This window comes from Paenibacillus sp. TC-CSREp1, assembly GCF_050171015.1.
In the GTDB taxonomy this organism is placed as follows: Bacteria; Bacillota; Bacilli; order Paenibacillales; family Paenibacillaceae; genus Paenibacillus; species Paenibacillus silvae.
In genome coordinates, this window is record NZ_JBNOKM010000011.1 from 230687 (window position 1) to 287719 (window position 57033).

The window sequence follows — 57033 nt, forward strand, 5'->3', positions numbered from 1 at the left end:
TATCTGGAGCTGTTCATACCACGTATGCTGGGCACGGGATTTACACCTGTAATCATTCTGTTATACGTGTTCAAACTGGACACCATGTCCGGTATCATTTTGATGCTGACGCTGCCGATTCTGATTGTGTTTATGATTCTGATTGGGCTTGCGACCCAGCGCAAAATAGACGGACAGTTCAAATCCTACAAAGCGCTGGCAAATCATTTTGTAGATACGCTTCGCGGGCTGGAAACGCTCAAGACACTCGGGCAAAGCAAGACGCATGAAGGCTCCATTATGCGGGTGAGTCAGCGGTATCGCAAAGCAACGATGTCTACCCTTCGCATGGCGTTTTTGTCCTCGTTTGCGCTCGATTTCTTCACCATGCTGTCGGTTGCTTCGGTAGCTGTAGGGCTTGGGCTGCGTCTGACGGAAGGCAATATGCTGCTCGGCCCCGCCCTGACGGTGCTGATTCTGGCGCCGGAATATTTCTTGCCTGTTCGTATGCTGGGTGCGGATTATCATGCGACACTGGATGGCAAGGAAGCCGGGGAAGCGATCAATAAAGTGATCGAGCGGGGCAAGGCTGAAGAGCAGCGTCAGAGGCAAGCCTATGCAGGTGTAGTGCATCATGGGGAAGAACTGGAGAGAGGTGGGACAGGTGATAGAGTGTCTGATCATCTGTCATCCGCCATACTTCATCCCCCCTCCACAACACGTACATTGGATAAATCAGAAACAACAAACACACCAGACACAACAGAAACATCAGATAAACTAAACGCCGCAAGCACATCAGTCATGCTAGAGACACAGGCCCCTGCTGCTTCACGACTGCGTGTTGTCTTTAATCGGGATAAACATGAGATGAAGCTGTCCGCCACTTCTTCCGATCATGGTGTGCATGGTGCATCTCCAGCCTTCTTGCGTCCTGCCGATTCTTCGGCATCGGTGTCCTCGTGGGGAGAGTGCAGCCGATTAGCGCTGACAGATATTCAGGTTCAACATGAAGCCGAGGGACCTTATTCTCTGCGGGATGTGACATTTCAACTGACGGGCCTAGGCAAAATCGGGATCATTGGCGCCAGCGGAGCCGGGAAATCAACATTGATGGATGTGCTCGCAGGTTTCCAGATTCCAACAGGCGGGCAAGTGCTGGTTAATGGTCAGCACCTTACCCCGGAACTGCTCAATGCCTGGCGAAGCCAGACGGCAGCTATTCCGCAGCATCCTTATATATTCAGCGGCTCCATTGCAGATAATATTCGTTTCTACTTGCCAGAGGCATCTGATGCCGAGGTAGCTCAGGCTGCTCAGGCAGCAGGACTGACGAAGCTGTTATCATCGCTGCCGGGCGGTCTGCATGAAGAGATTGGTGCGGGTGGCAGACAGCTCAGCGGCGGCCAGGAGCAGCGTGTTGCGCTGGCAAGAGCTTTGCTCAGTGAACGCAGCGTGCTCCTGCTTGACGAACCTACAGCGCATCTTGACGTGGAGACCGAATATGAGCTGAAGCAGACCATGCTGCCGCTGTTTGAAGGCAAGCTTGTTTTTCTGGCGACACATCGTCTGCACTGGATGCCGCATATGGATCGCATTATCGTCATGGACGGCGGCACAGTGGCGGAGATGGGCACACATCAGGAACTGCTGGCAAGACGCGGGGCATATTATCACATGATTCAGGCGCAGATGGAGGCGATATGAGATGAAATCCGGATATTCAAGAGTGGAGACAGAACAGAGTGAGCAACCAACAAACAGCTGGATCGCTCCATACACAGCACAGTACCGCTGGAGATTTATAGGTGCAATTGCACTGGGCACATGCGCGGCACTCTGTGCAGTGATGCTGCTGTTCACCTCTGGATATCTGATCTCGAAGTCTGCGCTGCGTCCTGAAAACATACTGATGGTGTACGTTCCTATTGTAGGCGTACGTGCCTTTGGGATTTTCCGGGCAGTGTTCCGCTATGCCGAACGGCTGGCGGGGCATGATGCTGTCCTGCGTGTACTTGCAGATCAACGGGTGAAGCTGTACCGCATTTTGGAGCCGCAGGCCTTGTTCCTGCGCTCACGCATGCAGACCGGTGATGTGCTTGGCGCACTTGCCGATGACGTGGAGCGTCTGCAGGATATTTATCTGCGCACCGTATTTCCGGCGGTGACTGCGCTTGTAATCTATGGTGCGGCTGTGCTTGCTTTTGGCAGTGTTGATCCGATGTTTGCCGTATGCATGGCGCTGTATATGTTATTTATCGCGGCGGTATTGCCTGCAATATCCTTGAGATTAACCTGGAGATGGCGTGTGCAGCTGAAAAGAGAAAACAGCAAACTGTACACACGTCTCACCGACGGTGTGCTGGGGCTTGGAGACTGGATTGCCAGTGGCAGAGCGGCGGCGTTTGTACAGTGGCAGGAAGAGGATGAGGAGCAAGCCGAACAGATTCGCCGCAGATTGCGGCGCTGGAATCGGTGGCGTGATTTCATTGCACAGTTTGTCATCGGGCTGATGGTGGTTTCGGTAACCTTGTGGGCAGGGCAGGCGGCCTCTGCTGCCCAGCTGCCTGCGGTCATGATCGCTGCCTTCGTACTGGTGCTGTTTCCGCTAACGGAATCACTGCTGCCTGTAGGCGATGCGCTCGGGCATGTGCCGGATTACCGTGAATCACTGGAGCGATTAAACAGGCTGGAAGGACAAGAGGGAACGGGTACGGATACGGCTGGAAAAAAAGATAGAGATAATAGAAACAAGGATACAGACAAAAATAGAAAACAGGATCGAAGCAAGGATAGTGGAGGTTATAACGAGCAGTATAAGGAGCGGCAGCAAGATTCTCGGGAATCCGGTTTGAAAACGGGGCAGCATTCCAGTTCGATCAGTGGGTACGGTACTGACAGCAGTGCTTCTGCGGACGGACGAATTCGGCTGCGAATCCCGCCCAAGCTTCGTGCGGATATTGCCATTGAGCAGGTGAGCTATCGGTATGCCCCAGAAGGGGAATATGCTCTTCAGGACATCTCCCTGCATCTGCCTCAGGGCAAACGGCTGGCAATCCTGGGTCGCAGCGGTGGCGGCAAATCAACCCTGCTGAAGCTGATCCAGGGTGCGTTGTCTCCGTCATCAGGACAAGTATTGATTAATGATCTGCCTGTCGAGATGCTGGGCGAGAGTGTAACCGAGGTTGTAGCGGTGCTGAATCAAAGTCCGCATCTCTTCGACACCACTGTTGCGAACAACCTGCGGATCGGAAGGCCGGATGCAACGGATGAGGAGATTCGGCAGGTAGCTGCACAGGTTGGCCTGGCTGGTCTGATCGAATCGTTACCGCAGGCTTATCATACCCCGATGCTGGAGACAGGATTGCGCTTCTCCGGCGGAGAGCGTCAGCGGATTGCACTGGCTCGGGTGCTGCTGCGGAAGACACCGGTTGTTATTTTTGACGAGCCGACCGTGGGGCTGGACCCTGTGACAGAACGTGAACTGATGCGCACGATGCTGGACAGCCTGCAAGGCAAAACGTTGATCTGGGTCACCCACCACCTGATTGGGGCAGAGAAGATGGACGAAATTGTATTTGTGGAAAATGGAAAAATCGTCATGCAGGGTTCTCACGAACAGCTGCTGGCTCGGGAAGAGCGTTACCGCCGGCTCATTGAGTTGGACCGCCCCGGTTGGCTAGAGCGGCAGCATGAGACACCGCTACCACCTGCAGCTTCCAAATAGTCGGCCTGCGGGAGACGTTCTGCATTGGGATGCGGGCTGAAGGGCAGGGAAGGAACAGTTGAAGTTCCGGGGGTATTCTTTGGAACTAATTCTCCAGAATTGATACTCTGGAGTTTCATGTGATTCCAACTGACCTTATTGTAATGTTTGAGGATACACCCACGCTCTTTGTGGGCCCATGTCCATGAGTATCAATAAAGCAGAAAGCTAAAATCCAAAAAGACGAAGCGGGACAATCCTGCTTCGTCTTTTTGGAATTTTTGGCTGGGTGTGCTGTTATTGGTTACTGTTCTGGCTGGCGTAAAATATCGCTAACGATCTGAGGTGACGTTATTCGGCTCATTTCAGGTCATTTTAAAAGCTAACGATTCTGAGAAACGCTATTATCGTCTTTTTGCCCGAAAATCACCCCGAATCATGCATTTTCATGGAAATAGCGTCGCTGGGAATCGTTAAAATTTTCGTTATGCCTAAATCGGGTAAATAAGCTTTCTGGGGATCGTTAGGGCCCACGCACTGGATCAACTTTTTCTATATTGATCTATACATTCAAATATTTACCAACTTACGGCGTTTAATTCAATATTCTCTATCCAATCACCCGTCGCGTAACCTTAGGCTCTCTCCTCCAACTCACTGTTAATATGCACTTAGAGGGAGCCCTGTAGCCAACCGCTCATCCATACACTCTCCCATTCCGTCCACTCACTCATCCATTCACACACCCATCCACTCATCCCATACACTCACCTATCTATCCATTCAATCAACAATCACTCTACCGCTCACTAACTCATTCACTTACTCCCTAACTCACTTACCGAGCAACCTCAGGCGCACAGCACGCCATGCATACAAACATTTACTGACCTGTGGGCAAGGTGCCGCAAGAGTGACGAAGCACAAGCTCGGGTTCTACTTTAATGCACCGATTATCCATCTGCTTGTTCATCAGATCAAACAGGATCATGGCAGCCAGCCGTCCGATTTTGTCTGTGTCCTGTTTTACGGTGGTTAGCGGCGGATCACTGTAACGGCAAGCTTCAATGTCATCACATCCAGCCACCGCGATGTCCTCTGGTATACGCAGTCCCGCCTCCTTAAAGGCACGAATAGCACCGAAGGCAAGCAGGTCAGTCGCTGCGAACACAGCACGTGGCAATACCTCAGCAGATAAAAGCTGTTTGGCTGCCTCATAACCATCTGTAGCGGCATAATCCTTGCTGTAAACAAGCCATTCGGGCCGCTCTTCGAGACTAAACTGCTTTAGTGATTGTTTAAATGCTTGTTCCCGCTGCTGCATCACAATGGAGGCACGCTGGAGCCCGATAAATCCAAGATCCCGATACCCGTTCATATAGAACTGCTCCACCACTTTGGTCGATATTTTTTCGTTATCTGACATGATGTAACAGGAGTTTTGTCCAGTCAGCTCAATATCAATTCCGATACATGGAATCGGGCTGGCATCAAGGTCGGATACACTGCTTTCCACCTCGTCACCCGCAATAATAATGCAGCCATCCACTTGAAAATATTTGGATCTCGCCAAATAGTCCTCACCCTGCTCGAGAAACTTTTCATTGGAAAAGAAGAGCAGATCGTATCCTAACAGCCCAATCTGTTTTTTGAAGGCGTTAATGACCTCCACAAAGAACGGGTGACTGAAATCCACATTCAGTTTCCCTGCAAACACCACACCCACCAGATGAGATTTCTTGGTCGCAAGTGTTTTGGCGGAAGAGGAGGGGCGGTAGCCGGTTTCTTCCATAATTTTGAGCACACGCTGGCGTGTCTCATCGCCAATATCAGGGTAGTTGTTAATGATTTTGGATACCGTTGCAACAGACACGCCGGCTAAACGAGCTATCGTTTTAATATTCATATTATCCCTCAAATTCTAAACTAGTTTCGTAGATTATGGCTGTGTCTCCATACGCATTCCTGCCAACATTCTATGTCACAACCACCAGAGAGTCAATAAAGTAAAGGGTCGACGGAGATGAATTATGCGATGTATAGAGCTGTTTTATACATTCAATTCTCAAAACTGCGAAAATAAAGCGGCGTTTTAGTAAATTTATAATCTCTGTTGAGATATCTAGCATTCTTCTTCAGATAAGAAAGAGAGAGAATTGCAGCATATTTACATCTGGATATTTATGTATTTCGTAAAACGAGTTTTGTCAACACCGATTGTGGAGTCCTTAAATCCCTGATTTAGCGAGGGTTTACTCTAATATATTGAAAAAAAGTAAATAAACTATTTACAAATTTATCTGGTGAAGTCATAATGAGGGTGTGTTTAACGAAACTAATTTCGTAAATTCGGGGATTATTGTATTCATGAATTCGTAATTCAATCTTGTATGGTTGGGGGAAAGTGGTATGAAAAGAAAAATGTTAATGATTTCACTTGTAACCGTTTTATTGTTTGTGCTTGCAGCCTGCAACAGCAATTCTACGGATTCGGATGGGAAGGCGTCTACAGATAGCAGTAAAAAAGTGACGTTAAAGATTATTCACTGGCAGCAAGAAAATATCAACAATTACATCAAACAGTTCAATGCCAAATTCGAAGAGAAATACCCCGATGTGAAGGTGGAGTATACAACTGTTCCGGCGGATGCTACGTATGATCAGCTGATGCAGACGCGGATGAATGCAGGCAGTACGGGTGATGTAGATATCATTCCGCTGAAATCCAGCTTTGTGGGTGCTCCGCAAGACTGGTCCAAGGGTGCGGCTGATCCGATGTGGAAGCAGTGGATTGATGCAGGGCTGATTAGTGACCTGTCAGACCAGACTTTTATCAAAAACTATAATGAGGTCGATGTGCAAAATGCGATGACGTACAACGACAAAGTGTACGGTGTCAACATGGGTAAAGTGGCATTTACGGGACTATTCTACAATAAAGACCTTTTTGCCAAATACAATCTGCAGGTGCCAACAACGTGGGATGAACTGCAAAACGTCATCAAAGTGTTCAAGGATAATGGTGTAGAAGCGCTGGGCTTTGCAGGTAAAGATGTTTGGCCGATTGGTCTTGCGGTGCAAGGACTTCAAGCCTCCATACATGACGACCAGCTCAGCTACATCAAAGGTCTGTGGACGGGTCAAACCAAGCTGACTGATCCGGTACAGATCGAAGTGCTGCAGAAGGCTCAAACGTTGATGAACAGTGCAATGCCTGGTTTCATGGGGATTGACTATGGTACATTGCCAAGTTTGTTTGCAACAGGCAAGGTGGCGATGATTGCTGATGGTACGTGGGATGCAACGACGATTCAAGCAGCTAACCCGGAATTGAAGTTTGGTTATTTCCCGATTCCGGGCAGCAACGATGCGGCAAAGAACAAAGACTTGGCTGGTAAATACGATATGACCTGGATGGTTGTAGATAAATCACCGAACAAGGATTATGCATTGAAATGGCTGGAAATGTTGTCGGAGAAAGATAATTATACGGACTTTGTCAATGCTGCCGGATTCCTTCCGACACAGCCTGATGTACAGATTACGAGCGAATTTATTAAAGATATCCAGCCATATCTCGAAAACTTCAAACTTTCATGGGATCAGCTGTTTATTAACCGACAGAACGTAGGGCAATATATCGCCGAATCCAGTGTGCATGCAGAGATGCTCAAACCAGCTGGACCAATCGCTGCACCAGAGGAACTGGCGAGCAAATCACAAGCAGATTGGGATGCAGCAGCTCCGAAATAAATAACAAATCTGTGATCAGCCTTTGAAGATTCAGGCGTATGATCTATCTAGCTGTTCATACAGCTAGATAGATCAAAAATTTAGTCCTTCTTAAATAACAGGAAGCCCTGCTTCTTGATGCAAGCTATAACATAAACCGGAATAGCGCTTGGGGTAAGAGCCTTCAGGCCAGCCTCGATCAAGCAAAGCTGTTGTTCCGGTTTTTTAGTTTTACCCGATGAAAGGTGTGAGGACGATGTATCCGTTTGGAAAAGGGAAGGCACGGCTGATTCCTTATCTGTATTTGAGCATTCCGCTGCTGCTTTATGTCGTATTCGGCTTTGGCCCATCTCTCGTAACCGTGCTGTTTTCGTTTACGGATGCGACAGGTGTGAGGGGGCAGGCATGGAGCTTTGTTGGCTTGGAAAATTATAAAACCTTCTTCGGCGCCTCTAATGCAGGAGATCGTCTGGATGCCATCGGGCGATCCTTGTATTTTGCGTTTGCAGTAGTCATCATCCAGAACGCAGTAGGTCTGTTTATGGCGATCCTGATTAACAAAAAGCTAAGAGGCGACAAGCTGTATCGTGCAGTATTCTTTTTGCCTGTCGTGCTGGGAGTAACGGTGTCCGGACTGATCTGGCAGCTTGTAGCGAATCCGCTTGGCGGGCCGGCGCAGTCGATTCTGAATTTCTTTGGCACCAGCTCCAACTTTTTCGGAGATTACAACATTGCCTTCGAGCTGATTATTTTCGTACAAATCTGGATGTACATGGGCTATTCCATGACGATCTTTCTTGCGGGTCTGCAAACGATCCCGAGTGATCTGTACGAGGCGGGATATATGGACGGTGCATCGGGATGGAAGGCATTCACCAACATTACGTTCCCGATGATTGCTCCTTCTTTTACCGTGAATATGCTGTTGTCCATTATCGGCGCACTACAAACCTTTGACATTATCTACGTCCTCACAGGCGGCAAGTTTAATACAACAACACTGGCGTTTGATGTTTATGCAACAGCGTTTGGCACTGGCACAGCGGATTATGGTCTGGCCTCTGCGGTAGCGATGATACAGTTCCTGTTTGTGTTTACCATCTCTATGGTTGCCTTGTTCTATCTTCGCAGAAGAGAGGTGGAGGTGTAATGAAGCAGAGCAGAACGTCGAGAACAATCAGCTACATCATCGTGCTCCTGGTGCTTGCGTTATACGTGTTCCCTCTGTTCTATCTGTTTAATGTGTCGATGAAAACACAGACAGAGTATTTGCTGAATCCCGTAGCACTTACGGAAGGCATTCGGCTGGAGAACTTTACGGAAGCGTGGACGAAAGGCAGCTTCTCTCAGTATATGTGGAACAGTGTGCTCTATACGGGCATGTCTACACTGTTGACGTTGATTTTATCCGTATTTGCAGCATTTCCGCTTGCTCGCAGATACGTGAAGTTCAGTACATTTATTTATATTTTCTTTCTGATCTCGATGTATTTGCCGAATCCGCTGATTCCGCAATTCTCATTGATCAATCAACTGGGTCTGTATAATACCCAAACGGGATATATATTGCTGAAAACGACCGGTACGGGCATTGCGTTTCTGATGTTTGTCGGTTATATCAAATCGGTATCCCGCGAGCTGGATGAGGCGGCTGCCATGGACGGATGCGGGTACACAAGGTATCTGTTCATGATCCTCGTTCCATTAATGAAGCCGATTCTGGCGACAGGCATTATTCTGACAGCGATCGGGGTATGGAATGATATTATCGGACCGACCATTTATTTGTCTGATCCGAACTACCAGCCAGTAACGAAAGGGTTGTTCACATTCTATGGGCAGTACATGAATAACTGGCCGCTGCTGGCGTGTGGCATCCTCATTGTAACGCTGCCGCTGGTAGTGCTGTACGTTGCACTGCAGCGCTTCATCGTTGGCGGGGCAATGGCTGGCGCAGTGAAGTCATAGGAAGCAAGGAAACAAGGAAGTGAGAAAGCAAGAAAGCCACCCTCATTGAACATGAAGGTGGCTTTTGGTATTTCTATTGTTTTATACGAGCAAGTATTTATCCCTTGGTGGACCGAGCTTTTTTTTACATATCCACTAACAACAAAATAATGGAGGACAGGCACAGACAGGTGCTGACCAGATAGAGCACAGCTACGACCTGTTTGTGGTTCAAACCGGCACGCAGCAGGCGATAATGAGCCTGACTTGCATCGGCCTGGTAGATCGCTTTGCCTTGCAGGAAACGTTTGATCACAACGAAAATATTATCGAAGATCGGTACGCCGAGCGCCAGAATCGGAATGAAAATGGACAGCACTGTAGCTTGCTTGAATGCACCGTCAAGTGCGATCACCGCCAGGATAAAGCCAAGGAACGTAGCACCTGCGTCGCCCATAAATACTTTGGCAGGAGCCTTGTTATATTTTAGATAACCCAGTGTTACCCCGACCAGTGTGATGGACATGAGTGCAGAATCGGTCTGTCCCTTCGTTATGGCTACAATAAACAGTGTAATTGCCGAGATTGCTGACAAGCCACCAGCCAGTCCATCCATGCCGTCTGAGAAGTTAATTACGGTCGTTACACCGAATATCCACAGGATCGTCAGAATGAATTGCAGCCAGATCGGCAGCAGTACGTATTCTGCATTGAACGGATTCACGAAGCCGGTAAACGCAATGCCAGAAGCGAAAACGAGCACTGCAGCAGAGACCTGAATAATCATTTTAGGAAGAGCGGGAAAATCTTTACCTTTGGTTTTGTACCAGTCATCAATCGTACCGATCGTCAGAAGAAGCATGCCGCCTGCGACCAGTGCAGCCGTTTCCCAAGTCAGTTCTTTTGTCAGAGCAATGTATGTCAGGAAAAATCCAGTAAATATCGCGTAGCTAGCAGTCAGTGGTATCGGTTGCCTGTGCAGCTTGCGCTCCACATCTTCCCGGGGCTTGTCCACAAAATCCAACCTGTGCGCCAGTCGGCCCAGCGGCGGAATCAGCAGAACCACGACAGCAAAAGACAATATGAAAGCCAGTATGTATATCATAAACTCGCTTGGTTCACTCCCATCATCCCATTTCCTCCTATTATACGAGTTTACCTCGAAATCTGTCGATGTCAGTATTGTAACCAAACTGCTGAGGAGCAGGCTCCAGTCGGTGTTTAGTCACTCGTTTGAGGCAGATAGGGACCAAAATATTCAAGCACGTTTCTGGCATGATAACCATCATCCCCTTGCCAGGTTGCCGCGAAAACAAAGTCATGCGAACCGCCTTTGCGATTTCTTGGTGTATCTCCAGGAACCAGAATGCCGGCGGCAGCCCAGATTTCCAGCAGAGCATCGCGCTCTTGTTTACTGGAGGGCAGACAATCCTTCCACTTTTTTTCCAGAGAGCGGGCGCTGTCTTTCGGATCTCCCGTCTGTGCAGCCTCCAGCAGCTGTGCGAGTATCGCTTGGTCTTCCGCAGTCACTTCGAATGGGGAAACGTTGTTGCTATTGCTGTCGCTGGGCTCCTGAAGCAGTAGTTCTAGGTCCATCAGGCAGTAAAGCAGCCAGCCGTGACGCACACCGCCCCATTTGAAGCGTTCAAAATTCAGCACATTCAGGTCGGCATCAACGTAATTTTCATCTGATTGGATACGGAGAAAGTTGCAGTCTCCGCAGGCGCTTGTGTTGGCATGTAGAGCCGGGCGTTCGCCGAAGGTATGTAATGGCATATTTCTGGTCAAAGCCCAGCTGCTTAATGCGCTGCGCAAGTGTACTTTTTTGGTGGACAGACTATGGAGAAACGCAGTGATCACTTGTTCCTTGAGTGCAGGTTCCTGATGCATGCTGTGAAGGCGCTGTACAATCTCGTCATGAGTGATGGTAATCGGATCAAACATAACACCTTTGCTTTTGGCATATTCAAATTCCTCGCCAGAGAAGGGGCCGCAGGGTGACTTCCAGCCGCTTTTCCAGAAGGTGTTCATTAAAATTTTGACTGCTTTTTTGTCCATTAGTCCAAACCTCCTGTATGCAGAATCATATCGACCAGACCTGGAAAACGTGTGTTGAGTTCATCCTTTCTGAGTGAATAAAAATGGTGTTTGCCTTCAATTCGCGGCTGGATAATGCCAGCTTCACGCAGCAGTTTGATGTGATGGGACAACGTTGACTTGGAGATATGATCGACTTCAAAAGCCGAGCAGTTTTTCTCGCCCGAGCTCGCCAGACAGTGTGCAATCTTCATACGTACCGGGTCACCCAGTGCATTGCAGACCTTGGTAAGACTCATCTCCGAAGCAGCAGGTATTTTTAAAGTTCTCATATTATAGACGGTAGCACATTCGGCATCGTCTTTCAATGTTCGAAAAATTTCGAATTGTATATTGCGATTCGGTATGAAGGTGTGATACAGTTCTTTTCGTGATAATTAGTTCGAAATTATTCGAAATGAAGCGCGGTATGTTTTTTACACGATGAGATGTGCCGTTTAAGACAGACAGCATGAAATAACAGGAGGCAATACAATGACAGAAAAAGCTACAGCAACAACAGGAAGCCAGAATCATACCAATGTTCCGAGCACCACCAAAACTACAAACACTACAAACCTTGAAAGCGCGGAAGCAAACATCACAAATCGTGCTGCCAACGCCGCCACCAATACACCGTTAGAAACAGCAGCGATTACGATGTTAAACAACTATTTTCGTTTATTTGATGCTTCCCGCGCAGACGAACGGGCGATGCAGGACCTGCTGTCCCTGTTTACGCCGGATGCCGAGATTGTACTGAATGGCAGCAGCCGCACCGGATTCGAGGGATTTATGAAGGCTTTCTATGAGTACAACCAGGATATTAAACATATGTGGGATGCGTGGGTGCTTCAGCCGGACGGCAGCTATCAGACCAACTGGGCCGTATGCGGGCAAGCGGCAGATGGCACAGTGTATGCGAAGGCGGGCATCGACATTGCACGTGTGAACGAGGCGGGACAGATCGTGTATCTGGAGAACGTACAGGCAGACGAGAACGCATTCAGCAAATATAAGAACGAGCGCTAAAGGAACACCGAATGGGATTTTGTGAAAAAAAGCCCGAATGAAACAGGCCCTTCCCATCTCTGATATGGGAAGGGCCTTCATTATAGAGCAAGACTCAGCGCCGTGCCGAGCCAGACGCACTGCTGCTGTGGAACTTCCCGAAGCACTGGGTATAATCACCGTGCTGGGTAGTACCGCTGTGCGGTGCTGGATGTTCCGGCGGTGCTGTAAGTTACTGTTGCGCTGATAGTTTCTGCTGCGCTGTGCATTCGCGCCCTGCTGTATAAGTTGCTACCGTGCTGTGCATTGCCCCTTACTGGACATTACCGTTTCGCAGGCCATTGCTGCTGCCGTCTGCTTCAGTTGCGTTGTTCACCCGATGCTAACCTACTTCCCGCTCACCTGTATTGCCTGCTGTGCTGTAACTTCAATAAGGAAAAAAGCATGAGTTGGTGAGTTGCGTAGTACAAGGTGGATGCGGCAGATGATACCCAAACTCTAACGATCCCCAGCGACGCTATTTAGCGAAAAAAGCAAGCTTGCAGATTCTAACGATCTCAGGAGATGCTATTTACCTGAAAAGCCCGTTTTTATGCTGCTTTTAGCCTGAAAAGTCACAAATAAGGCTTCTGGTGATCGTTAGATTTCAAAGTTTTGCTAAAACCCTCAAATAAGGTTTGTGGGATTCGTTAGCGTGTCGATAGCGTTGATAGAGCTCCAGCACCGTGTCGATACCAACTGCTTCACCAGGCTTAATCCTTCACCGCTCCTGCGGCAATATCCGAGATGAACTGGCGGCTGATGAACAGGAACATAATGATGAGTGGGATGACAGCGAGCAGTGTGCCTGCAATAACCATGGCATAGTCTGTGTTATATAGCCCGTTTAATTGAGACAATGCGATCTGGAGCGTATACTTGCGTGCATCCGTCAGTACGATCAGCGGCCACAGGTAGTCGTTCCATACTCCGATGAAGGTGAATGCGCCGAGAAAAGCAAACGCAGGCCGCAGAATCGGCAAGGCTACATTCCAATACAGGCGAAAGAAATTACATCCGTCAATTCGCCCGGCATCCAGCAGGTCGCTCGGAATGGATTCCGTCGCATACTGGCGAATCCAGAAGATGCCGAAGGCGTTGACCATGCCCGGGATAATAAGGGCTTTGAAGGAACCCACCCACCCGAACGTGGCCATCAGCACGAAGGAAGGTACCAGCGACAGCTGGGAAGGCACCATCATGGTGGCGAGCAGCAGGACGAAGAGCCATTTTTTGCCCGGAAACTCGAATTTGGCAAATGCAAACCCCGCCAGTGAATCGAAAAACAACACCAAAAGGGTCACGACACCTGATACAAACAACGTATTCAGAAAGGCTCCCCAGAAATCAATCTGCTGCAGCACCCGTGTAATATTGTTCCACAGTTCACCGCCGAACCAGAGTTGGGGCGGAAACTTGTAGATATCGGATGTGGTCCGCGTAGACATAACAATCAGCCAGTAGAACGGGAACATGGATATGAGCATGCCACCGATCAGGCCGGTATATAGCACCAGCGACTTGAGATGTTTGGACGCCATGAGCGCTCCCCCCTTGTCACATCAGGATGATTTGCCTTGAACAAGCTTCCAGTTCACGATCGAGAACAGGGCAATGATCAGGAACATGCCCCATCCAACGGCAGCACCGTAGCCAAAGTAATTGTTAATGAAGGATTCGCGGTACAAGTACAGCACAATCGTCATTCCTGCCGCTCCGGCTCCGCCGTCATTGCCCACGAGCACCTGCGGTTCAGTGAACAGCTGCATGCCGCCAATCGTGGAGGTGATGACCGTGAACAGGATGACTGGACGCAGCATGGGAATCGTAATGCGAAAGAAGGACTGCACCGCAGATGCGCCGTCGATACGGGCCGCTTCATACAAAGTTTGCGGGATGCTCTGCAATCCGGCCAGATAGATGATGGCGTTATATCCCGTCCAGCGCCACACGACCATAGAGGATATGGCCACCTTGATGCCCCAAGGGGCATTCAGCCACTCGACCGCCGGAAGGCCGACCGATTGCAGCAGATAGTTCAGAAAGCCGTAATTGTTAGCGAACAGCGCACCAAAGATGATTGCTACCGCTACAATAGACGTGACGTTTGGCAGAAAGTAACCGACCCGGAATAAAGTGCGAAACTTGATGAAAGGCGCATGTAGCAGGAACGCGATAATTAGCGCAAAGAAAAGCATCGGAATGGTGGAATAAATCCAGATCATAAACGTGTTGCCCACCGCTTGCCAGAATTCAGCGTCTGTGAGCATGTATTTGAAATTGTTCAAGCCGTTATAGGTCATTACGCCGATGCCATCCCATTTATGGAAGGCCAGATACAGCGAGAAGGCAATGGGAAACAGTCCGAACACAGCGAACAGAATATAAAAAGGCGAGATGGCGGCATAAAGCGCACGATGCTCCCATATGCGGGCCCAGAGTGATTTTTGCCGATCCAGATCGGGCTGGAATGGGCCGGAATCCGGCGACATGCGAGGTTCGGTGATAGCCATATCAATTCCTCCTTTGCGGATAACAAAAGCACATCAAATGAAACGGAACGAAAGCCGGTAGAACCAACGAAACCTGGTTAAACCAGCGAAACCCAGTGGAAACACGAAACCCAGTGAAAGCACGAAATCCAGCAAATCCAACCAATCCAACCAATCCAACCAAACAAGTAGAAGCTGCGAAAACCAATAAGAGCAAATGCCCACTATGGAAACGGCCAGCCGACACTGCATCATATAAAAATTTAAATATTACGCCTGCCTTACCGCTGCAGCTCCCGCTCAACGCGGTGCACGGTATCTGGCCAGACCTGCTGCGGGTCGGCGTTTTGTTTGGCAATATCGTTCAGCCGCCGCGTAATGATGTTGTGTACCGATGGATATCGTTCGCCAAAAAAGGCATCCGGCACATGCTGCGCCGATTCGGCAAACACGGGTCCCGTTGCCTGCCCGCCGAAGAAAGGTTCCTTCTCTTTCATGACCGGTGCATCGAACACACCTGGAGCGGACGGGAACAGATTCGTCGTCTTATACTGCTCCAGCTGATTCTCTGGACTCTGCAGCCAGCGAATGAGCTCGAAGGCCTCCTTCGGATGTTTGCTCGATTTCAAAATGGAGATAAAGGAGCCGCCATTATTTCCGTCTCCACCAGGAGCGCGAGTGACACGCCACTCGCCAGAAGTATCTGGTGCCGCCTCCTGAAGCACCTGCTTCATCCAGACCGCGCCAACGAAGGAGGCAATCTCTCCGTTATTCATCGCCGCATTCCAGCCCGGTGTCCAGCCGTCGGCATTAGCCAGCAGCCCCTTTTCCTTGAAGGCAACGGCTGTATCCCAGCTTTTGCGTACAGCAGGGGAGTCCATGCCGATGAACGAGCCATCGGGACGGAAGTAACGCTCGGCAGCCTGGGAGAGCACTTGGTTGTAAACGCTTCCAATGTTATCGGTCAGAAAAACCTTTCCCCCGAGCTTCTCCTTGATCTGTTCCCCGGCAGCAGCATAGGCATCCCAGTTATTGATCTGACGCGCAACCTCCTCCGGTTCGGATGGCAGACCTGCTTGTTTGAAAAGATCAGCGCGATAGAAAAGGGCTGTCGGTCCCGTGTCCATCGGAAAACCAATCATATGTCCGCTTGGTGTCACACCCTGCTTCCATTTCCAAGGCAGATACTGATTCTCGACCTCCCCCGCGCCAAGATCATACAAATTATAGAAACGATCTTCACTTGGAAATAACTCCATAATCCAGTCGTTAAGGGCAACGATGTCCGGCTCACCTGAGCGTGCAGCGAGAGTGGTTTTGAGCTTGGCTTTGAAATCTCCACCAATCTTCTGCGCCGTCAGTTCAATATTCGGGAACTTTTCCTTGGCCTTGGCAATGAGCTTATCATCAATGGATCGGTTCCAATACCACAATGTAAGCGTTACCTTTTTGTTGGACGCTGAATTATCCTGTCCCGGCCAGATAGAGCATCCGCTGATCAGCAGGACACAGACCATGATAATGGCTGTCCAGTAGGTTCTTTTTCGGCGGATCATGTGCATAACCCCCTCATCATTAGGTTTGAGGCAAGAAGTATCAAGAAAAGTTTAAGGCAGCAATGGCAGCTCGACTGTCTGGACTACACCAATAGTGTATGAACAGTTTCTAAACTCATACCCAATATTCCACAAATGAAACACAAATGTGTGTCCATTGCGTAACATAATTTCAGTAGTTACTAAAAAAATAAAAGTTACTTGACACAATATAATTTTTATTCTAAACTAACTTACATTAAGTAACTAATGATGGTGAGAAAAAATATAGATATGTTTCATTGCTATGCAAAGGGTGGCATACAAGGTTTGTTTTGAGGTTGCTATATCTGAGGCAGCTGTAACAGTGATCCAAGATCGCATTGGCTGCGAATGCACTATATTATGAGAAGAACATGGCTTAACAGGAGGAACGAACGATGATCAATTCACATATTATTCAACTGCTTGCCCCTAAAATTCAGACTTTTCCGAGTGGAAAAGAATTCATATATCTGGTGGGACCGATTAAACTCCCGGTTAACCTGGATGGAGAGACGCACACATTTCAGTGGTACAGCTGGCTGAAATCGGACAAAGCGATGGAGAGCGGCGAACTGATCGCTTCCCTCGCAGATGCCGAGCTGGCCGAACGCCAGCAATCCAGTGTGCTGGTGTATGGTGATTTCGCTGAAGCACAGGATGCGCTCATTCGTATGCACAGCATTTGCCACACTGGTGATATTTTCGGCAGCAAGCGCTGTGACTGCGGCTTCCAGCTGGAGCAGTCCATGAAGATGATTGCTGCACACGGCGCAGGTGCGCTGTTCTATCTTGCGAATCATGAAGGACGTGGCATTGGCTTGTTCAGCAAAGCGATGGCTTATATTTTGCAAGAGGAAGGTCTGGATACGGTTGATGCGAACCTGCAGCTCGGCTTCACCGATGATGCTCGTAATTATGACGATGCGATTGCTGTACTGCGTGCGCTTCGCCCGGCTCCGGTGACGTTGATCACGAACAACCCTCGTAAACTGGCTGCTTTGCAGGAAGCAGGGCTAAATGTCGGTGGACGTGTTCCGCTGTGGGGAGATCGCTCTGCGTACAACGAGAAATATCTGCAAACCAAAGTAAGCCGTTCCGGTCACCTGGCAGACAGTGACGGATTGGCCGGGGCAGAGACGCTGCTTCCGCATGCGCAGGCGTGATGTAATCAACGAACTGACATGAAAAGAACTGAAACGAGAAATGAAAAACGAAATAAGGGGCCTCAGGCCTGACATAAATGGGCTGCTACTGCACTTTTCACACGAAAAGGAGCGTTAGCAGTCCTTTTGTATGTAAAGGGGTGATAGCAGTCTTGTTTTATGGAGCAGCAATCAGCTTGTTAGAAGGCCCCGTGCCGCTCGGTTAATGCAGATCATGGCCCCGGCGGTTTATCGGACACGGTTCATTTGTACATGTGCTGATTTACCCGATTTGTGTTCGAAGTGGCTTGCCGTTGATGTGTGACGAATTATACAATATAGTCATCTGATGAATGCAGGAGGAACGAAGGTGCCATTTGAGGGACAGCGTATTTTGCCAGCTGCAAAGAGCATGAAGCAGTTTGAAGCGATAATCGAAGGCCCTTATACCTACGGGGTCATGTTGGAGACACACATTGCACAGCTCCAGAGCATGATGGAGCGGGCGCGGCGGTATGAGAAGAATATTCTGCTGCATGCTGATCTGGTGCAGGGTCTGAAGAATGATGAATACGCCGCAGAGTATCTGTGTCAGCATATCCGTCCGGCAGGATTGATCTCTACACGGGCCAGCATCATTCAGAAAGCAAAGCAAAAAGGCATTACAGCCATTCAGCGGGTATTTCTGCTAGACACACACGCACTCGAGAAAAGCTACCAGCTGCTTGCCAAAACACAGCCTGACTACATCGAGGTATTACCCGGGGTGATTCCGCATATTATCGCGGAGGTATCCGAGCGAACGGGCATTCCGATTATTGCAGGCGGGTTGATTCGTACGCCGGAAGAGGTGGAGCTTGCGCTTGGGGTTGGAGCGGCGGCAGTAACAACATCCAATGCTGATTTGATCAAATATTTCAAGAAATCGCTTACATGATAATGGTATATACAGGAGGGTTCCGTATGGAAAAATTTATTCTGGCCCTGGATCAGGGCACAACAAGCTCCCGAGCAATACTTTTTAACCATAGTGGCGAGATTGTACACATCGCACAGCAGGAGTTTCCGCAGTATTTTCCCAAGCCGGGCTGGGTGGAGCAGAACGCCAACGAAATCTGGAGCTCTATTCTGGCGGTTATGGCATCATGTCTGGCCGAGAGCGGCATCAAGCCCGCACAGATTGCAGGGATAGGCATTACGAATCAACGGGAGACCGCAGTTGTCTGGGATAAACAAACCGGCAGACCGATTTATAATGCGGTGGTATGGCAGTCCAGACAGACAGCATCCATCTGTGATGAGTTGAAAACGCAAGGGCTGGATCACCTGTTTCATCAGAAAACAGGTCTGCTGATCGATCCATACTTCTCGGGCACGAAAGTGAAATGGATTCTGGATCATGTGCCTGGTGCCCGCGAACGGGCCGAAAAGGGAGAACTGCTGTTTGGCACGATTGACAGCTGGCTGATCTGGAAACTAAGCGGCGGAACACATGTGACGGACGTATCCAACGCCTCGCGTACATTGATGTACAACATTTACGATCTGCAGTGGGATGATGAATTGCTGGGGATTCTGGATATCCCTAAGGCAATGCTGCCGGAAGTACGTGGCTCCTCTGAAATATACGCACATACGACAGACTATCACTTCTTCGGTCACCGGGTTCCGATTGCAGGGGCGGCAGGGGATCAGCAGGCTGCGCTCTTTGGTCAAAGATGTTATACCAAGGGCAGTATGAAAAATACATATGGCACCGGGTGCTTCATGCTCATGAACACGGGAGAAGTGCCAGTGCAATCCGACCATGGGCTGATTACAACGATTGCCTGGGGAGTTGACGGCAAGGTTCATTATGCGCTGGAGGGCAGCATCTTCGTGGCTGGCTCGGCTTTGCAGTGGCTGCGGGACGGTCTGCGCATGCTTCGTTCCTCCAAGGATAGCGAAGACTATGCCAAGCGGGTACCGACAACGGATGGAGTCTATATGGTACCAGCCTTTGTCGGGCTCGGAAGTCCGTATTGGGACAGCGATGTGAAGGGAGCGGTGTTTGGTCTTACCCGCGGCACAACGAAGGAGCATTTTATCCGTGCAGCACTGGAGGCGCTGGCTTATCAGACCAAGGATGTACTGGGAGCGATGGTGACGGATTCGGGCTATCCGGTTCATACTTTACGGGTGGACGGTGGTGCTGCAGCAAATGATTTTCTGATGCAGTTCCAAAGCGATATTCTGGGCATTCCGGTGGAGCGTCCATCAGTGAACGAAACGACAGCACTTGGGGCAGCGTATCTGGCAGGTTTGGCAGTCGGATTCTGGTCCGGGGCAGATGAACTGAACAATCATGATCATACGGAGCGTGTCTTCGAAGCGGTGATGGCGGACGATGAGCGGCAGCAGTTGTATTCCGGCTGGCAGCGAGCAGTGAAGGCTGCGATGGCTTTCAAATAAAGCCCGTTATACGGTTGGAAGACGAGGGACAGAGGAGAATTTTTCTCTATTACAACAAATGGTCATTTGTACTTTTTCGTTAAACATATGTTATTAATGAGATTTATTGGTGGAAAAAGATGTATGATTTACAGGGATTATATTCCTGGTATGCATGAAGGGTTTGCCCACAATAAGGAAAAATGAAAATTTAGTGGGTTGCTTTGAAAATACATCCTTGAGCTAAAAAAACTTTTTGAAATTTTTTTGAATATTGTGTCAAATCAGGCCTTCACGCCGCCGAAAATCTGTGATAGGATTATGTTACAAGTTAAAAAATGATGTCTGGAGATCGGGAGGGACCACGTGCGTTCAGCAATTGCTGAACGATTGACGTGGTCCTTTTTTTGTTGTTTTTTTAGAGAAAATAAGGGAAATAATGGGGGGTCATCATATGGCGATCATGTTCTCGGTAGCACAACGAACAGAAATGATGGAGCAAATGTCGAATGCACAATTTGACGTGTTGATTATCGGAGGCGGCATTACGGGAGCAGGCATTGCACTGGACGCTGTGTCTCGTGGGCTGAAGACGGCTTTGGTGGAAATGCAGGATTTTGCGGCAGGTACATCAAGCCGTTCGACCAAACTGGTACACGGCGGCTTGCGATATTTGAAGCAGTTTGAAGTGAAAATGGTCGCCGAGGTAGGGCGGGAGCGGGAGGTTGTCTATGAGAATGGTCCGCACGTCACGACACCTGAGCCGATGCTGCTGCCCATCTACACGGACGGTACATTTGGCCGTTTCAGCACATCCATCGGTTTGATGGTGTATGACACGCTTGCGGGAGTGAAGCGCAGTGAACGGCGGCAGATGTTGAATGCCAGTGAAGCTGCTACGGCTGAGCCTTTGCTGCGGAAGCAGGGGCTGCTGGGAGGCGGGCGTTATGTGGAATATCGGACAGATGATGCGAGACTAACCATTGAAGTCATGAAGGAAGCGGTCCGGCGCGGAGCACTTGCGGTCAACTATGTGAAGGCATCCTCCTTTCTGAAAGAAGACGGGATCATTACAGGCATTCAGGCGGTGGATCAACTGAACGGAAGCGGTTATACACTTCGGGCCAAAAAAGTGATTAACGCTTCGGGGCCATGGGTGGATACGCTGCGTGAAGTGGATGGCTCGCGCCAAGGCAAAACGCTGCAGCTGACCAAGGGCATTCATCTGGTATTTGATGGTGCACGATTTCCGCTGCGGCAGGCGGTTTATTTTGATACACCGGATGGACGCATGGTCTTTGCAGTGCCGCGTGATGGCAAAACCTATGTAGGTACAACAGATACAGTCTACCGTGAAGACCCGGCGCACCCGTTAATCTCGGAAGCCGATCGTGATTATGTGATTGAAGCGGTAAACGGCATGTTCCCGGATGTCCAGATTCGTGCCCAGGATGTCGAATCCGGATGGGCAGGTGTGCGTCCGCTCATTCATGAGGAGGGCAAGGGCCCTTCCGAGATTTCACGTAAGGATGAAGTCTGGGTATCGGATTCAGGTCTGATTACGATTGCTGGCGGTAAGCTGACGGGATATCGCAAAATGGCCGAGATGGTGGTTGATCTGGTTGCACGTCAGCTGCAGCAGGAATACGGGGAAAGCATTGGCCCGTGTGTCACTAAAAAGATGCCCATCTCTGGTGGTCACGTTGGCGGCTCGGCCGGATACGTATCGTATACCGAGCGCAAAATCAAGGACGGTGTTGCATTGGGACTGGATCGGCGTGTGGCGGAGCGTCTTGCCCGCACCTATGGTTCCAATGTTGATGCGCTGTATGAGCGCATGCCTGAACCGCGGACAAAGGCGGAGCTTCATGGCATGCCGCAGGAGCTTTTGCTGATGCTTCGTTATGCAATGGAGGAAGAGATGGCGGCTACGCCAGCAGATTTCTGGGTGCGCAGAACGGCGGATTTATTTTTTCGCATCGACGAGGTTCGCCGTTACAAATCAGCAGTCAGCGCTTATATGGCAGAACAGCTAGGCTGGTCTGAACAGCAGACGGAAGTTTACATGGAACAGCTGGATCAATTGCTGCTGGAAGCATCCGGAAAGAGCTAGGGCGGCAGGATTTTGTAGATCTGGGTCGAATGGAACATGTAAGCGCGTAACACAGAGAGGGGATTACATCCATGACATTACAGATCGGTATCATTGGCACGGGTTGGTTCAGCAAAGTACACGCAGATATTATTACTCGTATGAAAGGTGTTCGTGTCGCAAGTGTATGCGGGACAACGCTTGAAAAGGCGGAAGCGATGGCTTCTGTATATGATGCTGCCGGGTATGAGCAGCTGGAACAGATGCTGGACGGAGAGAAGCTGGATGCCGTATACATCTGTGTACCTCCGATGTCTCACGGGTCCATTGAAGCCGAGTTGATTAAACGAGGAATACCTTTTCTGGTGGAGAAACCGCTGAGCACCGGGATGGATATACCGCTCCGCATCGTAGAGCAGGTACAGCAATCATCCTTGTTAACTTCTGTTGGGTATCACTTCCGTTATCAGGAGTCGGTCCAGGTCATGAAGCAAGCCATGCAGGAGCAGAAGGTAGGCATGGCACTGGGGCGCTGGATGGGCGGAATGCCTGGAGTCGGCTGGTGGCGTCGCCAGGAAGGTTCGGGTGGGCAGTTTGTCGAACAGACGACACATATCGTCGATCTGCTCCGCTTCTGTGCAGGCGAAGTGACAGAGGTCTACGCCGTGGCAGCCCAGCGCAGCATGCATGAGAAGCATGAGCATGTAACCGTGGCCGATGTGGCCAATGTGACGCTGAAGCTGGAGAGCGGTGCTATTGCAAGCATTGCGAACACGTGCCTGCTGCCTGATGGAGAAGGCGGGGCGGGACTACAATTTTACACGGATGCCGGCGTATGGGATTGGACGCCAGAGCGTCTGCTTGTGCCGGATGCAGCTTCACATCCGATGGCAGGACTTGAGGTTGCAGCGGGGCATAACCCGTATGAACGGGAGAACGAGGCATTTATTCATGCCCTGCGAACGGGTGACCGTTCCCGCATTTTGTCCGACTATGCGGATGCCTGCCGCACACAAGAGATCACAACCGCTGCACAGGCATCGGTGGAGTCAGGGCTGCCTGTGCAGCTCCAGTCTTCATCGCAAATCGCTCGTTAGAAGAGGAGTCATGGCTGCCGTAAAGAATTCAGAGACGGTATGCTAGCTGTAACTTAAGCTTCGACCGATATTCAATGGAGTTTCAACACAGCTTCAGCAGAGCTTTTTCACGAAAGCTGCAAAGCTCAAATACGCCTGCAACCGGAACCCTTTTCTCTATGGTTCTGGTGCAGGCGTATTTATGCTGCTCGCTAATTGTAGCGAGAGCCGTCGTTCTATCGAAAAAGAGATCCCTTTGTTTTTGCCTCGGCGTTTATCTAGCTAAGCTATTTCGATTGCTGCTGCTCTTTCAACCAGTCCGAGGACCAGCTGTAGATTTGATTAATGACAGGTTCGATGGCTCTGCCTTTAGGTGTAAGCTCATATTCCACACGGGGAGGAATCTCGGGATACATATGCCGGGTAACAATGCCTTCCATTTCCATTTCCTTCAGACGCTCTGATAACAGCCGCCCGCTAATGGCCATTTCGGCCTCCAGCTCTGTGAACCGCTTTGGTCCGGACAACAGCTGATACATGATCAGCAGCACCCACTTTTTCCCGATGATATCCATCGCCTGTGTAATCATGCAGGGACTTGGAGATTTAACTTTTCTCAGCTTCAACGTGTTTCACCTCGATTCATAACAGATATGACATATTGCGCTATATAAAAGGACAAAACGTTCTGCCGCTCTACAAAATACAAGCACCTTCCATAAAGATAAAGGGTTACTTCCAAGTATAATGAAAGGTCACTACAAAATATACTGTAACATACCTTTTGTATGTATTATACATCATTTCAAGAAAAATTACTTGAAGAAATTATCTTATTATTATATACTCACTTCATAAAAGTAAGTTTGTGAATAATAATTTGTATTGAATTGCTTTCTAATGTTAGTGAATACGAAGCGTATAGTTCTTCCCAAAACTCAGTTCCTTTAGAGGGCTTTTACATATATTACTACTGTATTGTCGGGTATCCGCCCAAAAATTTTAAAACTTCAAAAATAGCAATCTGGTTATAGGGGGATCACAGAAATGAAAAAAGTGTTGGGATATGTTTTCTTAGTGGTACTGGCGGGAGTGTTTGTCATGACGGGTGTTAATAAAGTGACAGGAGCCGAGATGATGATCGAAACATTCGAGAGCTTCTCTTATCCAACCTGGACGATGTATTTGCTTGGCGCATTGGAACTGCTGAGTGCAGTAGGGCTGCTTATTCCGCGTACCCGCATTTTGGCCTCAGGTGTACTGACCTTTATTCTGATTGGAGCTGTAGGCAGCCACCTGATCTATGCACAATATGCGGCTGTTCCGTTCCCGGCTGTACTGCTTGCAGCTAACATTGGAGTGCTGCTGGTAAGCCTGCGCCAACTGGAAGAAGAGGAAAGCCTGGAGATGGTGCAGGCCTAATGCCGACCTGATAAAGCTTTAGGGAAAAATGAGGAGCTGGCGCTCACTTTGTTCTGCATTTTGTATTCAAGCAGGGCCAGTTTCATGTTTCAAGTGTGACGTGTGATGAGATCAGATGCTTCGCTGCGCTCGTTTTACGATTCGCTGTGTGTGCCTGGTGTCCGATTGCTCGATCCATTCGGCACATACCTGGCGTACCCACTCCGGGGTGGTTTTACTCGCATCGTTAAGCCAGTTGCTGACAGAATTTTGTACATACAGGTGGTCATCCGATTTTACTGCGGATAATAACGGAAGAGCCATCGCCGGATTTTCCTTCAACGGCTGAATATGTTTCGCCCATACCCCGCAAGGCCGGGTAGATTCAATCGCAAAGCGCCTGATCATCGGATCAGGATCGGTGCACCAGGGGATCAATGCTTGAAGCGCTGCCGATAGATCTGCACGGATGGAATCCCGTACAGCCATCCAGGCAATCTCTCTCACTCCAAAGTGATGATCTGCCGCAAAAGCACGAATCTGTTCGAGCTTCTCTGTCACATGCAGTTCAGGATGAAGTCCGATGATATATGCTGCCCAGCAGCGAACACTGTCTGAACGGTGCTTGGCAAGAAAGTTGAAGAGCTGTTTGTTTTCCTGCTCAGGCCTTTTCTCCATATACTCCAGCCACTGCCTGCCTATCTCGGAAATGATTTTCATAATGCGTTGTTCATCCTTTTTTCCGAGTCTTGCGGTGACCTCCCGAGTGGAGACAGGTATATCTAATTCACGCGTAATTTGCTCCAACAGAAGAACATGATTGACGGCCAGCCATTCGGTCAAATTCACGGATTCAATCGTTCCTGATTGCAGCAGACGGTGGATGTGTGCCGGGATTTCAGCAGCTTTACGCGCACCTTTGCGAAGCAGAATCTCTTCCGGGATGGCAACATCTGATTGGTCATTCATTGTATGGCCTCCTTGCTTGTCTGAAATCATTATGTATACCATACAATGGAACAGGAATGCAGAGATGTAAGCTGGCTTACATCTCTAAGCATGGAGAAGGTGTTTAATGGCATGCTTCAAGCTCACTTGCATGAAGAGCAACCGATTTAAACGAGGTACGTATGCGGCCTGACTGCGAGAGCTCTTTCATCGCAGCTGTAACGGATTCTCTGGAGGCGCCAGCCATCCAGGCAATTTCCTGATGTGTCACACCATACTGAATACGGCAGTACCCATCCTCTTTCGTCCAACCGTTCCGTTCGGCCAGCCGGCACAGGTTATGCATGATTTTGTCATGTAAATTCCCGAGTGCAAGCGTCTGTGTCAGCTCACTCATTTGTTTGATCCGCTCACTCAGCACGTTCAACATGCTCATCATAAATGCCGGATGATCCACTAAAAACTGCTCAAATCGCCCTCTGTCCATCAAGCAGATATCACAAATCTCTGTTGTTTCAATATATAAAGCGCGTGTACCAAGCGAAAGTTCATTCATCTCTCCAAAGACGTTACCTTCACCCAAAATATCCACGGTGAACTGCTTGCCTTCCGTATTTAACGTGTACAAACGAACCTTCCCCTTTTTCACAAAATAGAAACCTTCCGTAAACGTAGCGGGTGTCTGAATCGTTGTATGTTTAGGGAACGTTGTAATAGACGTCATGCTATCCATCTCCATCAGATCTGCCTCTGATAAGGAGGACATGAGGTCGAATTGAGACAGGTACAGGATTTTATTCATAAGGCTCCTTTCACTGGACATAAAAAAGTATAAAAAAAGAAGAACCCGATGAAGCCAGGGTTCTTTCGCAGCCTGCCTTCCTAATACATGGAAGGTGCACTGTTTATTTATGATCATATGCTATTCTTTGACTATAGTAGCTTTTTGAGTTGAGAGACGCGTCCTTGGCTGATGCCAAGTTTCTCCGCAATTTGCTGTTGAGCGAGGCCTGGATGCTGTTCAATAATTTCTTTCATCTGTTGCAGCATACGTGCTGTCTTGGGCCTCAAGTCGGGGTAGTCCTGGCTTGCCGCCATATCTCCATCATTCCATGAAGGAGCAGCGGGTTTGGCAGCAGGACGCTCTTTAGGTGGAGAAGCCTGTTTATTCTCAGGTACGAACCAGTCGGGAGTGTCATCTGGGTGTTTTAATTGAATTGCACAAGTCCGGCAGATGAATTGCTCTTTGAAATACATTTCCGTATCCACGTCACCGCAAAAAATACACAATGTTGATTTGTACTTTCTTAAAATCAACTCTTTCCCTTCAATGAAAAATTCAAGCGGATCGCCGATATGGATTTCCATTGTATCCCGCATTTCTTTGGGAAGCACAATTCGTCCGAGACGGTCCAGAGATCTCTTCATTCCGGTTCTTTTCATCGCATCTCCCCCGCAATATTAACATTAAAACCTGTCCTTATTGTAAGGAAGAAAGGGCTTTAATACAACAATAATATTTCAAAAAATAGGGATTGTTTCTACTATTATGGGAAAATAAGTTTGTGTTTAAGGGAAAATAAGTCTGGAAAGCGCGGGAGCGACGGCCAACGTGAAGAGAGCTGCCAATACCATGGAAATACTGGAGATAGTGCCTGTCAAAGAACTCAGTTCAAAGGCTTTTGAAGTTCCCGTGCCGTGAGCACCCGTTCCAAGCAGTGTACCTCGTGCGATCTCGCCATCAATGCGCAGCATTTTGACTATAGAAGGTCCCATAATTGCGCCGAGAAGCCCTGTCATGATCACAAATACAGCTGTAACCGCAGGAATTCCCCCGATGGAAGCCGACACATTCATGGCAATCGGTGTTGTAATGGAACGTGGAATCAGGCTGTGAATCAATCCGGAGTCCAGATGCAGCCATTTGGCGAGCAGGGCGGAAGAGAGTACTGCAACGACCGAACCCGTCATGACGCTGACCACGATCTCGGATATATGTTTTTTTAGCACATGGAAAAAAGTATATAGAGGCACGGCAAATGCAACTGTAGCGGGCTGCAGCAAAAGACTGAGCCATTTCCCCCCGCTGCTATAAGCGGCGTAATCTGTCCCGGTGGCGAGCAGTACACCTACAACCAGCAGTGGTGTGATGAGCAGAGGCGAGAGGTATACTTTGGGCAGGCTGCGATACATGCGTTTGGCAACCCAGTAGATTCCGACCGTTAACAGCAAACATAAAAATCCAATCATCCCGTGTGACGCTCCTTTCGTTTGGCAATACGTGTAGCAACCAGGCCCGTGCAGGCCATAACCAGAAACGTGCTCAGCAGCACGATAAATAAAATCTGCAGTCCGTCATGCTCCAGCATCGGCATGTAATTCATGATACCAACGGCCGACGGGATAAAAAATAAAAGCAGCTCGCCGAGCAGCCACGCCGCTCCCACCTCGATCCACCGCAGCTTTACAATACCGGTCTGCAGTAAAATAAATAGAATGACCATTCCGATTATTGAACCGGGTACAGGCAGATGGAGAGCACGGGCCAGCTGGTCCATGAGCAGTGAGAAAACCATTAACAGCGCAACCTGCGCAATACCGATGCCCCATTTTTTCACCTGAATCCCTCCTTGTATATCCGTGTAAGATTTCATGCATTTGATATGATTAGTGATTTGTTGTGAAAATGAAAAGAAACGTTGCTTCGTATCACAAATTTTACAGTGCATCTTTTCATGAGTAAAATGCATATTAAGAATGTTTTCTATTCCATTTGTCTATGACAAGGGTATAAGCTTACGATGGTAAAAGAAGGAGCGGGGATAGGCCATGGATATTCGCCATCTACAATATTTTCTGGAGGTTGCCCGGCAGCAGAGCTTCACAAAGGCCGCCGAGGTGTTGTATATCACCCAGCCTACCATTAGTAAAACCGTGAAGAGTCTGGAAGATGAACTGGGCGTTACCTTACTTGACCGATACGGGAAGCAAGTTCAATTAACGGATGCGGGGCATGTCTTTTTTCGGCAGGCACTGGAGATTGAAAAATCGTTCCGCAGTCTCTCCTCCGAGCTTGACGATCTGATGAATCTGAAGAAGGGCCATCTGCGTATCGGTCTGCCGCCAATGGTTGGATCGAGCTTTTTCCCGATGATTATCGGGGAATTCCACAAAGCGTATCCACAGGTAAGCATACAGCTGTTCGAGGATGGAGCCAAAAAAGTAGAGGCAGATGTGATCAGCGGGGCTTTGGATATCGGTGTGGCGGTGCTTCCTACAGTGGATGAGGTGCTGGATCATTTTGTATTTGTGCATGAAAAGCTGAATCTGCTGGTACATCCTTCACATCCGCTTGCAGGGAAAGAGTCGGTGGCGCTTCAAGAATTGGAGCAGGATGCGTTTGTTTTGTTTCGGGAGGACTTTGCTCTCCATGATCGCATTATTGTGGCCTGTCAGCAGGCGGGTTTTCAGCCGCGAGTGGTCTATGAAAGCTCGCAATGGGACCTGCTGAGTGCGATGGTAGCCGCCAATCTGGGGGTAGCCCTGCTGCCAGAGACGATCTGCCGTGAGGTGGACCATATGCGTGTGCGGATTATTCCGGTCGGGGAGCCGGTTATTCCGTGGCAGCTCGGCATGATCTGGCGGAAGGATCGGTATCTTTCTTTTGCCGCGCGAGAGTGGATTGCCTTTACCCAGTCGAAGCTGGGAGAACAGGTGAAATGATGCCGGATCATTGATACAATGAGGAAATGGAATGTAGGAAAAGTGCATGATGAGGTACAAGGTAACACACATATTGGTGGAGGTGTAGGATTTATGAAACTGCGGGTATCCGCTGTACAATATCAATTGCAAACGATTCACTCATTTGAGGAATTTGCCGCACAGGCGGAGCATTACATACGGACAGCTTCCGAATTCGGAACGGAATTTGTGCTGTTCCCTGAATTTTTCACAACCCAATTAATGTCCATTGGAGACGCACAAGGGAATGCGCTGACCATCGAAGATCTGCCTGAATTTACGGAGCAGTATGAGCAGCTGTTCGTCTCACTTGCGGCCAAGTATAACATGCACCTCATCGGGGGCACACATGTCATTCGCAAGGAAGGCAAGCTGTACAACACAGCGCATATGTTTTACCCAGACGGACGGATCGCACGCCAAGCGAAGATTCATATTACGCCAACCGAAGTGACGGAGTGGAACATGGCTGCGGGAGACGGGCTTGAAGTGTTTGACACGGACAAAGGGCGCATTGCGATGCTGACCTGTTATGATATAGAATTTCCAGAAATCGTACGTATGGCAAAAGCAAAGGGTGCGGATGTTATTTTCTGTCCTTCCTGTACGGACGATCGCCACGGCTTCTATCGGGTACGCTATACGAGTCATGCCCGTGCGGTGGAAAATCAGGTATACGTTGTCTTAACGGGAACGGTGGGTCATCTGCCGACTGTGGATTTCATGCGTGCCAATTATGGACAAGCCGCTATTATTACGCCGAATGATGTACCCTTCCCGCCGCGCGGTATTCTCGCGGAAGGTGAGATCAACAACGATATGATCGTCACCGCTGACCTTGATCTGGATCTCTTGTACGAGGTGCGTGAACGCGGTTCGGTAACGACTTGGCGTGACCGTCGCACAGATCTGTACACGGATTGGGAGTAGAGGAGTAACATGTGTTTCATCATCTGAGCTTGGGAAGGAGGCACAGGCGGAATGTATATGAAGGAATTGCTGATAACTCCACCCGCTGGTGATGGCAAAAAGGGCAGGGCTAAAGCAGTCATTCGCAACTATGCAGCGCCCGACTTTGAAGAGCTTATTCGCATTCAGGCGGAGAGTTTCCCGCCGCCATATCCGGAGGAGCTGCTCTGGAACAAAGAGCAGCTTGGCAGCCATGTGCAGCATTACCCCGAAGGGGCGATCTGCATTGAGGTTGATGGGGAGCTGGCTGGATCAATGACCTCACTGCGGATGCAGTGGGACCCGGCACACCCAGCCCGTCATACGTGGGCCGAGGTCACGGATGACGGGTATATCCGCAATCATCAGCCGGATGGAAACACGCTGTACATCGTTGATCTCTGTGTGCGGCCGAAATATCGGAAGTGGGGACTGGCTCAGCTTATGATGCAGTCCATGTACCATCTTGTGATCGCGCAGGGGATGGATCGTCTGCTCGGGGCAGGACGGATGCCAGGTTATCATCTGGTGGCCGGGCAGTTTTCTGCACAGCAGTATCTGGATCAGGTTGCCGCTGGTGAGATGCATGACCCGGTCATTTCATTTTTGCTCCGATGCGGACGTATGCCTGTTGGAGTAGCTGCGGATTATCTGGATGACGAGGAATCCTGCAATTATGCGGCTCTGATGGAGTGGCGTAATCCGTTCCGATAAAGAGAGGTTTGTGCATGTCCACTGTGTCAGCGGGTCCGTATGTCCATGGGCGCTGTGTCCGCGAGTCCGCGTGTCTATATATCTATGTGCACCTGTTTTCATGAATCGGCATGTCCATATGATTGTCCACAGTCAGCTGTACCGGGTTCGATTATTATTTTTGTTCTTGGTGTTGTGATGGTTGTTCTCGCCGTGCGTCTTCAGTTCTCGACCGACTGCTAGCCAATGAACTGGCATTAGCAAACTTAAACAAAATACAGACGCAGATTTACCTCTCCAGATCGCTGCTTGATGAACCAAACTGTTGCACTGAATACATATTTAAAAATAAGGAGGATATGTTCTATGGAATTTACACGTATTACATCTATTCAGGACCCATTGTTTGCCCAGATGCACAAGCTGATGCAGGAGATTTTCCCGCCAGAGGAAGTGCTGGACTTTCCGCTATGGGCTGAGCCACTGGAAGACCCGGGCATCCGGGTGTTTGTTGCTGTACATGAAGGCCAAGTCGTTGGTGCAACAGAGTACCGCTATTATGAGGACTGGAACGTGGCCATGACGGATTTTACGATTATTGGCCGTGAAGGCCTGGGTATCGGTGCCTTTTTGGCGAATCACCGCAAGCGTGATCTGCAGCAGCTTGCCGCTGCAAACGGTAAAGAGCTGTTCGGCATGTTCGCTGAAATCTACAATCCGTATTTGAGTCAGGACCATGTGTTTGGCGGCATTAAACCGATGGACCCGTTCGTGCGCCGCGAAGTGTTGTCGCATCTGGGCTATCAGCGTCTGGATTTCCCATATGTGCATCCATCCTGGCAAGGTGACGGTGAAGCCGTAGGAGGCTTGGATCTGTGCTTTATGCCGGGTGACGAGTCGCTGGTGGAGCTGCCCGCAAGTCTGGTGGCTGATTTCCTGAATCGCTATTATGCAGTGCTGCCAAACAAACCGCAGGAATGGCTTGCCATGGTAGAGCAGCTGAACGCTCGTGAATCCGTGGCACTGCGTCCGCTGTAGGTGAGTGAACGCAGAGACGAGACGTACAATTCATTATTTAAGAAGTGACACGATGATATAGATGCGATAGCTGGAACCTGGACAAGTGTAGGTAGGCAAGTGTAAGCATGTAAACGTAAGCAGGCAAGAAAAGAACAAGCCCAGCTACAAGTACAAGGAAGCCAGTAAAAATAAAATTACAAATACCGCCCGTACAAGAGAAGGTGCCAGGACAAGTAGAAGCAGAAGTACAAGTACCACCAGTACAAGTAACGGTGTCGGTAAAGTAAAATCACAATGATCGACTACAAGTAAAAACACTTTTTCCGGTGAAAGTTATCATTATAAACTAAAACATCCGCACAAATCCAAGCAGAAGTGTAAGTATAAATGCAAGTACCGGCGACAATTAGAAGCACCAGCACCAGCACCAGCACCCGTGCCAGTAAAGTAAAATCACAGTACCTTGCAGGTGGAATTACAGGGCGATGGGTATAATTGTAACACGTGGCAGTTCACATCAATAAGTGTAAAGACTCACTTTTCAGACCACACAGATGGTTTGTGCGTGGGTCTTTACTCTTTTCTATTTTCTGTAAAGATGAGAGATGATGAGAAACAGTGCGAAGACCATGCTGGTTGTTATATAGCGAGGGGCATATCCTGGAGTGGAAGTGCAGCGGAATTTTATTAAGCAGAGATTCAACGCAACGAGGGTGGTTATCTCTAGTGCAAGAGCGATTAAGGCGATGGATCACTTATTGAAGAGGTTGAGATGGGCTAACGATCTCAGGAAGCCTTATTTAGTCGTTTGGCGGCACTTTCCAAAGCTAACGATTCTGAGAAACGCTATTTCAGTGAAATATGCCCATTTCTCGCCCCAAAAGCATTGTTTTGTAGCAAATAAGCTCTGCTGGATTCGTTAGAATTTCAGCAGAGCTAAAATGGGCCAAATAGCGTTTCCTGAGATCGTTAGAGTTTGGAAGAGTATCCGTACGTTCCATTCATATCGCTAAAATGTTGGAGATCATCTGGACCTATGTCATGAAAGTAGACTACTACACTAAGGATTGGACCTATGCCAAGAAAATAGACACTACGTTACAGACTTGTACGTAAATTTCATTGCAAAACGACCGCTACAATGAATAATTAGTATGCGTTTGCCCTATTCAATCGTATACGTGGTTACAAACGATGGACGCGGGAACATGGTTGGCTTCTGCGCCGTCAGACCTTCACTTGTGCTGCGGTTGCGGTGAGCGTGGTTGTAGGCTTGTGACTGCTGCCAGCCCTTGAAATGTTCCTCCGATTGCCAGAGCGTAAGCACGACATAAGTATCACCCTTGAGCGGACGGAGCACTCGAATGCCGACGAATCCAGGCTCGTCTTCCACTTTACGGGCACGGTTCTTGAAACGTTCCTCAAAATCAGGCCGTCCATCTTCCGTAACCGGGATATTGTTCAGCACAGCGAATCCGCCGCCTGTCCATGATCCTGCGGCATCAAATGCCTCATATGCAGCCACTTGCTCATCTGACTCGATGCTCGGCAGGCGATCTTTCGTTTCAATTGCAAGACGCACCTGATCTTCTGCGCCTTTCAACGTCAGATGTGGATATGCAGCAAGTGCATCTGGCAGTGGGGCTGGAACCAAATAAATATACATAGGAAGTTTGCCTCCTTGTTTGATTGTGATATGAGCCAGTTCAACATATCTTCAACATAGCATATGGCTAGAGACAAGTGCAATTTCCCAGAAATATGGTTAGCGTACACCGTTTCATGATAAAGTATATAGACTACAAGCAGAACGGGTGATCGTATGACAACAACAATTCGCATATCGGTTAGACCGCTGGTGGAGTACGTGTACCGCAGTGGCAGTATACGTCCGGGGTTCCGCACCAATGCTTCAATGCAGGAGGGAACGCGGATTCACCAGCGGGTGCAGAAGGCATATGCCGAAGAGGATTTGAAAGAAATTGTGCTGGAAGCCGAGCTTCGGCATGGGGAGCTGACTTATGTCATCGAAGGACGGTGTGACGGTCTGATTCGGCTGGAAGGTCAGCTGACGGTAGATGAGATCAAGTCAACGGCTGGCAATCTGGACGAGCTGGATGGCGGGCTTGAGGTACACTGGGCGCAGGCGATGATGTATGCGTATATGTATGCTGTTCAGCACGATGAGCCGCGCATGCAGGTGCAGCTGACATATGTGCATTCGGTGACGGGCGAAGAGCGGCGGTTTCGACGTATGGCCGAGCGGCAGGAGCTGGAGCAGTTTGCTGCAGAGGTGATTGCCGGATATGCACCATATGCGGAGATGATTGCCGCTTACGAAGCGGAGCGGGACGTTAGTGTGCGCGAGCTGCCGTTTCCTTTTCGCAAATACCGGGAGGGACAGCGCAAGCTGGCAGGGGCAGTGTACAAAACGATTCGTGAAGGCCAGGGACTCATGGCAAAGGCACCCACAGGCATCGGCAAAACGATGTCCGTGCTTTTCCCTACGGTGAAAGCCATCGGTGAAGGTGAGGCGAGCCGACTGTTCTACCTGACTGCGAGAACGACAACGAGAGTGGCGGCTGAGGAAGCCTTTGCCCGGATGCAGGCAGAGGGGTTGAAAATGCATGTCATCAGCCTGACGGCGAAGGACAAAATTTGCTTCAAAGACGAGGAAGCCTGTGATACTGGCCAGTGCGGCATGTGTGAAGGGTATTATGACCGGATTAACGGCGCTGTGCTGGACATGCTGGAGCATGAGACCTTGATGACACGGCCCGTTATTGAGCAGTATGCACGTAAACATCGGGTGTGCCCGTTTGAGTTTTCACTGGATGCGGCTTATGCGGCGGATGCGGTAATCTGCGATTATAACTACATTTTCGATCCGCGTATATCGCTCAAACGTATGCTGGAGGAACAGAAGCGCAAGACCGTTCTGCTGGTGGATGAGGCGCATAATCTGGTGGACCGCGGGCGAATGATGTTCTCTGCAGAGTTGGAAAAGGCTGTTTTTCTCGATGTTAAAAGAGAATTTCAGACGCTGGGCAGCCATGTGCCTGCCGCCAAAGCGATTGTGGATTATACGGGAGCGATTGACAAGTATCTGATCACACTTCGCAAGAACGGCGGGGAAGAAGGCAAGATCATTCAGCAGGAGGCGCCGGAGGAGCTCATTGAACGGCTGGAACCGTTTATTCTGGTGGCCGAGCAATGTCTGGTTGAAGGTGGATCGGGCAATGCCGAGATGGATCAGCTGCTGCTGGATGCCTATTTTACGGCGCAAAATTTTGTGCGCATTGCCAAGCTGTATGACGAGCGTTTCATTACGTATGCAGAGTGTGTGCGAAGCGAGGTACGGGTGAAGCTGTTCTGTCTGGACCCGTCCCAGCAGCTGCGTCAGACGGCCAAGGGCTTCCGATCAACCATTCATTTCTCGGCCACTTTATCACCGCTTCGTTATTACCGGGATATGCTGGGGGCAGAGGAGGAGGATTACACGCTGCAGATTCCATCCCCGTTCAGCAGGGAACAGCTGGATGTGCGGCTAATGCCGCTGTCTGTGCGTTACAAGGACCGGGAGCGCACCAAACGTCCGATTGCCGAAATGTTACAGCAGCTTGTTTCGGAATGGCCGCACAGCAATTTACTGGTGTTTTTCCCTTCCTACCCGTATATGCGTGAGGTTTATGAAGCATATGCACAGCTTCCAGGTGCAAGTGATGCGGATACGGTCATGCAGGAGCAGGGTATGAATGAGCAGGAGCGTGAGCAGTTTTTGGCGGCGTTTCAGCCGCACCCCGAGCGTACACGTCTTGTTTTTGCTGTTATGGGCGGTGTATTCTCGGAGGGTGTCGATCTGCCGGGAGACCGTCTGAACGGTGTTGTCGTTGTCGGTGCGGGACTGCCGCAGATCGGTCTGGAGAACAACGTGCTGCGGGATTATTTTGACAAGTCGGGACGCAACGGCTTTAACTACGCTTATGTGTTTCCGGGCATGAACAAGGTGCTTCAGGCTGGAGGCAGACTTATCCGAACCGAAGAGGACAAGGGTGTGCTGGTGCTGGTCGATGACCGGTTTACACAGGAGCCTTATCGTTCTTTGCTTCCTGAAGAATGGCTGGATTATAAGCGAATTTGACGTTGTTGAATGATAAGGGAGATAGCATTTGCTCACCAATTTTGCTGATTTTTCATATTTGATGAAATAATTTTGTGAATTTTCTCAATATTCTTTCATTTTCATGATTGAAACATGGGGTAAACGGGTTATAACTTGGTTAGCACGAACGAACAACGGCGATCCCCTATCCGTTTCGCGGTCCGCTTCGAATGCAAATCAAGGAGGTCGGTTTGTCATGAAGAAAAATCATACCATGATGCAGTTTTTTGAATGGCATTTGGCAGCAGACGGCAATCATTGGAAGCGACTGGCTGAGATGGCCCCGGAACTGAAAGCAAAAGGCATAGACTCGGTATGGGTACCCCCTGTCACCAAAGCCGTGTCGGCAGACGATACCGGTTATGGTGTGTATGATCTGTACGATCTGGGCGAATTTGATCAAAAGGGTACGGTACGCACCAAGTATGGCACCAAGCAGGAGCTGGTGGAGGCCATTGCCGAGTGTCAGAAGAGCGGTATTGCCGTTTATGTGGATTTGGTCATGAATCACAAGGCTGGGGCAGATGAGAAGGAAGTATTCAAGGTAATTGAGGTTGATCCTCATGACCGGACGAAGGAGATTTCCGAACCGTTTGAGATTGAAGGCTGGACCAAATTCACTTTTCCCGGACGCGGCGACCAGTATTCCTCCTTCAAATGGACATCCGAGCACTTCAACGGTACTGATTTTGATGCCAAAGAAGAACGAACGGGTGTGTTCCGCATCGCCGGTGAGAATAAAATGTGGAATGAAAATGTCGATGATGAGTTTGGAAACTATGACTATTTGATGTTTGCCAATATAGATTACAATCACCCGGATGTGCGGCGTGAGATGATCGAGTGGGGCAAATGGCTGATCGATACGCTGCAGTGCGGCGGTTTCCGACTGGATGCGATCAAACATATCAACCATGAGTTTATCAAGGAATTTGCTGCGGAGATGATCCGCAAACGCGGGCAGGATTTCTACATCGTAGGAGAGTTCTGGAACTCGAACCTGGATGCGTGTCGTACGTTTCTGGACACCGTGGACTACCAGATTGACCTGTTTGACGTATCGCTTCACTATAAATTTCATGAGGCTTCCCTGGCGGGGCGTGATTTCGATCTTACCAAAATATTTGAGGATACCCTCGTTCAGACACATCCGACTCATGCAGTAACATTCGTGGACAACCATGATTCACAGCCGCATGAGGCGCTGGAATCCTGGGTTGGCGATTGGTTCAAGCCGAGTGCATATGCGCTGACGCTGCTGCGTCGCGATGGATACCCGGTTGTCTTTTATGGGGATTATTACGGCATTGGCGGACCAGAACCGGTGGAGGGCAAAAAAGAGATTTTGGACATTCTGTTGTCAGCACGCTGCAACAAGGCTTACGGAGAGCAGGAGGATTACTTCGATCATGCCAACACGATCGGCTGGGTGCGCCGGGGCGTAGAAGAGATTGAAGGCTCGGGCTGTGCCGTTGTGATCTCCAATGGAGATGATGGTGAGAAGAGAATGTTTGTCGGAGAGCATCGGGCCGGGGAAGTGTGGGTTGATCTGACGCATAGCTGCGAAAATGAAATTACGATTGAGGCCGATGGCTGGGCTACCTTCCACGTATGTGGCGGAGGTGTCTCCGTCTGGGCGCTGCCAGAGCAGCATGACGATTGTGGCACCAGTGCGGGTAATTAGTGCTGATTTTTAAAGATGGAACCACCTGAAGCTGAATAGTCTCCTCATTCGCGCAATGTTTTTTGACGTGAGGATGCTGTTCGTACAGACGCGCTGCCGCGTGCTGATTCAGGTGGTTTGTTTTTTTAACGCTTTGATGTAGCTTTCTTGCAGGAAGCTTTCAGGCTTATTCTAGTTCCGAATGATTAGTTCAACTTATAGCTTGTAATTCTATAGCTTGAAAAAATCTACTATTCTAACGATCTCAGGAGAGCTTATTTGCCCCTGTACAGCGATGCTGAAGATGTAACGATTCGCAGGAGCCTTATTTTGCAAAAATTCGGTCAAAACCGCCTCATTTATCCCATTTTCACCTAAATAGCGTTTCTGGGAATCGTTAGAATATTAAACCTTCAAATATATGCCGAATAAGGTTTGTGGAAATCGTTAGCGCAGAGAGAAGATGGACGGATAGAAGCTTACCATCTATTCATTAACCGCCATCTCCACCTATTTTCACGCGCTTCTAGCCAAGGGCTCGCAGCAAACTCTCGGGTTACTTCTACTTTCTACTTCCTACTCCACCAGTTCAAAGGACTCCAGTGTGCCAGCCAGGCGCAGATCATCAGGGTGTGCGCGGTTGAAGGCGGCACGTTTCTCCGCATCGGCAAATTCATCATGGTAGTGCATCAGCACCGTTTTCTGCCTTACTTCAGCGGGGAGCTGTTCCAGATCCTTCAGAGAAGTATGGGATTTGATGACCAGATCATGCATATGACATTCATGGAATATGAGCTGTACATCTGGCGCAATCTGCTCCACCCGCTCACGATCGAGAGTGCTGTCTGCACTATAGTAAAAATAAGGCTTCGCCATCAGCCCGTTGCTGATCATGCCAGGAACATGCTGCGTGCGAAATGTCTCGAATGTTACCCCTCCCAGCTCAAAGCTTCCTCCATCTGGCAGTGGCACAACATCATAATAATCGCTCATCGTGCGCTCTCCGTCTGTTGTATATCGCATGCCTGGAGACAGGATGCTCCACAGCGGTTCGACCAGTTCCTCATGAATGAACAGGCGTGGTTTGCGATCTCCTACAATCTGTGCATAATAACCAAGCATCTGTACGCCGTTAATATGATCCTCATGCAGATGAGTGATAAACACATTATGAACGCCAGTCATGGCAAATCCATATTCCTTGAGTGCTTTGGCATTGGATTCGGGGAAATCGATCACCAGATGAGTGTCTCCGAATTCGGCAAGCATACTGTTGTGGTGCTGCTCTACGCTGAACATGTCCCCTGTGCCAAGAAAAGTGAGCTTCATCTATTTCATCTCCTTATCAACCAGATCGAAGACCATATATAGTTCAATGTGGTACATGGTGTGGTGATCTTCATATCGGTATCATTTGCGTTAAAATCAGTATACCGTGTTCCTCGGCATATGCCTAAATCAACCTTTTTTGAGAACGCTATCATTTTATATTGAACTTTGCGGGCAAACGGTGTAGCGTAAAGATGGGAAGTGAACTTATATGAACGTAAACTCACCTAAAGGGAGCGTGCAAGGCGAATGAAATCTTTTCTGGATGAACAGTTCTTGCTTCACAATGAAACGGCAGTCAGGCTATATGAGGAATATGCCAAAGACATGCCGATTATGGATTATCACTGCCACCTCAGTCCTCAGGAAATTTACGAAAACAAAACATTTGGCAATCTGACGGAGGCCTGGCTATACGGCGACCATTACAAATGGCGTCTGATGCGAGCTAACGGGATTGAAGAAAAATATGTAACAGGCGGCGAAGGTGTGACGGATTATGATCGCTTCCTCGCTTATGCCAAAACGGTGCCAATGATGATCGGCAACCCGCTGTATGCCTGGTCTCATCTGGAATTACAGCGTTATTTCGATGTTCACGATATCTTAAATGAGACAAGCGCTCCCGCGATCTGGGAAAAGGTAAATGCGAAGCTGACCGGTGAAGGCTTTGGAGCGCGTGATCTGATCACCAAATCCAATGTCACGGTTGTATGCACCACCGATGATCCAACGGATTCACTGGAGTATCACCTGAAGATTCAGAAGATTGAAGATTTTGATACCGCAGTCCTGCCGTCATTCCGCCCGGATAAAGGTCTGGAATTGAACCGGGACACCTTTATCGAATGGGTAGCGAAGCTTTCACAGGTAGCAGGCACTGAGATTACAGACTATGACTCGTTCCTGGCAGCGCTGGAATCCCGTGTCGAATTTTTCCACTCCGTCGGCGGGCGTGTATCTGACCATGCACTGGATTATGTACCGTACGCAACAGCCACTCGCGAGGAAGCAGCCGCAGCTTTTGCCAAAGCACTTGCCGGAGAAAAGGTTTCCCGAGTGGAAGAGGACGGGTACAAAACCGTTACGCTGACATTCCTGGGCAAGCTCTACGCAGAGCGCGGATGGGTGATGCAGTTCCACATCAATGCAGCACGTAACAACAATACCAAAATGTTTAAACAGCTCGGCCCTGACACGGGGTATGATTCTGTAAATGATACACCGTTATCCGCGGCGGTCATCGGCTTGCTTGATACGCTGGAGCAGCAGGATGCTTTGCCGAAAACGATCCTCTACTCTCTCAACCCAAGGGATAATGAAGTGCTGGCAGCAATCATTGGCAGCTTCCAGGGCGGGGGTACTCCGGGCAAAATTCAGCTCGGTGCAGCATGGTGGTTCAATGATACGAAGGATGGCATGCTCGCTCAGATGAAAGCACTGGCGAATGTAGGGCTGCTCAGCCGTTTTGTCGGCATGTTAACCGATTCCAGAAGCTTCCTCTCATATACGAGACATGAATACTTCCGCCGCTTGCTCTGTAATCTGATTGGTGAATGGGCAGAACAAGGTGAAGCACCGCAGGATATGGAGCTGCTTGGCCAGATTGTACAGGGAATCGCATATAACAATGCGAAGGCCTATTTCCCGTTTAATGCTGTGCCGGAGAAGGTCTCTGTCTCCAAATAACATCGTGTTCCATTGATCTGTATGACATGTCATTCGTTCTAAAATCCATATGGTAATGAAAAGGCTCTCGATTTCCTCTGCGTGGTACAACCAGGTGGAGGGAATTGAGGGCTTTTTGATCTGCCTGAACTGGTCTGAACCGGCATAAACAAGCCCTTGGAAAATGGATGCATTTGTCATGCATGAAATGATTGACATAACCATAAGCTGAACATATACTTAGTATACCTAATTAATTGATTGACTATTAAATTGGATAGCTATTAAATAAGTGACCTATTTAATAGACAGACTATGATTATTCTGACGGACGTTCTGTTCCGGCAAGAACTGAAAAGGAGGAAGATGTGATGACAAGCATAGATCCGGTGGCCCAGAAGCTTTTATACTCCATCATGCAGTTTAACAAAGGCAAATGGAGACAGCATAAGCCGCACGGGCGCAACCATAATGAGATTATGGTGCTCGCCTGTCTGCTTCATGGCTCACATCCGGGTGAGCGTTTGGATTGGCGTGATAATCCGCCAGATTTCGAGAGCCACTTGAATCAGGAGCATCCGGGGCTGAAAGTCTCGGAAATCAGCGCATTGCTGCGCGTGAAATCTCCAACCATTACCCCGGTTATCCGCGGTCTGGAGGATGAAGGTCTGGTGGAGCGCACAATGGACCCGGAGGATCGGCGGGCTGTACGGATTACGATTACAGACGCGGGCCGTGCCATCATTCGGGCTGCACATGACGAACGTATGGCAACCTTCAATCGACTGGTGGAGCATCTGGGCGAAGAGGACAGCTTGCAGTTGGCTGAACTGCTCAGCAAGGTGTACACCTTCTTTGATACACAGGTTACCCATTCGAGTGAAGCGGATGAACATGCAAGCAAAGCATCCAAACAAGGAAATGATTCATCTGAACAAGGAGATGATACACCATGATGAAACTGTTTCGCATGCTCAAGCCATATCGAACCCCGATTATTTTCATTCTGGGCCTTATCTTTCTGCAAACGATGGCTGAGCTGTATTTGCCTACCTTAATGGCAGATATCGTGAATTTCGGTATCGTCAAGGGCGATGTGCCTTACATCTGGAAAATTGGCGGTTTCATGCTGCTGATCGCTATTGGCGGAACGACATGTTCTATTATTGCGAGTTATCTGTCCTCACGCACAGCGGGCGGATTTGCCAAGCAGCTGCGCAGCAGAGTGTTCCGGCATGTGGAGAATTTCTCTCTGCAGGAGTTCGACAAGCTGGGCACGGCTTCTCTGATTACTCGCACAACCAACGATATTACACAGGTACAGAATGTATTAACGATGATGCTGCGCATGATGATTATGGCTCCCATGATGTGTATCGGGGGGATCTTCATGGCGGTATCTCAGGATGCGAAGCTGTCCACCATCTTCCTGGTCGTCCTGCCTGTACTTGCGGGAGCAATCGCAATAATCGGTTCCAAAGGCTTTCCGTTGTTCAAGCAAATTCAGAAAAAGCTGGACCGGCTTAACCTGGTGCTGCGTGAGCAGCTGACAGGTATTCGGGTTGTGCGTTCTTTTAATCGGGGCGAGCATGAACGTGTTCGTTTCAATGAGGCCAATACCGAACTTAGAGATGCATCGATCAAGGTCAACGTCCTCATGGCTACGGTTATGCCTGTAATGATGCTGGTTATGAACTTTTCCATGATTGCCATCTTGTACTTTGGTGGTTTGCGGCTTGACAGTGGTCATATGAACATTGGTGCTCTGATTGCCTTTGTGCAATATGCGATGCAGATCATGTTCTCTCTGATTATGGTGTCCATGATCTTTGTCATGATTCCAAGAGCGTCAGCTTCGGCGGAACGTATTAATGAAGTGCTGGATATGCAGCCAGACCTGTCCGATCCTGTACAGCCTTCCACCATGAAGTCCATGCAGGGAACCATTGAGTTCGATCATGTCACTTTCCGTTACCCGGGTGCAGAGAATGCGGCGCTGTCCGATATTTCCTTCACGGCTCGTTCGGGTGAAACGACAGCTATTATTGGTGGTACGGGTTCAGGTAAAACCACCTTGCTAAGTCTCATTCCGCGTTTCTATGATGTAACGGAAGGCACGGTGCGTGTCAATGGAACGGATGTACGCGAGCTTCGGCAGGAGGAGCTGCGATCCAAGATCGGGTTCGTACCGCAAAAGGCTGTCCTGTTCACAGGCACAATTGCAGAGAACATTCGACATGGCAAAGATGATGCGAGTATGGATGAAGTCATTCATGCAGCACGCACAGCTCAGGCCGAGAACTTCATCTCCGAGATGAAGGACGGGTATAACAGCTTGATTGCACAAGGCGGAAATAACGTGTCTGGTGGACAAAAGCAACGTTTGTCCATTGCACGAGCACTTGTCCGTCGTCCAGACATTTATATTTTTGATGACAGCTTCTCGGCTCTGGATTTCAAAACTGATGCCAAACTTCGAGCTGCGCTCAAGTCGGAAACGACAGAAGCTGCTGTACTGATCGTAGCCCAGCGGGTAAGCACGGTAATGGATGCAGACCGTATCCTTGTGATGGATGAAGGCCGAATTGTCGGTTCAGGAACACATAAAGAGCTGCTGGAGAACAATGAAGTGTATCGCGAGATTGTATCCTCCCAGCTGACTGAGGAGGAGATCGCATGAGTGAACGCACAGCAGAACGCAAAGCGCCAAGTGCTCCGCGCGGACCGGGTCATCCCGGCGGTGGTATGGGCATGCGCCCTCCTGCCGAGAAGGCTAAGGATTTCAAAGGCACACTGCGCCGCCTGGTTCAGTATCTCCGGCCGCACAGTTCTCGTCTGATCGGAGTCTTGATTGCTGCCATTTTAAGTACAGTATTCGGCATTATTAGCCCGAAAGTTATGGCTGAGGGTACAGATATTCTTGCTAAAGGCGCTATTGCAATTATGCAGGGTGTGCAGGGAGCCGGGATTGATTTTCCAGCATTGATGAGAGTGTTGTACCTGCTGCTTGGATTGTACCTGTTTAGTGCTGCTTTCGCGTATGTTCAGCAATACCTGATGGCTGGTGTGGCTCAGCGAGTCGTTTATGATATGCGTGAGCAGATCAGTGCCAAGGTAGGACGTTTGCCGCTGAAATATTTTGACTCCCGTACACACGGGGAGACGCTAAGCCGGGCAACAAATGACGTCGATAATATCAGCAACACGCTGCAGCAAAGTTTGGCTCAGTTTATTACGTCCGTGGTGACCATTGTTGGTGTCATCATTATGATGCTGACCATCAGTCCGTGGATGACGCTGATTACACTTCTGACGCTGCCGCTTAGTGTCATTGTGGTTATGCTGGTAGCTTCCCGTTCCCAGAAGCATTTTGCGGGACAGCAGAAATCACTTGGTGAACTGAACGGTCATGTAGAAGAGATGTATACCGGCCACAAGGTTGTCAAAGCCTTTGGACGTGAGGAGCAGTCCGTTCAGCAGTTCGAGAAGGTGAATGAAGAGCTGTATGCATCCGGATGGAAAGCGCAGTTTATTTCCGGGATTATTATGCCTTTGATGAACTTTGTCGGAAACCTGGGGTATGTGCTGATCTGTGTAGTCGGCGGGATTTTTGTTACAAGGGGCTCCATCTCCATCGGGGACATTCTGGCCTTTACACAATATTCGCGTCAGTTTACTCAGCCGATCAACCAGATTGCCAACATCTCCAACATTATTCAGTCGACCATTGCTTCCGCAGAGCGGGTGTTCGAACTGTTGGATGAAGAAGAGGAAGTTCCAGAATCGAAACAACCTTCAACGCTGCGTCACCCGGCAGGAGCTGTCTCTTTTGAAGGTGTGGATTTTGGTTACAAAGAAAATGAATTGCTCATTCAGAACATGAATATCCATGTGAATCCAGGGCAGACCGTAGCCATTGTCGGGCCAACCGGGGCCGGGAAAACAACGCTGATCAATCTGCTGATGCGTTTCTATGAGCTCCAGAACGGACGAATTACGATTGATGGGATCGACATCAAAGAGATGTCTCGTGGCAGCTTGCGCAGTCTGTTCGGAATGGTGCTGCAGGATACATGGCTGTTTAACGGTACAATTCGCGACAACATTGCCTATGGACGGGAAGGTGCAACCGAAGAGGACGTGGTCAAGGCTGCTGTCGCTGCCCATGCAGACCATTTCATTCGCACGCTGCCTGACGGATACGATACGGTGCTGAATGAAGAGGCATCGAACATCTCTCAAGGCCAGAAGCAGCTTCTGACGATTGCGAGAGCGATTCTGGCGAATCCGTCCATCCTTATTCTGGATGAGGCAACCAGCAGTGTGGATACCCGGACCGAGGTGTTCATCCAGAAAGCGATGAATGAACTGATGAAGGACCGTACAAGTTTTGTTATTGCTCACCGTTTATCCACCATCCGGGGTGCTGATCTGATTCTGGTCATGGATCATGGTAACGTAATTGAACAAGGTAACCATGAGCAACTGATGGCGAAGCAGGGCTTCTATGCCGACCTGTACAACAGTCAGTTTTCGGAGCAGCAGCCGCAGGCAATCTAGAATGCTCGGGACGTGTAACAGATTGAGAACATGACGGCTTTTGGAAAAATAGAACCTGCACCATGGGTGCCACAGCGCACCACAAGTGTAAGGAACCTCAAAACAAAGGGACGAGGCAGTTATTTCTGCTGCCTCGTCCCTTTTGTTTTTTACCGCTGCGCGCTCACTTGTTTCCTGCCGTAAATAAGTTTGAAGCTCACACAAAGTGAACCTCAGTCGTTGCATGGATGATCGCCATATAGCAGCTTTAAGGTTTTACATTTGCGTTTGTGTCCAGCTTTTCCTCATCTTCAGAATTCTGGCGACTGCCTTCCTCCAATGATACGGGTACAGGTTCACCTGGCAGCCCCTCACGCTGTTCAATCATCCGTTTGACCACTTCGAAACAGTCGTCAATGTGCTTGTTGCCCACATAACGCATGGCGGTGAAGCTGAGTGCTGCAGCGAGGCCTTGTCCTGCAAACGGTACAAACTTGGCGACGGATTTGGTCGCTACGCGCACCCCTACCCGCTTGAGCACTTGAACAACCAGCTCCTTCGTGACCATACGTCCGATGACCTTACTTCCAATCGACATCACGAATCCGTATATCATGGACTTGGTTTCAGGGTCCATTCCGTCGAGCTGCTTTTGCGATAATCCAAATTTATCATTGATGGCAGGCAACAGCTGCATCAGCATCCCGACATCAGCCAGTACATCTGTACCGGGAAGGGGAACTAGGGTAGACCCGGCTGAAGCGGCAGCTCTTTTGCGAACCATCGTACGGCATTCCTTGCGCACCTGCTCTAATTGTTCCAATGTTTGTGGAATCATAGGGAATTCCTCCATTCGTATAATGTACATATAACCAATTGAAGGTGAATTGAATGGGTTGCTCCCGCGAAGTTCAAGTCTGTATTCTTATAGGTTGCGGAGTAACCTTTTTTCTCATGCATACATCAAATGATAATAGCATACAGCTATCTGGTACTACGCATGGAGAACCCAAAGGATGCATAATCCTTCTTTGTCTCCTGTTCCTCTATTTTTTAGAGCTTGTGCATGTACTGTACATCATTTTCTGAGCTTTGGATTTGTTTAAGATTTTAACCTTTTTGGGTAAATGGAGACAAGCATCGGAATGGAGGCAGAGGGGCATGGAATGGAATAAAGCCTTGTTAATTCATCATCAGCATGCCGGGAAAGCGAGTCGGGAGAATACTGTAGGTCTGGCAGCGGGGGTGCTTGCTCCAGCTGTGCACGAAATGGTTGTCGTGCGGACGGATGAGCCTGGTGAGGGAGAGCAGCTGTGCCGGGAACGCGGAGAAGAGTTCGATGTGGTATTCATTCTGGGCGGTGATGGTACGGTGCATGAGTGTGTAAACGGGCTGGCATCCCTCCAGCAATCTCCACCAATTGGTGTATTGCCGGGCGGAACATGTAATGATTTTGCACGATCACTCGGCATTTCGCCAGACGTGGAGACAGCAGCTCAGGAGCTTCTGTCAGGACGGATGATCACGGTTGATGTGGGAAAAGCGAATGACCGGGTGTTCACGAACTTTTTCGGAATCGGGCTGATTAGTGAGACATCACAAAATATTAACGAGAATCTAAAGGGCGCGCTGGGGAAAGTCAGCTACTTTATCAGTACGCTGCAAACCATCAGCCGCTCGGAGCCATTTCATTATGAACTAGAGGTGGACGGAGAACGTGCCGAAGGCGAGGCTGTGATGATCTACGCAGCCAATGGCCGTTTTCTGGGCACCAATGCACTGCCTTTTGCAGCGGATGCTTTACAGGACGGCCAGCTCGATGTGCTCATTATTCATGAGACAGGCATTCCGCTGCTGCGTGAGGTGCTTTCACATAAACCTGAGGGGGCATGGCAGCCCCGTAACGAGAGCATTTCCTATTTCAAGGCGTCTACGCTAACAATAAAAACGGATGCACCGATGCCCGCCGATACGGATGGCGAATTGTACATGCAAACACCCGCCGAGCTGTCTGTGCTTGCGGGTCATCTGCGTTTCCTTACCGGAACGGGGGAATGACCTCCCCTGTTTTTTGCTGAAACGCTGTTCAAGGTATTGTTCACAACCCGAACTATAGAAGGGCATTCGCTTTCAGATGTCTCTGCCTGAACTCGTCTTCAAGCATGCTCATCAGAATCGCATCGTGATACTCATGATTGTAATACAATACGTCCCGCTTCACGCCTTCCCGCTGAAATCCCAATTTCTCATATGTGCGAATGGCGCGCTCGTTAAAAGCAAAGACTTCCAGTTCGATCCGGTGCAGATTGGCGATACCGAATCCATAATCAAGCATCAGCAGCATCGCTTCACTACCGTAGCCTTTGCCTTGATGGACTGGTTGATCAATGGCAATGCGGATATGAGCACTGCGGTTTTTATCATGGATATCCATCAGTACAACTTCACCGATAATTTCGTGTGTTGAATGTAATGCAATGAGCAGCATCAGTCTGGAATCATCCTGGGCTGCACTTTCTACATAACGTTCAACCTGGGCACGGGTAAAGCTGCCTTGGGTTCCTGTGAGTCTGCGCATCTCGGTATCAAACAGACTTGGGTAGTATGCATCGACATCGGTTAACTCAAATGGGCGCAGGTAAATACGCTCGGTTTGCATTAATTTGGCGGTACGATTCGTAGGTGTAGGATGTGACATATGTCTTCCTCCTGTCATATTTTCAAGCAAGCACAAGCGATGTGTGATGCACCATGAGCATGGCATGTTGTTTCGTTTGTATGCTGTTCTGTTATACTGCTGCTGACCAAAGTATATCCCAATCCTGTATACTTCCAAATATACAGATTTCACAAAATGAACAGGACAGATGGAGTGAGGCAGATATGATACAGTTACCCAAGCTGGATGAGCACAACAGCAGACCTGTTTTTGTTCAGCTTTCGGATCATATGAAACAGGAGATATTGTGCGGGGCACTGGCAGCACACAGCCGCCTGCCTTCCGTTCGTAAATGGGCTGAATTGTTGGGCATAAGCACTACGCCTGTAGAGTGGGCGTACCAGCAGTTAATTGCGGAAGGGTACGTCTACAGCGAGCCGCGCAAAGGTTATCGTGTGCGTGCTGTGGCTGAAGGTTATCACGATATATTACTGGGTAAATCATCAGTGCCGGACAACGCCCCAGCCGTGTCAACGGATATGCAGCGGTTACGTCCTGTGAGCCATGTTCACTATGATTTTCATATGTCGCACAATGATTTCACGCTGTTTCCTTATGCGAAATGGCAGCAGTACGCCAATCGAGTATGGCGTGAAGAGTCCCGCAGCCTGTTATTCTACGGAGACCCGCAGGGCGAATGGGGATTGCGTTCGGAGATAGCAGACTATCTGGGGCAGTTCCGGGGAGTGAGATGCACACCAGAACAGGTTGTCATCGGTGCGGAACAGCATCTGCTAATGTCACTGCTCACACAGACGATGCTCCAGAAGGGTGGACAGCGCTCCATCGCTGTGGAGAACCCCGGTTATCGCTTGTTACCCGGAACATTTCGGAATTATGGATATGAGGTAATTCCGATCTCATTGGACAGCGAAGGTATCAACCTTGATGAGCTGACTGGAGCAGACGTGTCGGTGGCTGGTGTATCACCGTCACATCAGTTTCCTATGGGAGTGACGATGCCGATCAGTCGCAGACTGGCTTTGCTGGACTGGGCGGAACGTGCTGGAGCATATTTGATCGAGGATGATTATGACGGGGAATTCAGATATTCCGGCCGTCCCATTCCTTCGATGCAGGGATTGCGAGAGAACACGCCAGTCATCTATATGGGGGGATTCTCTCAGGTGCTTGCACCTGCCTTTTGCGTACACTATATGGTCTTACCGAAAGAACTCCTGCCTTATTTTGCACAGGTATATAGAACGATTCTATTCGAACAGTCGGCTTCACGTCACCATCAGCGGACTCTGGAATTGTTCATGCGGGAGGGGGAGCTTGGTAAGCATATCCGTAAAATGCGTCATTTATATAAGCGGAAGCGTGACTTAATCGTACAGGCCATTCAGCAGCATTTTGGAGATCAGCCTGGAATGCAGATTCAGGGTGAACATGCCGGATTTCATCTGATACTGCGGTTAATAAATGAACTCCCGGCAAAGGACATGGTGAATATAGCTCTTGATGCGGGTATACGGGTGGCTTCAACAGAATATCTGTGGGCAAACGACAGCACCCCTGCTGATGGCAAACGGGAGCTTATGATTGGCTTTGCTGGCATCGAACCAGAGAACATTGAGCCAGGCATTGCCGCGTTGGCCCGAATATGGAGGGCATAAAGCGCGGCAAGTATGGTCCAGATGCAGTCCAGATGTTCACACAAAAGGGGAAAAGCTATACCGCCGCTGCCCGTCTATTTAATTTTGGCTTGGTTGGTTAACCACGCCGTTCAGAAAGAGTCCCACTAACTCTTGCGCGAGCTCTGCGATGGTTTCATGCATGCTGCGTACATCCTCGCGGTTAGCCAGCATCAGCAGGGACGTAAAAGCTTGAGCGAGCAGCAAAGCATTGCTCTGACGCAGATAACCGCTATCCATCTCCCGCTGAAAATGTGTGGCGAGTACATCGAAAATGCGATTTTCTGCTTCACGGATTTGGGCAAGCTGCTCGGGATTCAGATACGCATCGGCTTCACGCATCATTGTTTCCGTATCGACATGTGAATGCTGCATCTTGGCTACTGCCACGCTGACGAGTCGCTCGTGCAGCGTGCCTGGTTCCCCTAAACGCAGTGCCGTTTGCTCCATTCCCATCGCCATCATACGGGTAATTGCTACAGTGAACAGCTCAGGCTTGCTGGAAAAATGATAATAGATCGATGCTTTGGTAACGTTGCATAACGAAGCAATCTGCTGAAGAGAAACGGCTTCATACCCGTATTCCATAAACAGCCGGGATGCTGTCAATAATATGCTGGAGTACGCAGACGTCTGGTCTGTTCCCGCTTTGGGTCTGCCTGGAGCACGCGTCGTGCTTGTATCTTTTGCTGGTTTTTTGCTCATGAACACCGACCTCTTTTTTGGATGAAATAAGCTACATCATAATATACATAAAATTAGGGATTGCAAAATTAACCTTCCGGTATATATAATTAACTCAATTATAGTATGACCCATGGTTCATTTCTATACTATGACATGAATTCAGGGCTATTTTAATCAAATGCCTGCTTGACATTAAACAAAACTAGGGAGATGAATAGACCATGCAGGAAGGTTCAGGTTATGGCCGCTTTGTAGCGGGCAAACGAAGTAAATGGGTTACACTGCTCGTATGGATTATCATTGCGGTTGTGCTTGGTATGGTGTGGCCAGCAGTAGGTGACCGCGAGACGAACAATGCACAGGATCTGAGTGATTCGAAACCATCCGTTCAGGCCGCTGCACTGGCGAAAAAAGAATTCCCTGGCGGTGAGGGCCTACCAGCACTTATCGTCTGGCGTAACCCTGCGGGCCTTACTGATGATCAGATACAACAGATTCAGGCTTTAAGCGAACGGCTGGACCAGGACCCGGTGGAGCAGCAGCAGTCTGTCGTGCCACTGTATCAGCTTCCTCCGCAAGCGCTCAAGGGGCAGCTCTCGGAGGACGGCAGCACCATCGTTATGCCGCTGTTCTTCAATAAGAATGCCGATTCCGAACAGCTGAAGGCAGGCATCGAAGGGCTGGAGGAAAAGACAAAAGCCATCTTCGGCATGAATCCGTTTGATACAGCTATCGATAATGAAAGCAAGCTGATTGCCCGTGTTACGGGGCCAGTCGGCATCTCCATTGATGCAAGTGGATTGTTCTCCTCTGCGGATGTGTCTTTGCTGATTGCAACCGTCGTGCTTGTGCTTGTCCTGCTGCTCTTGATCTATCGCTCACCGGTACTGGCGATTGTCCCGATCATTGCGGTTGGCTTCGCTTATATGGTCACCAGTCCGATTCTCGGATTCATGGCCGATCAGGGCTGGATTACGGTCGATGCACAGTCCATCTCGATTATGACCGTATTGCTCTTCGGAGCCGGAACAGATTACTGTCTGTTCATGATCTCCAGATACCGTCAAATTCTGTACCATGAGCCGGACAAAAAGAAAGCTATTTTCCAGGCAATCACCGGTTCATCCGGCGCGATTGCCATGAGTGGATTTACGGTTGTTGCCGCTCTGCTGGTGCTGCTGCTGGCTGAGTATGGGGCATATCATCGTTTTGCCGTACCGTTCAGTTTGTCCATCTTCATTATGTTTATCGCGAGTTTAACACTCGTTCCGGCATTGCTTGCGATCTTTGGACGGGGTTCGTTCTATCCATTTGTTCCACGTACACACGAGATGCAAGTAGAACGGGCGAAGAAAAAAGGTAAACCGGCACCAGCCCCACGCAAAGTCCGTGAAAGCTGGATCGGACGGATTGTTACAACCAAACCGTGGACGGTGCTGGCGATTACCATTGTGCTGCTCGGTGGACTGGCTTCTTTTTCAACCCAAGTGAAATTTACGTACGACTTGTTATCTTCCTTCCCGGAAAATGTACCTTCCCGCGAAGGCTTCAAGGTTATTGGTGAGCAGTTCTCCCAAGGCGAGCTGGCCCCGGTCAAAGTGATCGTGGATGCTGGCGGCAAAGAGACTGAGCTGAAAGATCGTCTTGAATCACTCGATTATATTAGCAAGGTAAGCGATGCGCAGCAGGGTGCGGTGAATGCCAATATTACGGCGTATGATGTGGAATTTAATCTGAATCCGTACTCGATGGAAGCAATGCAGCATATTCCCGATCTGCGTGCTACAGCAGAAGGGGCATTGAAGGATGCTGGAGTAACGAATGCAGCAAATCAGGTCTGGATTGATGGGCAGACCGCTGAGCAATATGACATTGAAGTTGCGGGCGAGCGGGATGCCAAAATCATTATCCCGGTGGTCATCGGTCTGATCACCTTGCTGCTGCTGCTCTACCTGCGTTCCATTGTAGCTACCGCATACCTGATTGCGACCGTTGTACTTTCGTATTTTTCCGCACTCGGTCTGGGCTGGATTATCATCTACTACGGGCTCGGCGCAGAGGCAATTCAGGGTGCAATACCGCTGTACTCCTTCGTCTTCCTTGTGGCACTGGGCGAGGATTATAACATCTTTATGATCTCAAGCATCTGGCAGAAGCGCAAAACGATGCCGCTTCGTCAGGCGATCAGGGAAGGTGTTGGCGAGACGGGCTCGGTGATTACCTCGGCGGGTCTGATTCTGGCCGGTACATTCGCCGTGCTGGCGACCTTGCCGATTCAGGTGCTGGTACAGTTCGGCATTATTACTGCCGTAGGTGTGCTGCTGGATACGTTCCTGGTTCGTCCGTTTATGGTGCCAGCAATTACAGCGCTGCTGGGCAAATGGGCTTTCTGGCCAGGCAAGTATATGCCGGTTGCAGAGCAGCAAGAAAAGAAACAAACCCGATCCATGTAATACAGGAGAGGGGCAGATGGACGGTGGGGCTTCATGCCCGTGGTCCATCTTTTTTTTCCAGTGGAAGAGGCTTGGGAATGGATGTTTGAGATGGAATGGATAAGCTGGTAAAAAATGCGCAGAAACGCCGTGGTGACGGTATTCTTTGGGAGCGGAAGGTTTACTCGACCGGGGGTTATAGGACATAATAGAGGAAGCGTCGGCTACGGGCAGACGGACAAGTTCACATCAATGGGGTAACCAGAGGAAGGATGAAAGCAAGCATGACGAACAAACTGAATGTGTATTTCAATCATGACGGCGGTGTGGATGATCTCGTATCGCTGTTTATGCTTTTGCAGATGGACAATGTACATGTAACCGGTGTATCGGTCATTCCGGCAGACGGGTATTTGGAGCCGGCGACGGATGCGAGCCGTAAAATTATCGACCGTTTCGGAACGTATTCCGTTGAAGTATCCAAATCCAATTCCAGAGGCAAAAACCCGTTCCCACCAGCGTGGAGACTGCACTCGTTCTATGTAGATGCACTGCCTGTTCTGAATGAATCGGGCAAAATGGAAGCGCCGCTATCGGCTATTCCGGCACATCAGCATCTGATCGAGAAAGTTCGCAATACGGAAGGCAAAACACTGCTGTTGTTCACCGGCCCGCTGACGGATCTCGCACGTGCGCTGGACGAAGCACCAGACATCGAAGAGAAAATCGACAAGCTGGTATGGATGGGCGGTACGTTCGAGCGTGGTAACGTCGAAGAACCGGAACATGACGGTACAGCTGAATGGAACGTATTCTGGGACCCGGAAGCGGCATATCGCGTGTGGCAGAGCGGCATCCAGATTGATCTGGTTGCCCTGGAGAGCACGAACAAAGTACCTCTTACACCAGCTGTTCGTAACCGCTGGGCAGCAGAGCGTCGCTTCGAAGGTGTAGATTTCCTGGGGAACTGTTATGCAGGTTGTCCGCCACTCGTGTACAGTGAAACCAACTCCACGTATTATCTGTGGGATGTGCTGACAACGGCTTCCGTAGGTCGCGAGGACATCGTGAAGAAAAAAACCGTGAACTGCATCGTTATTCCAGATGGGCCAAGCCAAGGCCGCACGGTGGAGCAGGCAGACGGTCGTCCGGTGCAATTGGTCTATGATACTGACCCGGAAGCGTTCTTCACTTATATGACGGATTTGGGCAAAAAAGCTGCTCCGCAGCGCTACTAATGATCGGCAGCCGCAGAGCTGGCCTTGTATCATGACGAGCCATTATGAGTTGCAGATATTGATGGCAAAAAGACCTATCTACCATACGTAATCAACGAACGATACGCATTGTATAAAGGCAAAAAGTTAATAAAGCCGCAGGCAGTGTTCCAGTGATCGGGTAAATCCCGATGGGTTGGAACGCTGCCGTGCGGCTTTTTGTTCTAGATTTTAAAGCGGCTGATCAGTCCATTCAGCTCACTGGATAACACGCGCAGTGACTCGGCGGAGGCGCTGATCTCATCCATGGATTGCAGCTGCGTTTCGGCCGCCTGGGACACCTGCTGAATGCTGGATGAGGATTCCCGCGAGATATGCTCCATGTTTTCAATGGAGGCGGACACTTCTTCAGAGCTTGCTGAGAGTTGCTCGGACGCAGCAGATACCTCATGCAGGCGCTCGTTGATGGTCTCAATTCCGCTATGGATAGAGGAGAACGACTGACCGGCCTCCTGAACGACCGTCATGCCGGATTGCACCGCTGTTGTGCTTGCTGACATATGCTCAGCCAGTGCGGAGGTCAGACGGGTCATCTCGGCGATCAGTTCAGAGACATGCTGTGAGGATTGCTCGGATTCCCCCGCAAGCTTGCGCACCTCGGAGGCGACGACAGCAAAACCATTGCCATGCTCACCCGCCCGTGCCGCTTCAATGCTTGCATTAAGGGCAAGTAAATTCGTCTGGGATGCAATGTTTTGCATCAGCTGTGCCACCGATTCAATCTTACTGGAGTACTCGGCGAGCTCGGTAGTGGATGCTGCCATCTGTACATTAGCCTGATGAATAACGTCCATACTGCTGATCGCGGTGTCCAGCTTGGCCTGTCCTTGGATGGCATTATTCGTGGTCTGTTGTGACACGTCAGCCACTTGGGAAGACGAATGAGCGATATGCTGCATGCTGCGCGTAATCTCCTCCATGGCAACAGTGACCTCTCCAGCGCGAACAACCTGCTCGGAAGCCCCGTGTGCGGTATGATTGGTGTGTTCCGCAATGCGCTGGCTGGCTTCGGCTGTGGACTGTGAATACTGCGATACCCCTTCTGCGGCTTGAAGCAGGGAGTCCGAGCTTTGGCGAATACCTGTCATGACTTGCCGGGTATCTGTGACCAGATGTTTGAACTCGGAGGCAAGCTGGCCAATTTCGTCTTTGCGTGCCAGATCTACGTTGACGGTCAGATCTCCTTTGCCCACTTCGGTAATGAGCTTTTTTAGCTTCACCAATGGACGGGTCAGATAACGAGCAAAGATGTAAACCAGCAATACACCGAGCAGCACAATCACTAGCGCCGTCCAGATCATTGTAATGCGGTTGCGTGACATTAGCTCATAGACGGCTGTAGAATCGAGATCCGCACCGACCACGCCTAACATCTGTCCGTTCGCTCCATGGATGGGCACATAAGCTGTAATTGTTGCTCCATAATCCTCATCCCGTGTAAGCTCTCCACGTACCGAGGTATCCTGTGCAAAGGCTTGAAGCATGCCTGCATAATGCGTTTCCTCAAGTGTGCCATATGGCGAGAAATCATCCTCGGCCACATCTGGCGCGGCCCCGTCCACTACGTAATAATAGGACGCCTTTCCATTTTCCTCACGTGTCCCGAGGGTGTATAAATACTTGAGCCCATTGGCCTCACGCAGCTGACTGAGCTGCTTACGCAGCGTATCGTAATACGTCGTTTTGTCCTGCCCGGTGCTGAGCGGGGTGTACAGCGAAATGTCAATTAAAGCTGCTGCCCGTTCAGCCACCGCCTGGGCCTGCATCCCCATCGACTGTTCTACTAATTGTGCGGATGATCGATACATGGTAACACCCAGAATTGCACCTGCGGCTAACATCAAACATGAAAAAAATAAAAAAATGCGCATAAACAAGCTGTTCATCGTACGAATAGTTCCCCCTTGTATATGTAACTGTATCCTGTAACTAAGTTGAGAAATGGAACGCCTTTGCTAAATGTGCTTCAATGGGCTCTACCTGCTCAAATGAACGTCATGGCTTCGGGCGTATCGGACACTTCAGTGCTCATAATGGAAAGTAAAGTAATGGCTTCATATGGTTTATGTGTTCAATATGGCTTCGTGCTCAATGAGTGTTATTGGGATTAAGTACATCAGGTGTGCTTCGAGTGCTTTATATGCGCTCAAATGAACGTCAAATGCAACAGGTACTTCGAGTGCTTCATATGTGCTCAAATGCACGTCAAGTACTCTATCTACTCAAGTGGATGTCATGTGCTTCAAGCGTATCGGACACTTCATTAGTCAATGTGTATCGTACTCCAAGTGACGGATGTGCTTATTGCTCCATATCCTTTACGAGCTAATTGCGCTTTATGATCTCCAAGTGTTTCGTATGCTTTAGTGCTCAATGAATGTCAAGTGCATCAAGTGATTATGTGATGGATGTAATTTCGTGCTCTAAGTGCTTCGTGTGCTTTTGTACACAGTACCTTTATGTGCAACATTGTGTGCACCATGTACTCCTTAAGATGTGTTTGCATTTTAACGATTGCCTTACGTTTTGCCCAGACATATGCACGTTTCTTTTATGTATATATTCCTATTTATTTTATCGGCATAGGATGAACAAAGGATTATAGGGTGAGCGAGTGGGCGCTACAGTTTTGGAGTGATCTTCAATTATTCTAACGATCCCAGATGAGCTTATTTGGGCGATATGGGTGCTTCAGGAATTGTAACGATTCCCAGGAACCTTATTTCCCTAAAAACAATGATTAATATCCATTTTACCATGATTCTTCCCCAAATAAGCTTTCCTGAGACACTAGTCATGCGTTAAACCTGACATGAATAATCAGCAAAAAAAAGTGAATTTAGACTTCCAAACCATAAAAAAAT

45 protein-coding genes (1 of these 45 running past the window's edge) are annotated in these 57033 nt (G+C 49.3%); 26 read left to right on the plus strand and 19 right to left on the minus strand.

What is annotated here, in order from left to right; translation table 11 throughout:
- Together ACQSGY_RS18625 and ACQSGY_RS18630 are read left to right on the plus strand one after the other, a co-directional pair.
- Window positions 1-1686 carry the 3' portion of an ABC transporter ATP-binding protein/permease gene (locus ACQSGY_RS18625; RefSeq protein WP_427179735.1) on the plus strand. 375 nt of this gene lie to the left of the window's left edge, so the window shows 1686 of its 2061 coding nt (coding positions 376-2061); its start codon lies off the left edge, out of view; its stop codon occupies window positions 1684-1686.
- Between the two features lies 1 nt (window position 1687).
- Window positions 1688-3706, plus strand: a complete 2019-nt coding sequence (locus ACQSGY_RS18630) for an amino acid ABC transporter ATP-binding/permease protein (RefSeq protein WP_427179737.1) — start codon at window positions 1688-1690, stop codon at window positions 3704-3706.
- An 862-nt stretch (window positions 3707-4568) separates the two neighbouring features.
- On the opposite strand, the gene ACQSGY_RS18635 is transcribed toward ACQSGY_RS18630, so the two are convergent.
- Window positions 4569-5591 (minus strand): LacI family DNA-binding transcriptional regulator, encoded by a 1023-nt coding sequence (locus ACQSGY_RS18635; RefSeq protein ID WP_427179739.1) that lies wholly within the window; start codon window positions 5589-5591, stop codon window positions 4569-4571.
- Between the two features lie 503 nt (window positions 5592-6094).
- On the opposite strand from ACQSGY_RS18635, the gene ACQSGY_RS18640 reads away from it, so the two are divergent.
- The 3 genes from ACQSGY_RS18640 to ACQSGY_RS18650 all read left to right on the plus strand — a co-directional run bounded on the left by ACQSGY_RS18640 (window position 6095) and on the right by ACQSGY_RS18650 (window position 9385).
- Entirely contained in the window at window positions 6095-7438 is a 1344-nt protein-coding gene (locus tag ACQSGY_RS18640) for an ABC transporter substrate-binding protein (protein WP_427179740.1), read from the plus strand.
- A 235-nt stretch (window positions 7439-7673) separates the two neighbouring features.
- Entirely contained in the window at window positions 7674-8567 is an 894-nt protein-coding gene (locus tag ACQSGY_RS18645; protein WP_427179820.1) for a carbohydrate ABC transporter permease, read from the plus strand.
- Window positions 8567-9385 carry a carbohydrate ABC transporter permease gene (locus ACQSGY_RS18650; protein WP_427179742.1) on the plus strand — a complete coding sequence of 273 codons (819 nt, stop codon included), beginning with the start codon at window positions 8567-8569 and terminating at the stop codon, window positions 9383-9385. Before ACQSGY_RS18645 ends, ACQSGY_RS18650 begins: the two co-directional genes overlap by 1 nt.
- Before the next feature lie 124 nt (window positions 9386-9509).
- Here ACQSGY_RS18650 and ACQSGY_RS18655 read toward each other — a convergent pair whose 3' ends face one another.
- The 3 genes from ACQSGY_RS18655 to ACQSGY_RS18665 all read right to left on the minus strand — a co-directional run bounded on the left by ACQSGY_RS18655 (window position 9510) and on the right by ACQSGY_RS18665 (window position 11733).
- Entirely contained in the window at window positions 9510-10469 is a 960-nt protein-coding gene (locus ACQSGY_RS18655) for an MraY family glycosyltransferase (RefSeq protein ID WP_216515138.1), read from the minus strand.
- A 116-nt stretch (window positions 10470-10585) separates the two neighbouring features.
- Complete coding sequence (locus ACQSGY_RS18660) at window positions 10586-11422, minus strand: hypothetical protein (protein ID WP_427179744.1); 837 nt, start codon at window positions 11420-11422, stop codon at window positions 10586-10588.
- Window positions 11422-11733 (minus strand): ArsR/SmtB family transcription factor, encoded by a 312-nt coding sequence (locus ACQSGY_RS18665; RefSeq protein WP_427179746.1) that lies wholly within the window; start codon window positions 11731-11733, stop codon window positions 11422-11424. Before ACQSGY_RS18665 ends, ACQSGY_RS18660 begins: the two co-directional genes overlap by 1 nt.
- A gap of 202 nt (window positions 11734-11935) precedes the next feature.
- On the opposite strand from ACQSGY_RS18665, the gene ACQSGY_RS18670 reads away from it, so the two are divergent.
- Window positions 11936-12472, plus strand: a complete 537-nt coding sequence (locus tag ACQSGY_RS18670; protein ID WP_427179747.1) for a hypothetical protein — start codon at window positions 11936-11938, stop codon at window positions 12470-12472.
- 731 nt (window positions 12473-13203) lie between these two features.
- Here ACQSGY_RS18670 and ACQSGY_RS18675 read toward each other — a convergent pair.
- The 3 genes from ACQSGY_RS18675 to ACQSGY_RS18685 all read right to left on the minus strand — a co-directional run bounded on the left by ACQSGY_RS18675 (window position 13204) and on the right by ACQSGY_RS18685 (window position 16538).
- Window positions 13204-14031, minus strand: a complete 828-nt coding sequence (locus ACQSGY_RS18675) for a carbohydrate ABC transporter permease (protein WP_111270667.1) — start codon at window positions 14029-14031, stop codon at window positions 13204-13206.
- A gap of 21 nt (window positions 14032-14052) precedes the next feature.
- The gene (locus ACQSGY_RS18680; protein ID WP_427179749.1) at window positions 14053-15003 is read right to left on the minus strand and encodes a carbohydrate ABC transporter permease; all 951 of its coding nucleotides are present in this window, start codon (window positions 15001-15003) and stop codon (window positions 14053-14055) included.
- Between the two features lie 260 nt (window positions 15004-15263).
- Complete coding sequence (locus tag ACQSGY_RS18685; RefSeq protein WP_427179751.1) at window positions 15264-16538, minus strand: ABC transporter substrate-binding protein; 1275 nt, start codon at window positions 16536-16538, stop codon at window positions 15264-15266.
- Between the two features lie 419 nt (window positions 16539-16957).
- Here ACQSGY_RS18685 and ACQSGY_RS18690 point away from each other — a divergent pair, with 419 nt between their 5' ends.
- The 5 genes from ACQSGY_RS18690 to ACQSGY_RS18710 all read left to right on the plus strand — a co-directional run bounded on the left by ACQSGY_RS18690 (window position 16958) and on the right by ACQSGY_RS18710 (window position 23323).
- The gene (locus ACQSGY_RS18690; RefSeq protein ID WP_427179753.1) at window positions 16958-17725 is read left to right on the plus strand and encodes a GTP cyclohydrolase II; all 768 of its coding nucleotides are present in this window, start codon (window positions 16958-16960) and stop codon (window positions 17723-17725) included.
- Window positions 17726-18074: 349 nt separating this feature from the next.
- On the plus strand, window positions 18075-18641 hold the full coding sequence (locus ACQSGY_RS18695; RefSeq protein ID WP_427179755.1) for a glycerol-3-phosphate responsive antiterminator: 567 nt from the start codon (window positions 18075-18077) through the stop codon (window positions 18639-18641).
- A 26-nt stretch (window positions 18642-18667) separates the two neighbouring features.
- Window positions 18668-20155: a glycerol kinase GlpK gene (gene glpK / locus ACQSGY_RS18700; RefSeq protein ID WP_427179757.1), complete on the plus strand. Its 1488-nt coding sequence runs from the start codon at window positions 18668-18670 to the stop codon at window positions 20153-20155.
- A gap of 433 nt (window positions 20156-20588) precedes the next feature.
- Window positions 20589-22247 (plus strand): glycerol-3-phosphate dehydrogenase/oxidase, encoded by a 1659-nt coding sequence (locus ACQSGY_RS18705; protein ID WP_427179759.1) that lies wholly within the window; start codon window positions 20589-20591, stop codon window positions 22245-22247.
- A 71-nt stretch (window positions 22248-22318) separates the two neighbouring features.
- Complete coding sequence (locus tag ACQSGY_RS18710; RefSeq protein WP_427179761.1) at window positions 22319-23323, plus strand: Gfo/Idh/MocA family protein; 1005 nt, start codon at window positions 22319-22321, stop codon at window positions 23321-23323.
- A gap of 266 nt (window positions 23324-23589) precedes the next feature.
- Here ACQSGY_RS18710 and ACQSGY_RS18715 read toward each other — a convergent pair whose 3' ends face one another.
- Window positions 23590-23892 (minus strand): winged helix-turn-helix transcriptional regulator, encoded by a 303-nt coding sequence (locus ACQSGY_RS18715; protein ID WP_216515482.1) that lies wholly within the window; start codon window positions 23890-23892, stop codon window positions 23590-23592.
- Between the two features lie 457 nt (window positions 23893-24349).
- Between ACQSGY_RS18715 and ACQSGY_RS18720 the strand changes: the two genes are divergently transcribed.
- Window positions 24350-24724, plus strand: coding sequence for a DoxX family protein (locus ACQSGY_RS18720; protein ID WP_289376579.1), 375 nt, complete (start codon window positions 24350-24352; stop codon window positions 24722-24724).
- Window positions 24725-24835: 111 nt separating this feature from the next.
- Here the strand turns inward: ACQSGY_RS18720 and ACQSGY_RS18725 are convergent, their stop codons facing one another.
- The 5 genes from ACQSGY_RS18725 to ACQSGY_RS18745 all read right to left on the minus strand — a co-directional run bounded on the left by ACQSGY_RS18725 (window position 24836) and on the right by ACQSGY_RS18745 (window position 28269).
- Complete coding sequence (locus ACQSGY_RS18725) at window positions 24836-25672, minus strand: HEAT repeat domain-containing protein (protein ID WP_427179763.1); 837 nt, start codon at window positions 25670-25672, stop codon at window positions 24836-24838.
- A gap of 103 nt (window positions 25673-25775) precedes the next feature.
- The gene (locus ACQSGY_RS18730) at window positions 25776-26453 is read right to left on the minus strand and encodes a Crp/Fnr family transcriptional regulator (protein ID WP_427179765.1); all 678 of its coding nucleotides are present in this window, start codon (window positions 26451-26453) and stop codon (window positions 25776-25778) included.
- A 131-nt stretch (window positions 26454-26584) separates the two neighbouring features.
- The gene (locus tag ACQSGY_RS18735) at window positions 26585-27094 is read right to left on the minus strand and encodes an AbrB/MazE/SpoVT family DNA-binding domain-containing protein (protein WP_188594101.1); all 510 of its coding nucleotides are present in this window, start codon (window positions 27092-27094) and stop codon (window positions 26585-26587) included.
- A 126-nt stretch (window positions 27095-27220) separates the two neighbouring features.
- Window positions 27221-27901, minus strand: a complete 681-nt coding sequence (locus ACQSGY_RS18740) for a CidB/LrgB family autolysis modulator (RefSeq protein WP_111270658.1) — start codon at window positions 27899-27901, stop codon at window positions 27221-27223.
- Window positions 27898-28269, minus strand: coding sequence for a CidA/LrgA family protein (locus ACQSGY_RS18745; RefSeq protein WP_145404607.1), 372 nt, complete (start codon window positions 28267-28269; stop codon window positions 27898-27900). Before ACQSGY_RS18745 ends, ACQSGY_RS18740 begins: the two co-directional genes overlap by 4 nt.
- Before the next feature lie 211 nt (window positions 28270-28480).
- Here ACQSGY_RS18745 and cidR point away from each other — a divergent pair, with 211 nt between their 5' ends.
- The 4 genes from cidR to ACQSGY_RS18765 all read left to right on the plus strand — a co-directional run bounded on the left by cidR (window position 28481) and on the right by ACQSGY_RS18765 (window position 32074).
- Entirely contained in the window at window positions 28481-29374 is an 894-nt protein-coding gene (gene cidR, locus ACQSGY_RS18750) for a cidABC operon transcriptional activator CidR (protein WP_184181057.1), read from the plus strand.
- A gap of 93 nt (window positions 29375-29467) precedes the next feature.
- A complete protein-coding gene (locus ACQSGY_RS18755) occupies window positions 29468-30325 on the plus strand; it encodes a carbon-nitrogen hydrolase family protein (RefSeq protein WP_427179822.1) in 858 nt (285 codons plus the stop codon).
- A gap of 51 nt (window positions 30326-30376) precedes the next feature.
- Window positions 30377-31057 (plus strand): GNAT family N-acetyltransferase, encoded by a 681-nt coding sequence (locus ACQSGY_RS18760; RefSeq protein ID WP_427179768.1) that lies wholly within the window; start codon window positions 30377-30379, stop codon window positions 31055-31057.
- A 345-nt stretch (window positions 31058-31402) separates the two neighbouring features.
- Window positions 31403-32074: a GNAT family N-acetyltransferase gene (locus ACQSGY_RS18765; RefSeq protein WP_427179770.1), complete on the plus strand. Its 672-nt coding sequence runs from the start codon at window positions 31403-31405 to the stop codon at window positions 32072-32074.
- 1147 nt (window positions 32075-33221) lie between these two features.
- Here ACQSGY_RS18765 and ACQSGY_RS18770 read toward each other — a convergent pair.
- Window positions 33222-33722, minus strand: coding sequence for an antibiotic biosynthesis monooxygenase family protein (locus tag ACQSGY_RS18770; RefSeq protein ID WP_427179771.1), 501 nt, complete (start codon window positions 33720-33722; stop codon window positions 33222-33224).
- Window positions 33723-33878: 156 nt separating this feature from the next.
- On the opposite strand from ACQSGY_RS18770, the gene ACQSGY_RS18775 reads away from it, so the two are divergent.
- Both ACQSGY_RS18775 and ACQSGY_RS18780 read left to right on the plus strand, forming a co-directional pair.
- Entirely contained in the window at window positions 33879-36197 is a 2319-nt protein-coding gene (locus ACQSGY_RS18775; protein WP_427179773.1) for a helicase C-terminal domain-containing protein, read from the plus strand.
- A gap of 217 nt (window positions 36198-36414) precedes the next feature.
- Window positions 36415-37902 (plus strand): alpha-amylase, encoded by a 1488-nt coding sequence (locus ACQSGY_RS18780; protein ID WP_145404594.1) that lies wholly within the window; start codon window positions 36415-36417, stop codon window positions 37900-37902.
- A gap of 555 nt (window positions 37903-38457) precedes the next feature.
- Here ACQSGY_RS18780 and ACQSGY_RS18785 read toward each other — a convergent pair.
- Window positions 38458-39210: an MBL fold metallo-hydrolase gene (locus ACQSGY_RS18785; RefSeq protein WP_427179775.1), complete on the minus strand. Its 753-nt coding sequence runs from the start codon at window positions 39208-39210 to the stop codon at window positions 38458-38460.
- A gap of 249 nt (window positions 39211-39459) precedes the next feature.
- Between ACQSGY_RS18785 and uxaC the strand changes: the two genes are divergently transcribed.
- From uxaC to ACQSGY_RS18805, 4 genes are all read left to right on the plus strand, one after another.
- Window positions 39460-40899, plus strand: coding sequence for a glucuronate isomerase (gene uxaC / locus ACQSGY_RS18790; protein ID WP_427179777.1), 1440 nt, complete (start codon window positions 39460-39462; stop codon window positions 40897-40899).
- A gap of 350 nt (window positions 40900-41249) precedes the next feature.
- A complete protein-coding gene (locus ACQSGY_RS18795; RefSeq protein ID WP_427179779.1) occupies window positions 41250-41834 on the plus strand; it encodes a MarR family winged helix-turn-helix transcriptional regulator in 585 nt (194 codons plus the stop codon).
- A complete protein-coding gene (locus tag ACQSGY_RS18800) occupies window positions 41831-43558 on the plus strand; it encodes an ABC transporter ATP-binding protein (RefSeq protein ID WP_427179781.1) in 1728 nt (575 codons plus the stop codon). The genes ACQSGY_RS18795 and ACQSGY_RS18800 overlap by 4 nt, the downstream gene beginning before the upstream one ends.
- Window positions 43555-45438, plus strand: coding sequence for an ABC transporter ATP-binding protein (locus tag ACQSGY_RS18805; RefSeq protein ID WP_427179783.1), 1884 nt, complete (start codon window positions 43555-43557; stop codon window positions 45436-45438). The genes ACQSGY_RS18800 and ACQSGY_RS18805 overlap by 4 nt, the downstream gene beginning before the upstream one ends.
- 247 nt (window positions 45439-45685) lie before the next feature.
- Here ACQSGY_RS18805 and ACQSGY_RS18810 read toward each other — a convergent pair whose 3' ends face one another.
- Complete coding sequence (locus tag ACQSGY_RS18810) at window positions 45686-46255, minus strand: hypothetical protein (protein WP_427179785.1); 570 nt, start codon at window positions 46253-46255, stop codon at window positions 45686-45688.
- Window positions 46256-46578: 323 nt separating this feature from the next.
- Here ACQSGY_RS18810 and ACQSGY_RS18815 point away from each other — a divergent pair, with 323 nt between their 5' ends.
- Complete coding sequence (locus ACQSGY_RS18815; protein ID WP_427179787.1) at window positions 46579-47475, plus strand: diacylglycerol/lipid kinase family protein; 897 nt, start codon at window positions 46579-46581, stop codon at window positions 47473-47475.
- A gap of 52 nt (window positions 47476-47527) precedes the next feature.
- Here the strand turns inward: ACQSGY_RS18815 and ACQSGY_RS18820 are convergent, their stop codons facing one another.
- On the minus strand, window positions 47528-48115 hold the full coding sequence (locus ACQSGY_RS18820) for a GNAT family N-acetyltransferase (protein ID WP_427179788.1): 588 nt from the start codon (window positions 48113-48115) through the stop codon (window positions 47528-47530).
- Window positions 48116-48300: 185 nt separating this feature from the next.
- On the opposite strand from ACQSGY_RS18820, the gene ACQSGY_RS18825 reads away from it, so the two are divergent.
- Window positions 48301-49755, plus strand: a complete 1455-nt coding sequence (locus ACQSGY_RS18825; protein ID WP_427179790.1) for a PLP-dependent aminotransferase family protein — start codon at window positions 48301-48303, stop codon at window positions 49753-49755.
- Between the two features lie 78 nt (window positions 49756-49833).
- On the opposite strand, the gene ACQSGY_RS18830 is transcribed toward ACQSGY_RS18825, so the two are convergent.
- Window positions 49834-50478, minus strand: a complete 645-nt coding sequence (locus ACQSGY_RS18830; protein WP_427179792.1) for a TetR/AcrR family transcriptional regulator — start codon at window positions 50476-50478, stop codon at window positions 49834-49836.
- Window positions 50479-50681: 203 nt separating this feature from the next.
- Here ACQSGY_RS18830 and ACQSGY_RS18835 point away from each other — a divergent pair, with 203 nt between their 5' ends.
- Together ACQSGY_RS18835 and ACQSGY_RS18840 are read left to right on the plus strand one after the other, a co-directional pair.
- Window positions 50682-52913: an MMPL family transporter gene (locus ACQSGY_RS18835; protein WP_427179794.1), complete on the plus strand. Its 2232-nt coding sequence runs from the start codon at window positions 50682-50684 to the stop codon at window positions 52911-52913.
- 263 nt (window positions 52914-53176) lie between these two features.
- Window positions 53177-54130: a nucleoside hydrolase gene (locus ACQSGY_RS18840; protein WP_110895788.1), complete on the plus strand. Its 954-nt coding sequence runs from the start codon at window positions 53177-53179 to the stop codon at window positions 54128-54130.
- A 203-nt stretch (window positions 54131-54333) separates the two neighbouring features.
- Here the strand turns inward: ACQSGY_RS18840 and ACQSGY_RS18845 are convergent, their stop codons facing one another.
- Window positions 54334-56010, minus strand: coding sequence for a methyl-accepting chemotaxis protein (locus tag ACQSGY_RS18845; protein WP_427179824.1), 1677 nt, complete (start codon window positions 56008-56010; stop codon window positions 54334-54336).
- Window positions 56011-57033 lie beyond the last annotated feature (1023 nt).

Coding starts and splice junctions, on each gene's coding strand:
- ACQSGY_RS18755 (WP_427179822.1), top strand. CDS start 29,468: ATGAAACTGCGGGTATCCGCTGTACAATATCAATTGCAAACGATTCAC.
- ACQSGY_RS18765 (WP_427179770.1), top strand. CDS start 31,403: ATGGAATTTACACGTATTACATCTATTCAGGACCCATTGTTTGCCCAG.
- ACQSGY_RS18845 (WP_427179824.1), bottom strand. CDS start 56,010: ATGTTAGCCGCAGGTGCAATTCTGGGTGTTACCATGTATCGATCATCC.
- ACQSGY_RS18715 (WP_216515482.1), bottom strand. CDS start 23,892: ATGATTACACAGGCGATGGATATCATCGGGAAAAAGTGGGTGCTGCTG.
- ACQSGY_RS18820 (WP_427179788.1), bottom strand. CDS start 48,115: ATGTCACATCCTACACCTACGAATCGTACCGCCAAATTAATGCAAACC.
- ACQSGY_RS18635 (WP_427179739.1), bottom strand. CDS start 5,591: ATGAATATTAAAACGATAGCTCGTTTAGCCGGCGTGTCTGTTGCAACG.
- ACQSGY_RS18630 (WP_427179737.1), top strand. CDS start 1,688: ATGAAATCCGGATATTCAAGAGTGGAGACAGAACAGAGTGAGCAACCA.
- ACQSGY_RS18720 (WP_289376579.1), top strand. CDS start 24,350: ATGAAAAAAGTGTTGGGATATGTTTTCTTAGTGGTACTGGCGGGAGTG.
- ACQSGY_RS18650 (WP_427179742.1), top strand. CDS start 8,567: ATGAAGCAGAGCAGAACGTCGAGAACAATCAGCTACATCATCGTGCTC.
- ACQSGY_RS18660 (WP_427179744.1), bottom strand. CDS start 11,422: ATGGACAAAAAAGCAGTCAAAATTTTAATGAACACCTTCTGGAAAAGC.
- ACQSGY_RS18705 (WP_427179759.1), top strand. CDS start 20,589: ATGGCGATCATGTTCTCGGTAGCACAACGAACAGAAATGATGGAGCAA.
- ACQSGY_RS18665 (WP_427179746.1), bottom strand. CDS start 11,733: ATGAGAACTTTAAAAATACCTGCTGCTTCGGAGATGAGTCTTACCAAG.
- ACQSGY_RS18810 (WP_427179785.1), bottom strand. CDS start 46,255: ATGATTCCACAAACATTGGAACAATTAGAGCAGGTGCGCAAGGAATGC.
- ACQSGY_RS18655 (WP_216515138.1), bottom strand. CDS start 10,469: ATGATATACATACTGGCTTTCATATTGTCTTTTGCTGTCGTGGTTCTG.
- ACQSGY_RS18640 (WP_427179740.1), top strand. CDS start 6,095: ATGAAAAGAAAAATGTTAATGATTTCACTTGTAACCGTTTTATTGTTT.
- ACQSGY_RS18770 (WP_427179771.1), bottom strand. CDS start 33,722: ATGTATATTTATTTGGTTCCAGCCCCACTGCCAGATGCACTTGCTGCA.
- ACQSGY_RS18830 (WP_427179792.1), bottom strand. CDS start 50,478: ATGAGCAAAAAACCAGCAAAAGATACAAGCACGACGCGTGCTCCAGGC.
- ACQSGY_RS18690 (WP_427179753.1), top strand. CDS start 16,958: ATGATCAATTCACATATTATTCAACTGCTTGCCCCTAAAATTCAGACT.
- ACQSGY_RS18685 (WP_427179751.1), bottom strand. CDS start 16,538: ATGATCCGCCGAAAAAGAACCTACTGGACAGCCATTATCATGGTCTGT.
- ACQSGY_RS18800 (WP_427179781.1), top strand. CDS start 41,831: ATGATGAAACTGTTTCGCATGCTCAAGCCATATCGAACCCCGATTATT.
- ACQSGY_RS18805 (WP_427179783.1), top strand. CDS start 43,555: ATGAGTGAACGCACAGCAGAACGCAAAGCGCCAAGTGCTCCGCGCGGA.
- ACQSGY_RS18710 (WP_427179761.1), top strand. CDS start 22,319: ATGACATTACAGATCGGTATCATTGGCACGGGTTGGTTCAGCAAAGTA.
- ACQSGY_RS18775 (WP_427179773.1), top strand. CDS start 33,879: ATGACAACAACAATTCGCATATCGGTTAGACCGCTGGTGGAGTACGTG.
- cidR (WP_184181057.1), top strand. CDS start 28,481: ATGGATATTCGCCATCTACAATATTTTCTGGAGGTTGCCCGGCAGCAG.
- ACQSGY_RS18840 (WP_110895788.1), top strand. CDS start 53,177: ATGACGAACAAACTGAATGTGTATTTCAATCATGACGGCGGTGTGGAT.
- ACQSGY_RS18680 (WP_427179749.1), bottom strand. CDS start 15,003: ATGGCTATCACCGAACCTCGCATGTCGCCGGATTCCGGCCCATTCCAG.
- ACQSGY_RS18785 (WP_427179775.1), bottom strand. CDS start 39,210: ATGAAGCTCACTTTTCTTGGCACAGGGGACATGTTCAGCGTAGAGCAG.
- ACQSGY_RS18730 (WP_427179765.1), bottom strand. CDS start 26,453: ATGAATAAAATCCTGTACCTGTCTCAATTCGACCTCATGTCCTCCTTA.
- ACQSGY_RS18645 (WP_427179820.1), top strand. CDS start 7,674: ATGTATCCGTTTGGAAAAGGGAAGGCACGGCTGATTCCTTATCTGTAT.
- ACQSGY_RS18835 (WP_427179794.1), top strand. CDS start 50,682: ATGCAGGAAGGTTCAGGTTATGGCCGCTTTGTAGCGGGCAAACGAAGT.
- ACQSGY_RS18780 (WP_145404594.1), top strand. CDS start 36,415: ATGAAGAAAAATCATACCATGATGCAGTTTTTTGAATGGCATTTGGCA.
- ACQSGY_RS18670 (WP_427179747.1), top strand. CDS start 11,936: ATGACAGAAAAAGCTACAGCAACAACAGGAAGCCAGAATCATACCAAT.
- ACQSGY_RS18725 (WP_427179763.1), bottom strand. CDS start 25,672: ATGAATGACCAATCAGATGTTGCCATCCCGGAAGAGATTCTGCTTCGC.
- ACQSGY_RS18825 (WP_427179790.1), top strand. CDS start 48,301: ATGATACAGTTACCCAAGCTGGATGAGCACAACAGCAGACCTGTTTTT.
- ACQSGY_RS18795 (WP_427179779.1), top strand. CDS start 41,250: ATGACAAGCATAGATCCGGTGGCCCAGAAGCTTTTATACTCCATCATG.
- ACQSGY_RS18675 (WP_111270667.1), bottom strand. CDS start 14,031: ATGGCGTCCAAACATCTCAAGTCGCTGGTGCTATATACCGGCCTGATC.
- ACQSGY_RS18815 (WP_427179787.1), top strand. CDS start 46,579: ATGGAATGGAATAAAGCCTTGTTAATTCATCATCAGCATGCCGGGAAA.
- glpK (WP_427179757.1), top strand. CDS start 18,668: ATGGAAAAATTTATTCTGGCCCTGGATCAGGGCACAACAAGCTCCCGA.
- uxaC (WP_427179777.1), top strand. CDS start 39,460: ATGAAATCTTTTCTGGATGAACAGTTCTTGCTTCACAATGAAACGGCA.
- ACQSGY_RS18760 (WP_427179768.1), top strand. CDS start 30,377: ATGTATATGAAGGAATTGCTGATAACTCCACCCGCTGGTGATGGCAAA.
- ACQSGY_RS18735 (WP_188594101.1), bottom strand. CDS start 27,094: ATGAAAAGAACCGGAATGAAGAGATCTCTGGACCGTCTCGGACGAATT.
- ACQSGY_RS18740 (WP_111270658.1), bottom strand. CDS start 27,901: ATGATTGGATTTTTATGTTTGCTGTTAACGGTCGGAATCTACTGGGTT.